This is a genomic window from Geobacillus sp. CCR (genome assembly GCF_052906625.1).
Map to the genome: position 1 here is coordinate 1 of NZ_JBREBQ010000016.1, position 57671 is coordinate 57671.

The 57671-nt window shown below is 49.5% G+C and carries 51 protein-coding genes, 1 pseudogene and 1 riboswitch (1 of these 53 running past the window's edge); of the genes and pseudogenes, 34 read left to right on the forward strand and 18 right to left on the reverse strand.

The features are described from left to right. Window positions 1-108: 108 nt before the first annotated feature. From gerPC to ACVBDQ_RS09825, 4 genes are all read right to left on the reverse strand, one after another. On the reverse strand, window positions 109-711 hold the full coding sequence (gene gerPC / locus ACVBDQ_RS09810) for a spore germination protein GerPC (RefSeq protein WP_446663193.1): 603 nt from the start codon (window positions 709-711) through the stop codon (window positions 109-111). Window positions 712-794: 83 nt separating this feature from the next. Next, window positions 795-1007: a spore germination protein GerPB gene (locus ACVBDQ_RS09815; protein WP_013146201.1), complete on the reverse strand. Its 213-nt coding sequence runs from the start codon at window positions 1005-1007 to the stop codon at window positions 795-797. Window positions 1008-1022: 15 nt separating this feature from the next. After that, complete coding sequence (locus ACVBDQ_RS09820; RefSeq protein WP_014195027.1) at window positions 1023-1244, reverse strand: spore germination protein; 222 nt, start codon at window positions 1242-1244, stop codon at window positions 1023-1025. A gap of 70 nt (window positions 1245-1314) precedes the next feature. Continuing rightward, window positions 1315-1539: a spore germination protein gene (locus ACVBDQ_RS09825; protein ID WP_011230194.1), complete on the reverse strand. Its 225-nt coding sequence runs from the start codon at window positions 1537-1539 to the stop codon at window positions 1315-1317. Window positions 1540-1689: 150 nt separating this feature from the next. On the opposite strand from ACVBDQ_RS09825, the gene ACVBDQ_RS09830 reads away from it, so the two are divergent. The 3 genes from ACVBDQ_RS09830 to ACVBDQ_RS09840 all read left to right on the forward strand — a co-directional run bounded on the left by ACVBDQ_RS09830 (window position 1690) and on the right by ACVBDQ_RS09840 (window position 5025). Then, entirely contained in the window at window positions 1690-1914 is a 225-nt protein-coding gene (locus ACVBDQ_RS09830; protein ID WP_011230195.1) for a spore germination protein, read from the forward strand. A gap of 211 nt (window positions 1915-2125) precedes the next feature. After that, window positions 2126-3721, forward strand: a complete 1596-nt coding sequence (locus tag ACVBDQ_RS09835; protein WP_021322522.1) for a fatty acid--CoA ligase — start codon at window positions 2126-2128, stop codon at window positions 3719-3721. 137 nt (window positions 3722-3858) lie between these two features. Continuing rightward, complete coding sequence (locus tag ACVBDQ_RS09840) at window positions 3859-5025, forward strand: DUF418 domain-containing protein (protein WP_023633948.1); 1167 nt, start codon at window positions 3859-3861, stop codon at window positions 5023-5025. Window positions 5026-5035: 10 nt separating this feature from the next. On the opposite strand, the gene ACVBDQ_RS09845 is transcribed toward ACVBDQ_RS09840, so the two are convergent. Then, the gene (locus ACVBDQ_RS09845; protein WP_011230198.1) at window positions 5036-5206 is read right to left on the reverse strand and encodes an aspartyl-phosphate phosphatase Spo0E family protein; all 171 of its coding nucleotides are present in this window, start codon (window positions 5204-5206) and stop codon (window positions 5036-5038) included. Window positions 5207-5519: 313 nt separating this feature from the next. On the opposite strand from ACVBDQ_RS09845, the gene ACVBDQ_RS09850 reads away from it, so the two are divergent. The 3 genes from ACVBDQ_RS09850 (at window position 5520) to ACVBDQ_RS09860 (ending at window position 9888) form a co-directional block, all read left to right on the forward strand. Further along, entirely contained in the window at window positions 5520-6422 is a 903-nt protein-coding gene (locus ACVBDQ_RS09850; protein ID WP_013523089.1) for a fumarylacetoacetate hydrolase family protein, read from the forward strand. A 144-nt stretch (window positions 6423-6566) separates the two neighbouring features. After that, window positions 6567-6920: a YisL family protein gene (locus ACVBDQ_RS09855; protein ID WP_011230200.1), complete on the forward strand. Its 354-nt coding sequence runs from the start codon at window positions 6567-6569 to the stop codon at window positions 6918-6920. A 124-nt stretch (window positions 6921-7044) separates the two neighbouring features. Continuing rightward, the gene (locus tag ACVBDQ_RS09860) at window positions 7045-9888 is read left to right on the forward strand and encodes an EAL domain-containing protein (protein WP_318549186.1); all 2844 of its coding nucleotides are present in this window, start codon (window positions 7045-7047) and stop codon (window positions 9886-9888) included. A gap of 153 nt (window positions 9889-10041) precedes the next feature. Here ACVBDQ_RS09860 and ACVBDQ_RS09865 read toward each other — a convergent pair whose 3' ends face one another. Then, complete coding sequence (locus ACVBDQ_RS09865) at window positions 10042-10590, reverse strand: DUF2777 domain-containing protein (protein ID WP_011230202.1); 549 nt, start codon at window positions 10588-10590, stop codon at window positions 10042-10044. A gap of 243 nt (window positions 10591-10833) precedes the next feature. Between ACVBDQ_RS09865 and asnB the strand changes: the two genes are divergently transcribed. After that, entirely contained in the window at window positions 10834-12681 is a 1848-nt protein-coding gene (gene asnB, locus ACVBDQ_RS09870) for an asparagine synthase (glutamine-hydrolyzing) (RefSeq protein ID WP_069304035.1), read from the forward strand. Between the two features lie 40 nt (window positions 12682-12721). Here the strand turns inward: asnB and ACVBDQ_RS09875 are convergent, their stop codons facing one another. Then, on the reverse strand, window positions 12722-14074 hold the full coding sequence (locus ACVBDQ_RS09875; protein ID WP_023633944.1) for an MATE family efflux transporter: 1353 nt from the start codon (window positions 14072-14074) through the stop codon (window positions 12722-12724). Window positions 14075-14200: 126 nt separating this feature from the next. Here ACVBDQ_RS09875 and ACVBDQ_RS09880 point away from each other — a divergent pair, with 126 nt between their 5' ends. Continuing rightward, window positions 14201-15061 (forward strand): helix-turn-helix transcriptional regulator, encoded by an 861-nt coding sequence (locus tag ACVBDQ_RS09880; RefSeq protein WP_021322527.1) that lies wholly within the window; start codon window positions 14201-14203, stop codon window positions 15059-15061. A 119-nt stretch (window positions 15062-15180) separates the two neighbouring features. On the opposite strand, the gene ACVBDQ_RS09885 is transcribed toward ACVBDQ_RS09880, so the two are convergent. Then, window positions 15181-16947 (reverse strand): alpha-glycosidase, encoded by a 1767-nt coding sequence (locus ACVBDQ_RS09885; RefSeq protein ID WP_318549184.1) that lies wholly within the window; start codon window positions 16945-16947, stop codon window positions 15181-15183. 245 nt (window positions 16948-17192) lie between these two features. Between ACVBDQ_RS09885 and ACVBDQ_RS09890 the strand changes: the two genes are divergently transcribed. From ACVBDQ_RS09890 to ACVBDQ_RS09930, 9 genes are all read left to right on the forward strand, one after another. After that, the gene (locus tag ACVBDQ_RS09890) at window positions 17193-18467 is read left to right on the forward strand and encodes a sugar ABC transporter substrate-binding protein (RefSeq protein ID WP_033845536.1); all 1275 of its coding nucleotides are present in this window, start codon (window positions 17193-17195) and stop codon (window positions 18465-18467) included. 71 nt (window positions 18468-18538) lie between these two features. Further along, entirely contained in the window at window positions 18539-19819 is a 1281-nt protein-coding gene (locus ACVBDQ_RS09895) for a carbohydrate ABC transporter permease (protein WP_062898441.1), read from the forward strand. Further along, window positions 19819-20661, forward strand: coding sequence for a sugar ABC transporter permease (locus ACVBDQ_RS09900; protein ID WP_021322531.1), 843 nt, complete (start codon window positions 19819-19821; stop codon window positions 20659-20661). Before ACVBDQ_RS09895 ends, ACVBDQ_RS09900 begins: the two co-directional genes overlap by 1 nt. Before the next feature lie 72 nt (window positions 20662-20733). Beyond that, window positions 20734-22269 (forward strand): alpha-amylase family glycosyl hydrolase, encoded by a 1536-nt coding sequence (locus tag ACVBDQ_RS09905; protein ID WP_014195044.1) that lies wholly within the window; start codon window positions 20734-20736, stop codon window positions 22267-22269. A gap of 18 nt (window positions 22270-22287) precedes the next feature. Continuing rightward, entirely contained in the window at window positions 22288-23307 is a 1020-nt protein-coding gene (locus ACVBDQ_RS09910; RefSeq protein ID WP_318549181.1) for a LacI family DNA-binding transcriptional regulator, read from the forward strand. Between the two features lie 123 nt (window positions 23308-23430). Then, window positions 23431-25362 carry a sigma-54-dependent Fis family transcriptional regulator gene (locus tag ACVBDQ_RS09915; RefSeq protein WP_021322533.1) on the forward strand — a complete coding sequence of 644 codons (1932 nt, stop codon included), beginning with the start codon at window positions 23431-23433 and terminating at the stop codon, window positions 25360-25362. 200 nt (window positions 25363-25562) lie between these two features. Then, window positions 25563-26549 carry a thiamine pyrophosphate-dependent dehydrogenase E1 component subunit alpha gene (locus ACVBDQ_RS09920; protein ID WP_021322534.1) on the forward strand — a complete coding sequence of 329 codons (987 nt, stop codon included), beginning with the start codon at window positions 25563-25565 and terminating at the stop codon, window positions 26547-26549. A gap of 27 nt (window positions 26550-26576) precedes the next feature. Further along, window positions 26577-27596 carry an alpha-ketoacid dehydrogenase subunit beta gene (locus tag ACVBDQ_RS09925; protein ID WP_021322535.1) on the forward strand — a complete coding sequence of 340 codons (1020 nt, stop codon included), beginning with the start codon at window positions 26577-26579 and terminating at the stop codon, window positions 27594-27596. Window positions 27597-27625: 29 nt separating this feature from the next. Next, complete coding sequence (locus ACVBDQ_RS09930; protein ID WP_014195050.1) at window positions 27626-28936, forward strand: dihydrolipoamide acetyltransferase family protein; 1311 nt, start codon at window positions 27626-27628, stop codon at window positions 28934-28936. Between the two features lie 172 nt (window positions 28937-29108). Here the strand turns inward: ACVBDQ_RS09930 and ACVBDQ_RS09935 are convergent, their stop codons facing one another. Further along, the gene (locus tag ACVBDQ_RS09935) at window positions 29109-29972 is read right to left on the reverse strand and encodes an SDR family oxidoreductase (RefSeq protein WP_446663194.1); all 864 of its coding nucleotides are present in this window, start codon (window positions 29970-29972) and stop codon (window positions 29109-29111) included. 230 nt (window positions 29973-30202) lie between these two features. Between ACVBDQ_RS09935 and ACVBDQ_RS09940 the strand changes: the two genes are divergently transcribed. Together ACVBDQ_RS09940 and ACVBDQ_RS09945 are read left to right on the forward strand one after the other, a co-directional pair. Continuing rightward, window positions 30203-30496 (forward strand): AbrB/MazE/SpoVT family DNA-binding domain-containing protein, encoded by a 294-nt coding sequence (locus ACVBDQ_RS09940; RefSeq protein ID WP_033005228.1) that lies wholly within the window; start codon window positions 30203-30205, stop codon window positions 30494-30496. Window positions 30497-30520: 24 nt separating this feature from the next. Further along, window positions 30521-30940 (forward strand): PIN domain-containing protein, encoded by a 420-nt coding sequence (locus ACVBDQ_RS09945; protein ID WP_060787853.1) that lies wholly within the window; start codon window positions 30521-30523, stop codon window positions 30938-30940. Between the two features lie 162 nt (window positions 30941-31102). On the opposite strand, the gene metH is transcribed toward ACVBDQ_RS09945, so the two are convergent. Together metH and ACVBDQ_RS09955 are read right to left on the reverse strand one after the other, a co-directional pair. Next, window positions 31103-34513, reverse strand: coding sequence for a methionine synthase (gene metH / locus ACVBDQ_RS09950; protein ID WP_446663195.1), 3411 nt, complete (start codon window positions 34511-34513; stop codon window positions 31103-31105). Beyond that, window positions 34506-36353, reverse strand: coding sequence for a bifunctional homocysteine S-methyltransferase/methylenetetrahydrofolate reductase (locus ACVBDQ_RS09955; RefSeq protein ID WP_446663196.1), 1848 nt, complete (start codon window positions 36351-36353; stop codon window positions 34506-34508). Before ACVBDQ_RS09955 ends, metH begins: the two co-directional genes overlap by 8 nt. Before the next feature lie 71 nt (window positions 36354-36424). After that, window positions 36425-36527, reverse strand: a riboswitch (SAM riboswitch). 312 nt (window positions 36528-36839) lie between these two features. Between ACVBDQ_RS09955 and ACVBDQ_RS09960 the strand changes: the two genes are divergently transcribed. The 9 genes from ACVBDQ_RS09960 to ACVBDQ_RS10000 all read left to right on the forward strand — a co-directional run bounded on the left by ACVBDQ_RS09960 (window position 36840) and on the right by ACVBDQ_RS10000 (window position 44217). Beyond that, complete coding sequence (locus ACVBDQ_RS09960; RefSeq protein ID WP_015374078.1) at window positions 36840-37010, forward strand: hypothetical protein; 171 nt, start codon at window positions 36840-36842, stop codon at window positions 37008-37010. Window positions 37011-37073: 63 nt separating this feature from the next. Next, window positions 37074-37304, forward strand: a complete 231-nt coding sequence (locus ACVBDQ_RS09965) for an uberolysin/carnocyclin family circular bacteriocin (protein ID WP_011230222.1) — start codon at window positions 37074-37076, stop codon at window positions 37302-37304. Between the two features lie 298 nt (window positions 37305-37602). After that, on the forward strand, window positions 37603-38991 hold the full coding sequence (locus ACVBDQ_RS09970; protein WP_231847807.1) for a hypothetical protein: 1389 nt from the start codon (window positions 37603-37605) through the stop codon (window positions 38989-38991). A 13-nt stretch (window positions 38992-39004) separates the two neighbouring features. After that, a complete protein-coding gene (locus ACVBDQ_RS09975; RefSeq protein ID WP_011230224.1) occupies window positions 39005-39514 on the forward strand; it encodes a stage II sporulation protein M in 510 nt (169 codons plus the stop codon). Between the two features lie 287 nt (window positions 39515-39801). Then, window positions 39802-40353 carry an ABC transporter ATP-binding protein gene (locus ACVBDQ_RS09980; protein ID WP_231847808.1) on the forward strand — a complete coding sequence of 184 codons (552 nt, stop codon included), beginning with the start codon at window positions 39802-39804 and terminating at the stop codon, window positions 40351-40353. Window positions 40354-40475: 122 nt separating this feature from the next. Continuing rightward, complete coding sequence (locus ACVBDQ_RS09985) at window positions 40476-41537, forward strand: ABC transporter ATP-binding protein (RefSeq protein WP_446663197.1); 1062 nt, start codon at window positions 40476-40478, stop codon at window positions 41535-41537. Beyond that, complete coding sequence (locus ACVBDQ_RS09990) at window positions 41534-42343, forward strand: ABC transporter permease (protein ID WP_446663198.1); 810 nt, start codon at window positions 41534-41536, stop codon at window positions 42341-42343. The genes ACVBDQ_RS09985 and ACVBDQ_RS09990 overlap by 4 nt, the downstream gene beginning before the upstream one ends. Continuing rightward, complete coding sequence (locus ACVBDQ_RS09995; protein ID WP_033010566.1) at window positions 42340-43143, forward strand: ABC transporter permease; 804 nt, start codon at window positions 42340-42342, stop codon at window positions 43141-43143. The genes ACVBDQ_RS09990 and ACVBDQ_RS09995 overlap by 4 nt, the downstream gene beginning before the upstream one ends. Then, window positions 43144-44217 carry an ABC transporter substrate-binding protein gene (locus tag ACVBDQ_RS10000; RefSeq protein ID WP_289667308.1) on the forward strand — a complete coding sequence of 358 codons (1074 nt, stop codon included), beginning with the start codon at window positions 43144-43146 and terminating at the stop codon, window positions 44215-44217. Between the two features lie 44 nt (window positions 44218-44261). On the opposite strand, the pseudogene ACVBDQ_RS10005 reads toward ACVBDQ_RS10000, so the two are convergent. Continuing rightward, window positions 44262-44387 (reverse strand): annotated as a pseudogene (locus ACVBDQ_RS10005) (DUF1572 family protein); the annotation flags it as partial. A 363-nt stretch (window positions 44388-44750) separates the two neighbouring features. Here ACVBDQ_RS10005 and ACVBDQ_RS10010 point away from each other — a divergent pair. The 3 genes from ACVBDQ_RS10010 to ACVBDQ_RS10020 are packed head-to-tail and all read left to right on the forward strand — an operon-like array spanning window position 44751 to window position 49012. Continuing rightward, a complete protein-coding gene (locus tag ACVBDQ_RS10010) occupies window positions 44751-45899 on the forward strand; it encodes an iron-containing alcohol dehydrogenase (protein ID WP_011230230.1) in 1149 nt (382 codons plus the stop codon). 5 nt (window positions 45900-45904) lie between these two features. Next, window positions 45905-47545, forward strand: coding sequence for an ATP-binding protein (locus ACVBDQ_RS10015; protein ID WP_446663199.1), 1641 nt, complete (start codon window positions 45905-45907; stop codon window positions 47543-47545). 12 nt (window positions 47546-47557) lie between these two features. Beyond that, on the forward strand, window positions 47558-49012 hold the full coding sequence (locus ACVBDQ_RS10020) for a sigma-54-dependent transcriptional regulator (RefSeq protein WP_446663200.1): 1455 nt from the start codon (window positions 47558-47560) through the stop codon (window positions 49010-49012). A gap of 35 nt (window positions 49013-49047) precedes the next feature. On the opposite strand, the gene adh is transcribed toward ACVBDQ_RS10020, so the two are convergent. Together adh and adhP are read right to left on the reverse strand one after the other, a co-directional pair. After that, a complete protein-coding gene (adh, locus tag ACVBDQ_RS10025; RefSeq protein WP_446663201.1) occupies window positions 49048-50565 on the reverse strand; it encodes an aldehyde dehydrogenase in 1518 nt (505 codons plus the stop codon). Between the two features lie 327 nt (window positions 50566-50892). Next, window positions 50893-51903, reverse strand: coding sequence for an alcohol dehydrogenase AdhP (adhP, locus tag ACVBDQ_RS10030; RefSeq protein ID WP_011230234.1), 1011 nt, complete (start codon window positions 51901-51903; stop codon window positions 50893-50895). Between the two features lie 98 nt (window positions 51904-52001). On the opposite strand from adhP, the gene ACVBDQ_RS10035 reads away from it, so the two are divergent. Together ACVBDQ_RS10035 and ACVBDQ_RS10040 are read left to right on the forward strand one after the other, a co-directional pair. Beyond that, complete coding sequence (locus ACVBDQ_RS10035; protein ID WP_128082655.1) at window positions 52002-52247, forward strand: hypothetical protein; 246 nt, start codon at window positions 52002-52004, stop codon at window positions 52245-52247. Between the two features lie 114 nt (window positions 52248-52361). Continuing rightward, window positions 52362-52682, forward strand: coding sequence for a hypothetical protein (locus ACVBDQ_RS10040; RefSeq protein WP_446663202.1), 321 nt, complete (start codon window positions 52362-52364; stop codon window positions 52680-52682). A 127-nt stretch (window positions 52683-52809) separates the two neighbouring features. On the opposite strand, the gene ACVBDQ_RS10045 is transcribed toward ACVBDQ_RS10040, so the two are convergent. The 4 genes from ACVBDQ_RS10045 to pdxR all read right to left on the reverse strand — a co-directional run bounded on the left by ACVBDQ_RS10045 (window position 52810) and on the right by pdxR (window position 56973). Continuing rightward, complete coding sequence (locus tag ACVBDQ_RS10045; RefSeq protein ID WP_081132280.1) at window positions 52810-53313, reverse strand: DUF1572 domain-containing protein; 504 nt, start codon at window positions 53311-53313, stop codon at window positions 52810-52812. 355 nt (window positions 53314-53668) lie between these two features. Next, window positions 53669-54448 carry an ABC transporter permease gene (locus ACVBDQ_RS10050; RefSeq protein ID WP_223812640.1) on the reverse strand — a complete coding sequence of 260 codons (780 nt, stop codon included), beginning with the start codon at window positions 54446-54448 and terminating at the stop codon, window positions 53669-53671. A gap of 4 nt (window positions 54449-54452) precedes the next feature. After that, complete coding sequence (locus ACVBDQ_RS10055; RefSeq protein ID WP_011230240.1) at window positions 54453-55178, reverse strand: ABC transporter ATP-binding protein; 726 nt, start codon at window positions 55176-55178, stop codon at window positions 54453-54455. A 415-nt stretch (window positions 55179-55593) separates the two neighbouring features. Beyond that, a complete protein-coding gene (gene pdxR, locus ACVBDQ_RS10060; RefSeq protein ID WP_011230241.1) occupies window positions 55594-56973 on the reverse strand; it encodes a MocR-like pyridoxine biosynthesis transcription factor PdxR in 1380 nt (459 codons plus the stop codon). 119 nt (window positions 56974-57092) lie between these two features. On the opposite strand from pdxR, the gene ACVBDQ_RS10065 reads away from it, so the two are divergent. After that, window positions 57093-57671: the 5' portion of an FMN-binding negative transcriptional regulator gene (locus tag ACVBDQ_RS10065; RefSeq protein ID WP_011230242.1), read on the forward strand. It continues 30 nt past the right edge of the window; 579 of the gene's 609 nt are visible here — the first part of the coding sequence; the start codon lies at window positions 57093-57095; its stop codon lies off the right edge, out of view.

Consider the following 57671-nt stretch of genomic DNA (forward strand, 5'->3'; position numbering starts at 1 on the left):
TTTTGTGTACAATTCATCTGAAGTCCTCCTTGGTATGGTGAGTGATGTGTTTGACACCCCTGCATCATACCAAGAGGGCTTTTTTTGATCAAGTCCCCGGAAAAGCTCCTAACGGGAATGCTCCTTTGAAGGCAAATGTTTCAAAAACGCATCGAGCGATTGTTCGATATCGGCTTTCACTTTTTGAAAAATTTCATTTTCGACTGCTTCATCGCGGTCGCCGGACGGAACGTAGCCATGGTTGGCTTTCTCTTGCAAATAGAAGCGGATGCGTTCGTCTGTTTGCCGGGCGATGTCTTGCAAAATGAACTGGCGGTACGTATCGTCGAGGCGGCGGCCGTATTGCTGCTCAAGGCGTTTTAACGTTTCCGACGCTTCCCCGTTGAGATAGGCGGCCACTTTTTCTTGAATCGGGCGCAACAGCACCGGTTCCGGCTTTGGAATTACGGTTTTGACCGGTTCGACGGCAAAGTCTTCAATTGTACCGCTGGCTCCGGGCGGAGCGATCCCGATGTTTAGCGTTCCTTCGAGCGTTTCCACTTTGAGCTGGTCAAATTTATATTCAATTCGTTCGATCGATGTGCGCGGCTGAGCCTCCATTTCCCGAAGCCGGGCTTCGAGTGCGTGGAGACGGCGTTCCAGATCCCGTATTTTTTTTGTTTGCCATAATAAATAGCGGTGCAGCTTGACGAAATACTCGTAAATGCTCATTGTGCACCATCATCCTCTCCAAAGAGCCCTCTTACTTCAATATATGGACGGCCTTTCGCTCTCATCACTTTTTTTCGCTGAATTTAGCGGGTGGCTGAATGGAGAGGAACGAGAGGAGCGGATGCACCGGGCGGCACGGTCGCCTGTGGGGCCGGACCGGTGAATCCGCCGGTGTTGGCAAGCGTTGAGAGCGCTTGAATGCTTCCGGCGCTGCCGATTTGCAAAACAGATGAATTGGTGACCGAGCCGATCCGCAACTGGTGGATGCAGATGCTTTGGCTGATGTAAACGTGCACCCTCCTTCTCCTCCTTCAAACGTTTCCGACGATATTTTCATCGGCGACATCGGCGTCATTCGTATTGGTATTGCTGTAATAGTTATAGATATGAAGCCCGTCGCCGGTGTTAAACGAACCGGCGCCAGCGAACGTTTTCGTCACGCTTTGCGGGGAAATCGCAAACACATCGCCAATATGGAACACGCCGCTGCTTCCGATGCTGTTCAGTTTGACGACTCCGACAAAAGCCGGCATGTGGGCATGCTCCCTTCCTTGTTTTCTTCGTTGATACTAGTGTATGGGCGCAAGCTGCGAAACGTTCGCTTTAATTGTTGGCGGCATTATTTGAGTCGAACACATCCGGATCGCCGGTGTTTGTAAAGCTGACGAACGTATTCGTCTGCAGGAAGTCCCCGTTGTTGCCGCCGCCTGAGCCGGTATTGGATTTCAACGTGCTCTTTGGTGTGATTTGCAAGACGTCGCCGAAATTCACCGTGCCGTCGCCGCTGACATGGGTGATTTTAATTGGACCGCTGATAAATGAAGGCATGAAGAGCCCCCTCCTTTTTCGTCGTGTCGCTATCGTTATTGTATGAAAACGGAGAAAAAACGGTTCAATGCGGGGTGAGAGTCCAATTGAGGAAAGCAGCTCCCGCGTATGATAAAGAAAGGGAACGGGCAGAAAGGAAGGGGAAAGGGGATGCCAGCAATCGTCATTGGTGGGATCAAAGTGACGAACGTAAGCGGCAATGGCACTGTCAACATGGGCGATGTGCTGCAAATCGCTCCGAAAAGCACCACGAAGTCAAACTCAGGTGCCGGCGGCGGCAATACTGGCGATTTCTTGCAAACGAATACGTTTTGCAGCGTCACGAATACGGTCGATCCGGATGTCTTGGACGCCGGGGTGAAAGGAAATAACTAGCTATTGTCGAGACGACTCCCCTAGCGTTCGTTTTTGGAAAAAAGAAGAAACCAGGTTCTTTTTTGGCGCAATGGAGTGGACTATCCAAGAAAGAGGGCTGACTTCAAAAGTCATTTTACGACTTTTGGGACGGCCCTCTTTTTCTTTATGCCATCTTTGTTATATAATACAATTGTGAATTTTCTAAAACATAAAACAGGGGGATGGGAGAATGAATGCGCCGCTCGTGCTCCATCACTTTTTCGATCGCGCCGTGGCTCTCTATGGGGACAAGACAGCCATGATTTGTTCGGGGCGGACGGTGACGTATCGTGAGCTTGGCGAACGAGTGTCGAGGCTTGCCAACGGGCTGCGGGGGCTTGGCGTTCGCAAAGGCGACCGCGTGGCGTACTTGGCGCCCAACACGCTCGAGATGCTCGAAGGGTTTTACGGTGTGTTTGAAGTGGGAGGGGTGATGGTGCCGCTGAATACGCGGCTGAAACCGGATGATTACGTTTTTATTTTGAATCACAGCGAAACGAAAGTGTTGTTTGTGGATCAGGAGCTGTACGGGCTGATTGCACCGGTCAAAAACAAGCTTGAAACGGTCGAGGAGATCATTGTCCACCATAAAACAGAGGCGGCGATTGATGAAACCGCTTACGAAGAATGGCTCGCCGCCCAGTCGTCAGCGCCGGTTCCGCGCCCGATGATCGATGAGAACGATATATGCAGCTTGCTATATACAAGCGGGACGACAGGCAACCCAAAAGGAGTCATGCTGACGCATCGGAACAACTATTTGCATGCGCTTGTGACGATGCACCATTTGCGTGTGTCCGACCGCGATACGTATTTGCATGTGTTGCCGATGTTCCACGTCAACGGCTGGGGGGCTCCGTTTTATTACACCGCCAACGGGGCAACGCAAATCGGTTTGCGTAAAGTCGATCCGAAAGTCATTTTTGATCTTGTCAAGGAACATCAGGTGACGGTTATGCATATGGCTCCGACTGTGCTCAATATGTTGCTGCAATATTATGAGCAATATCAACCAGATGTCCCGGAAGGCGTGCGGGTCGTCATCGCCGGTTCTGCGCCGCCGCCGGCGTTTGTCGCACGCGTTGAGGAAAAGCTCGGCTGGGAGTTTATCCAGGTGTACGGCATGACCGAATCGTCTCCGCTCAGCACGATTTCGCTCATTCGTCCACAGCTTGACGGACTGCCTGTGGAGCAAAAGCAGCGGATCAAGGCAAAAGCCGGCTATCCGATGATCGGCTGCGAGGTGAAAGTCGTCGACGAGAATGGAGAGGAAGTGCCGAAGAATGGACGGGCGATCGGTGAGGTGATTGTCCGCAGCCATGGCGTCATGAAAGGATATTGGAAAAACGAAGAAGCGACCGCCGCAACGATCCGCGACGGCTGGCTGTATACCGGCGATATGGCGACCGTCGATGAATACGGGCATATTGATATCGTCGACCGGAAAAAGGATATTATTATTAGCGGAGGGGAAAATATTTCGTCGATTGAAGTCGAAGGAGCGCTTTATGAGCATCCGGCTGTGCTTGAAGCGGCCGTCATCGCCGTGCCGCATGAAAAATGGGGGGAAACGCCGCATGCGTTCGTCGTCGTTCGACCGGGGCATACGGTGAGCGAAGAGGAGCTGATCGCCTTTTCGCGGGAAAAGTTGGCCCACTTCAAAGCGATCACGGGTGTAACGTTTGTGGATGAGCTGCCGAAAACAGCCTCCGGAAAAATTCAGAAAGTACACTTGCGCCGCCAATATTGGGATGCAATTGGAAAATCGGGCCGCTATGTCAACTGATGATACAGGCATGCGCCTTCAGACGGGCAGAGGAGAGCGCATCGAATGAAATGGATAAGGCGGCGGGCGTGCCGGCAAGGTCGTAAGGCGTCGCCGATTGCGCAGACGGCTAGGCGGTAGAAAGAAGGGAGAAAGCGATGATCAGATCGACCGAGCGAATCGCCGCAGCGGATGTGTTGCGTGGATTCGCCTTGCTCGGCATTTTGCTTGTCAACATGCGTTATTTTTCCTCGCCGGCGTTATACGACGACGGCGTCAAGGGCAGTGATTTTGACCGAGTTTTCGTTGCCGTCGTGGATGTGTTGTTTGAAGCGAGCGCGTATCCGCTGTTTGCCTTTTTATTCGGCTTTGGCGCCGTGATGATGTTCCGCCGGCTCCAAAGCCGCGGGGAGCGGCCGATTCCGATTCTTTTGCGCCGCTTCTTTCTTTTGCTTGGGATCGGCATTGCTCATGCGTTTGGCCTTTGGTTTGGCGATATTTTAATCCCCTACGCCCTCGCCGGGTTCATCATGCTTTTCTTTTTCGCCGCCCCGCCTCGTTGGTGGCGGACGGCGGCTGTTGCCGTCTTTTTTCTTTTTCACGGCCTCATGGCGCTGTTGTTAACTCTCAATGTATTGGCCGGAGAAATGGAGACAGCCGGCGGCCACGAGACCGCGGCGGCCGCGGCGGTTCGCCATTATCGAAACGGAACGTTTCGTGACGTGTTTTGGCAACGGTGGAACGACTGGATGTATATCAACGGCGATGGAGGGCTTTTGCTTACGGTGTTGACCGTGCTGCCGTTTTGTTTGCTTGGCGGCTATGCCGCCGACCAACGTTGGCTTGAAGCCGACCGTCACTCGCCTGCGAAGCTGCGCCGCCTGATGAGGTGGGCGCTATGTTTTGGTTTAGCACTGAAAACAATTCCGTATTGGGCTGCGGCCAACGACTTGACAATGTACATCCAAGACAGCTTCGGAGGCGCCGCTTTGGCGGTGTTCTACGCGGCGGCAGCCGTGTTTATCTGCGGGAAACCAAGTTGGCAGCGCGCTTGGCGGTGGTGGCAAGACGTCGGGAAAATGTCGCTCACCCATTACCTCGCGCAATCGCTCGTTTGCACGTCGCTGTTTTACGGTTATGGGCTTGGGTGGTACGGACGCACAAGCGCATGGCAGGAGATGTTGATTGCGTTTGCCTTGTATGCAACTCAAGTGTGGATAAGCCGCTTTTGGTTTGCGCGTTTTCATTATGGCCCGGTTGAGTGGATGTGGAGGTGGGGGACATACGGAACGCGGCCGCCGTTTCGCCGCCGGCCGGGGCAATAAAAACCCCCGCTTACTGAACGGACGGGGAAGGCGATTCAAAAATCCTCGTTTGCTGCAAATATTGATTGATCAATTGGTCAAGCTCTTGGCTGCATTCGATCGTCTCTTTGGCCGTGAACCCATAAGTGAGCGCCAATTCGATCATTTGTTGTCGTTTTTCTTCAATTTGCAACAGAACCATTTCCTTCACCATCAATTCGTTTGAAATGTTGGTTGAGGCATGCCGCGTCGATGCAAGACGTTTGTTGCATGACGAAAGTCGCAATCGACGCCCTAGTGGAAACTAAACATTATTATACATATCACGACGAAAAAAGAAAGCGATTCGGGAAAATAAGTGATAAATTTCCTAATTTAGACAAAATTCTACAAAAACAGGACTTTTTCGCCTCGATGGCGAATATCATCCTCAACGCGCCAAAATGGCGAAGGCGGGTGGAAGAGAAGAGTTCACGAAGCGTCCGCTGCATAACAAAGAAAGGGAGAGAGACACGATGAAACTGATCACCGCACTTTTCGATGGAGAAACGTTTGTCGGAGCCGTGCCGCAAGGAGACGACCGGGCGGTTCATTTGCGCCGCGCCGAACGGACGATGGATGGGACGGAGACGATGCCGACGACTATGCTTGAGGCGATTGCCCAAGGGGAGGCGTTTTTCACCCGAGCACAAGAAGTAGTTGACTGGGCGCTGCGCCACCCGGCACCGGAGTACGTTTATCGCCTCAGTGATGTCCGTCTTTTGGCCCCGATCCCACGGCCGGCGAAAAACATTTTTTGCATCGGCAAAAACTATGTTGATCACGCGCTGGAGCTCGGCGGCGCCGATGTGCCGGAGCATTTGATCGTCTTCACGAAAGCGCCGACAACGGTCATCGGTCATGAGGAAACGATTTTGCGCCATGCCGATGTCACTGATGAAATGGACTATGAAGGGGAGCTGGCGGTGGTCATCGGCAAACAAGGGCGGGCGATCCGCCGCGAAGACGCGCTTGATTACGTATTTGGATACACGATCATCAACGATGTGACAGCAAGAGATTTGCAGGAGCGGCACCAACAATATTTTCTCGGCAAAAGCTTGGATACATTTTGCCCGATGGGGCCATGGATCGTGCCAAGCAAATTTGTGCCAAATCCAAACGATTTGCGCATCGAGACACGGGTCAACGGCGAAGTGCGCCAGCAAGCGAACACGAAACAATTGATTTTTTCCATTGAATCGATCATCGAGACGATCTCAAAAGGCATTACGCTTGAGCCGGGCGACATCATCGCTACAGGAACGCCGGCTGGAGTCGGCAAAGGGATGAACCCGCCGCGCTTTTTGCAGACGGGTGATGTCATTGAGGTGACGGTGGAAGGCATCGGCACGCTGCGCAACAAAGTGGGAGAGTAAACGGCGAAAGTGAGGAAGCTCCCATTGATGTTCGAAAGGCGTCCTCTTGAAAGAAAGGGCGTCTTTCGTTTTCGTGAAGTTTGTCAACCGTCCGCCCGCCGTGCTATGATGGGAAGGAACAAGGAATGGTTGGAGGGATGGACGTTGACGCATGCCCATATTACGAGCTGGCTCATCACGATTGTTTTATTTTTCCTTGCGGTGTCGATGGAGCGGCAAGGGGCGGGCAAAGCCAAGATTGTGCAAATGGTGTTGCGGCTGTTTTACATTCTCACGATCGTGACGGGCCTGCTTTTGCTGCATAGCATTGCTTCGATATCTGCGCTTTATTGGCTAAAGGCGCTTGCCGGGCTGTGGGTGATCGGAGCGATGGAAATGGTTTTAGCAGCTGAAAAAAAAGGGAAAAGCGCGGCGGCAAGATGGACGCAATGGGTCATTGCCCTTGCGGTGACGCTGTTTCTTGGTTTGCTGCTGCCGCTTGGTTTTGACTTATTCTAAAGCGAAGCGGCAGCCTTCTATTGGTTGCCGCTTTTGTTGAAGATGAAAATATGGTATGGTAAAAGAAATGTCATTTTTTGAATTTTCTGACCCGATTGGTCAGCGGAGGGGGGCATGATCGTTTATGCGTTGGTTCTGCTGCCGCCGCGCCGAGGAGCTGGATCATTTGCTCAGGGAGCATAGTTCTTCCTTGGATGAGCCGTTGTTTGTCCAAATCGCGGGCAATGATGAGGCAGCAGTGCGCCATGCGGCCGCCGCGTTAGCCCGTCGTTGGCCGCACGCCCATATGGTTGGGATGGCAGGGCCGCTGCCAATGGCCGGGGAGGCGAATCTCGCTGTTGGCGTCGCGTCGATGACGTCTTCAACCGTTTCGTCGTTGGCGCTGCCAGCTGATGAGTTTGACCGCCCGGATGGATTGGCGGCGTTGATCGCTGAGGCGGTCGTTCGTCACGATACGACGTTGCTTTTGTTGTTTACGAATCACCGCTCGGCTTTGCCGCCCTTGCTTCGCCATTTGCCGCTTGCAAACGAACGAATGGTTATCATCGGCTGCGCGCTTCCCGAGGGCAGCGTGTTATTTTCGCCCGACGGTCGGCTTGAGCGCGGAGGAATCGCCGTCTCTTTCAGTGGAACAGCGCTTCGCGGCCACTGTGCCGCACCGTTTTTATGGGAGCCGATTGGCTTGGCGTTTTCCATCACGAAAAGCCGCGATCAGCAGATTGACGAGCTAAACGGGCAAAAAGCGTCGAGCTATTTGGAACGGTATTTAGGAAAAGAGTTTATCGAACGCCTTCCATTTTCTGGGATGGAGTTTCCGTTTCTTATCGAACGGAACGGACGCGATGTCTGCCTGCCGATTGTCGCTGTCAACCAGGATGGCTCGGTTGCCGTAAGGGGCCATGTCCATAACGGAGAAAAGGTGCGATTTGCTTATATTCATGCCGCTTCCCTTTACTGGAGCGCGCGTGATGTGGCGATGCAAACAGCCAAGCAACCAGCAGAAGGAATGCTGCTTTACTACAGTGCGGCGCTGAGTGGGTATACGCGCCCGCTGTTTGACGGTGTGGCTGCGGTGTTTGGACAGGCAGCGCTGTTTCCGGCCGTCGAGGTGTTGGTGAAAGATGCGTATACGGCGGTGCGGCCGGCCGCATTTGCGGCCATTTCGCTGGCGGAAACAGCGGCCTCGGCGGAGAGCGGCCTACTGTCACCGTGGTCATCGCCGCCAGAAGGGATGATGACATTGGCGCAGCTCATGTCAACATCGTCCCGCGACATGGAGCGGCTGCACGTCCGCCTGCAAATGTCGGAGCAACGCTACAAATCGTTGTTTGAGCATAACACGGACATTGTCTATTCCACAGATTTGCACGGCCGTTTGACAAGCGTCAACCCTGCTTTTGAGCAAGTGCTCGGTTACAAGAAAGAAGAGATTTTGTATACGAATTCGCTCAAGTATATTCATCCCAATGATATTCCCCGCGTCACCCGCTATTTTTACCGAGCGCTGCGGGGGAATATCCAAACGTATAACTTGGAAATTCCGACGAAGTCGGGAGAACGGCTTTTGTTTCAAATGAAAAACATTCCCATCATTGTGGATGGCAAAAAGGTCGGCATTTACGGAATCGGACGCAACATTACCGAGCAAAAAAAGGCGGAAGAGAAAATCTCTTATTTAGCATATTACGACATCGATACGAACTTGCCCAACCGGACAAAGTGGATGGAATTGTTTTCCGAACAGCTGGACAAAGCCAAGCAGAAGCGACGAAAGATGGCAGTTGCTTTGATCGATTTGGACCGGTTTAAATGGATTAACGACAGCGTCGGCCATTACGCCGGAGATGACATTTTGCGCCAGCTTGTCGAGCGCATTCGCCGCGTCTTGCCGCCTAGTGCGGAGCTTGGCCGATTTCATGGCGACAAGTTTTGTTTGCTTTTTCCGCTCAAAACAGAGGTCCAGGCGGCGACGGAAGCGGCGCTCCGCATCGTGCGCGAAGTGGCGCGGCCGATTGTGTACGATGGAAAGGAATTTTTCGTTACAGCAAGCGTTGGTCTAGCGATGTTTCCAGATGACGGAGAGGACGAACATGCGCTCCTTAGGCACGCCGATATGGCTGTCAACATGGCTAAAAAAGGCGGCGGCAACCGAGTGGAGCGCTACTGCGCGCAAATGAACGAAGAAGCAATGCACCGATTGGAAATGGGCGGACATTTGCGCAGGGCGATCGAAGAGAATGAATTATTTCTTTGCTACCAACCAATTGTCGACGTACATACGGGTGCGGTGAAGGCGACGGAGGCGCTGATTCGCTGGCGCCACCCGAAGCTTGGGCTTGTGCGGCCGGATGAATTCATCCCTTTGGCGGAAGAGACCGGGTTGATTCATGAGATTGGGCGCTGGGTGCTGAAAACCGCCTGCAGACAGACGAAACAATGGCAGGAAATGACAGGAAATAACCGGCTTTCCATTTTTGTCAACGTCTCCCCTGTCCAGTTTCAACACGAGCGGTTTGTAGACAATGTAAAACAAGCGCTTAAGCAGTCACGTTTGTCTCCGTCCTGTTTGCATCTCGAATTGACCGAACATTCGATGCTCCGTTATCTGTCCAGCACGATGCGGACAATGGACGAGTTGAGGAAGCTTGGCGTCGGCATCGCCGTCGATGATTTCGGCAGCGGATATTCCTCGTTCCATTATTTAAAGCGGTTGCCAGCGACAATATTGAAAATTGACCGTGCCTTTATTGAACAATTGCATGCCAACGCTTCCGATGAGGCCATTGTCAAGGCGATGATTACGATGGGACACGGGTTGGGGCTTGAGACGATCGCCGAAGGGGTGGAAACGCCGGAACAGCTCAACCGGCTTCGCGATTTGCAATGCACGTATGCGCAAGGATACGTGTTTTGTCCGCCGCTTCTCGCTGAAGAAGTGATGCGGTATGTGACGGAAAAGCAAAAGTGATCCCCCGCCCGCGTCGGTTGACAGCTGTCGTCCGTCGGCACTCCGCCTGAAGCAAAACGGCTGCTAGGCTTCGCTTCGGGCGGAAGGATGGCCGGTAAAAAAACATTGACAGCTCACCGTTGGACTTCGACGACGTGAGGATCAACAGGCGATTCAGCCGATTTGGGCGCAAATGGCTCGCTCACCGCTGTTTAATGTGATTTCAAAACGGTCGCTTGACGCCCGTCCGCGCTCGTAATAATGGTGGATGCTTCCAATTTGTTCGGTGTTGTCATAAATGATGAAATTCACGCCAGACGATTTGGCAAACAATAGGCCGTTGTAGCAATATAAGCAGTCATACAGCGAAAATCCGAGGCTGTTCAGCCATTGAACAAACTGGAAAAAGGTTGAATCAGGAAGCGCGGCGAGCCATTGTTGATAGGCATAAGTCAGCCGTTTGCGGAAACGGATGCGATCGCCGTTTTCGAGGGGAAAGACGCCAAGATCCGTGGCGACCGCGCCCTGATCCTGCCATTGCCCGGACAGCCAATGTCCGCAGTGAAACCATTCGATGCCTTGCTCGGCAATTTCTTCTACTAAAGAGGCTTCCTCTTCTTCTTCGTCGAAGAAGATCCATTCATCGTTGACGAACTCCACTGTTCCATACACATACGCCCGCGGCTGTTCCACAATGCATTGCAGCCGTTCCTCGATGTTCAATATCTCTCATCCTCCTTGTACTCCTCTATTTTTCCATTTTTTTGCTGATTTATTCATGCGGCGACCGACGTCGGACAATTCATCGAAATGACGGGGGGTGCATAAAATGGAATCATGCCGACGTGGAGAACCATCGTGAATCAAAGGAGCGATCGCTGGAAACGATCGTGAAAAAAGAACGGACAAAATGATGGAAACGGGTGAGAACTTGCCATCTTTGATAAAAAGAAAGGATTGGTTTGTATGTGTGGCATTACTGGCTGGGTCCATTTCGGGCGCAATTTGCGCCGCGAGCGGACGGTCATTGACAGCATGACAGAGACGCTCGCCAAACGTGGACCGGATGATACAAATACGTGGCTGGACACTCATGTCGCCTTCGGCCATAAACGGCTTGTCGTCGTGGATCCGGCTGGCGGCAAACAACCGATGGTCCGGCAAAAAAACGGACATCGTTATACGATCGTCTATAACGGCGAGCTGTATAATACGGAAGACATTCGCAAGGAACTGTTGCGCCAAGGCTATCGATTTGATGGTCATTCCGATACAGAAGTGTTGCTTGCCGCATATATGGAATGGAAGGAGAAATGCGTCGATTGGCTCAACGGCATTTTTGCCTTCGCCGTTTGGGATGGGGAGCGCGAGCTGTTATTTATGGCGCGCGACCGTCTCGGAGTAAAACCTTTGTTTTATCGAGAAGATGGCGGGGGGCTGCTGTTCGGCTCGGAAGTGAAAGCCATTTTGGCCCATCCCGATGTAAAGGCAGAAGTCAATTATGAAGGACTCGCCGAAGTATTCGGCCTCGGACCGTCGCGCACACCGGGGCACGGTGTGTTTGACGGCATTCGAGAGCTGCGCCCGGCACATGCGCTCACGTTCTCTCGCAGCGGGCTTCGCATTTGGCGGTATTGGAATGTCGAAAGCGACGTCCACCGCGATTCGTTCGAGGAAACGGTCGAAAAGCTGCGCTTTCTATTGACGGATGCGGTCACGCGCCAACTCGTTTCCGATGTGCCGGTCTGCACATTTCTATCCGGTGGAGTCGATTCAAGCGCCATTACAGGGATTGCCGCCAATGCTTTCGCGGCAGATGGAAAAGGGCCGCTGCACACCTACTCGATCGATTATGAAGGAAACGACCAGTATTTCAAAGCCAACGATTTTCAACCAAACACGGATGCGCCATTTATCGAACAGGTGTCAAACAAATTTCAAACGGTTCATCATCGCTGCGTGATCACGCAAGAAGAACTGTTCCGCCATTTGCATGAAGCCGTCATCGTCCGCGACGTTCCGGGCATGGCCGATGTCGATTCTTCGCTTCTTTGGTTTTGCAAACAAATTCGCGAACGGTTTGTCGTCAGCTTATCAGGGGAGTGCGCCGATGAAATTTTCGGCGGCTATCCATGGTTTCATCGGCCGGACGATTTGTCTCGGAAAGGATTTCCGTGGATGCGTTCGGTCGACGCGCGCATGGGTCTATTAAAAGATGAGTGGCGGCAAAAGCTTCGCCTTGACGACTATGTGCAAATGCGTTATGAACAAACGCTTGCTGAAGTGCCGCGTCTCGAGGGGGAAAGCGCCGAGGAGGCGAAGCGGCGTGAGCTGTTTTACTTAAATATGATTTGGTTTATGACGACACTGCTTGACCGGAAAGACCGGATGAGCATGGGAGCAAGCTTGGAAGTGCGTGTGCCGTTCGCTGACCATCGCATTGTCGAATACGTTTGGAACATTCCGTGGGATATGAAAATGTACGGCGGCCGAGAAAAAGGCCTTTTGCGAAAAGCGCTCGAGGGCTTGCTTCCCGAAGAGGTGCTCTACCGGAAAAAAAGCCCATATCCGAAAACGCACCATCCTCTATATACGAAACTTGTCAAGCAATGGCTTGAGCAGTTGCTCTATGACCGCTCTTCGGTTTTGCACGAGTTTTTCGACCGGGAAAAATTGCTGGCGCTCATTGAAACAGAAGGGAAGTCGTTCCAAGTGCCGTGGTTTGGGCAGCTCATGACCGGTCCGCAGTTGCTCGCTTACCTTGGCCAAGTGCACGTTTGGTTTGATCATTACGGCATTCGCATTAAAGAATAAGAGCTGCGCCTACGCGCAGCTCTTATTCGATTTGGTGGCGCTACGCCATTTTTGCTTGTGGCACCATCGTTTTTTTCATCCAGACGCCCGACCGCCAGCGCCAAAGCATCAACAGTCCGCGCAGCCATTCGTCGGCGATGAACGACAGCCAAATGCCGACGAGGCCAAATCCGAGGGTGATGCCAAATACGTAAGCAATGGTCACGCCGACGCCCCACATCGACAAAATGCCCATATAGACAGGGAATTGCACATCGCCAGCGGCACGAAGCGAGCTGATAATCACTAAATTAAATGAGCGCCCCGGTTCAAGGATGATCGTTAACAGCAACAGTTTGCGGCCAAGAACAATCATTGAGCGGTCATCGGTAAAGAGCGACAGCAACGGTTCGGCAAACCAATAGGCGGCTGCGGCCAGCAGCACTGAGATGACGATGGCGCTGTACAAACTTTTCAAGCAGCGGGCGTAGGCTTCCTCGTATCGCCCGGCCCCGACGAAGTGGCCGACGAGAATTTGCGTTCCTTGGCTGACGGCGATGCCGAATAAAAACACAAACATCATAATGTTTTGCGTGTATACACGGACGGTCAATGCCTCAGCGCCAAGCCATGTAATGAAATACGTAATGACCATTTGCGCCGTATTGTACGAAAGATGTTCCCCGGCTGCCGGAACACCGATTTTCAGCAGTGAGCGCAAATAGTGAAATGGAAGGCGGCGAAACGCCCTTGGTGCGAGCGGAATGTTTGTTCGTTTGTGCAACAAAGCAAGAAGCGCGAGAAAGGCCATGCCACGGCTGGCGGCGGTCGATATAGCAGCTCCTTGGATGCCGAGGGCGGGCAGGCCAAACAAGCCAAAAATGAGGGCCGCGTTGCTGATGACGTGCAAAACGTTCATGCCAACCGCCACATACATCGTGTCACGGGTGAAGCCATAGCTTTTCAAAATGGCACCGACCGTCATCATCAGCGCTTGGATGAACAAAAATCCACCGACAATCGCCAAATAATGGGTTCCTTCATCGAGCAGCTCGGCGGGCAAATCCATCATTCGCAAAATCGGCTCGCTGAATGCGGCGAGAATGGCGCTTAACAACAATCCGAACAACAAATTGGCCACGAGGGATACAAGCGATACGTCAACGGCTTCTTGCTCTCGGCGGGCGCCTAAATATTGAGCAACAAGCACTGCTGTCGCTAAAGCGACGAAGTTGAACAGCACGATCGTTAAAGCGATGATTTGGTTCGCCACCCCGACGGCAGCAACCGCGTGATCTGAATACTGGCTGAGCATCAGTGTATCGGCGTTGCCCATCACCATATAGAGCAGCGTTTCAATAAAAATTGGCCACGTCAAGGAAAACAGTGACCGCGTTTTGGCCTCACGGCTCATGTTGAGACAACTCCTTTTTCTTATTCCGACTTGAACGATATATTCAGTTTAGCTAGTTTGTTGCATAATGGAAAGAGAAAGAAGCGATTTTGCTTGCACATTTCCGACAAAAGAGGGGAGAGGCCGATGGATACGGTCACATTTTCCATGCCGCCGCTGCCGGTGTTCATCAAAGGGGCGGAAAGTGTGTTTTCAGCCGGAAAGCGACATGTTCGTCGAACGTTTTCGGTCTTCGATTTGCTTTATGTGAAACAAGGATGCTTATATATAACAGAAAACGGGCGCGAGTTTGCGGTTGGCAGTGGCCACTATTTGTTGTTGATCCCGGGGAGGGAGCATTACGGACACCGCCCATGCGAAGAACGGACGGAGCTGGTTTGGCTTCATTTTTTGCTGCCAGACTTTGCGGTCGTTTCCGATTGCGGTGTCAGCCGGCAGATAGTGATCGAAAAGGAGGCGACATACACCGAGCCGATCCAATACCGACTCTCCATCCGTCAATATGGCGAAGTAAAGCAGCGCGAGCGGGTGGAACAGCTGCTAAGTCAAATCGTGGAACAAAACATTCGGCGGGATATCGATCAGCCGCTCCGGCAGCTGCTGCTGTTCATCGAATTCCTTTGGCATTTGCAAAAACAAGAGCTTTCCGTCCCGAGCGCGTCTGAACAGATCAGCGCCGCGGTGGTTGCGTATATCGAGAAACATTTCAGCGAGCCCATTACACTGGACATGCTCGCGCAGGAGCTCCGATTCCACCCGGACTACATCACCCGCTGCATGCAAAAAACGATGGGCATGGGATTTAGCCGCTACTTGGCGCATTATCGGCTGTCAAAGGCAAAGCAATGGTTGGCGGAGACGAACGAGACGATCGAGGCGATCGCCAAGCGGGTTGGCATTGACGATGGCGCCTACTTTTCGCGCCTGTTTAAAAAGGTGGAAGGAATCACGCCGACCGAATATCGGCGCATGGCGCGGCGCACCTGACCTTCTGTGTCGTTGGTATAGGGATCGAGACGGCCGGCAAAAGATCAAACCGGTGCAGCTTGTCCGCTGCACCGGCAGCCGATATGATATGTTTGTCCGTAACCGCCCGTTCAGTCGCCTTACCAGCTTTCGACCGCGTAAAGCACAAACCCGTACGGCGGCAAGGAGACGCAAAGTGTTTCCGCCTCTGCAGCGAACCGCTCCCCTGTCAGAAGGTTGACCAGCCATTTTCCACGCGCATCGATCGGCATGGGAATTTCTGCTGCTTCGTTGCTCCGGTTGATGATGATCATGACCGTTTCATTGCCATCCGTTTTTGCATAAACAAGATGGTTCACTTCATCATCGGCGGTGAGAAAAGCGACATCGCCGCGTCGAAGCGCCCGATATTGCTTGCGAAGAGCGATCAGTTGCTTGACATGTTCATACAGTTCTTTGTTTTGCTTCTCTGGATCCCACACCATACATTTCCGGCACTCCGGATCGTTTCCGCCCGTCATGCCGATCTCATCGCCATAGTAAATGCACGGCGAACCGGTGAACGTCAGCTGGAACAAAAACAACAACTTCGCTTTGCGGACGTCGCCGCCGCAAACCGTAAGCAGCCTTGGTGTATCATGGCTGCCAAGCAAGTTGAATGCCGCTTCGTTCACCTGTTTCGGATACGAATGAAGAAGTCGGATCATGATATCGGCAAACTGGCGGGCGCTGATTTCCTCTTTCGCGAAAAAGCGAAGCGCCCCGTCCGTGAACGGGTAGTTCATGACGGCGTCAAACTGGTCGCCGCGCAGCCAAGGCATGGCATCATGCCAAATCTCGCCGAGAATGTACACATCGGGCTTTAGCGCCTTCACTGCCTGCCGGAATTCGCGCCAAAATTGGTGATCGATTTCGTTTGCCACATCGAGCCGCCAGCCGTCAATATCAAACTCGCGAATCCAGTACGTCGCGACATCAAGCAAGTAGCGCTTCACTTCCGGATGGGCGGTATTGAGTTTGGGCATTTGCGGCACGAACGCAAACGTGTCGTAATTCGGGCGCGGCTCCGTTTGGAGCGGAAACTCGCGAATATGGAACCAATCTTTATACCTAGACGCTGCGCCGTTTTTTAACACATCTTGAAACGGGCCAAACTCATAGCCGCAATGATTGAAGACCGCATCGAGCATGACGCGGATTCCTTTTTCATGGCAGCGTTTGACAAGTGTTTTCAATGTCTCTTTGTCCCCAAAGTGCGGGTCGATTTCAAAATAATCAGCGGTGTCGTATTTATGATTCGACGGTGCGCGGAAAATCGGCGTCAAGTAAATGCCGGTAATACCGAGATCAGCCAAATAGTCAAGGTGATCGATGATTCCTTGCAAGTCGCCGCCGAAAAAGCTCGTCGGCGTCGGGTCCTCGCTTCCCCACGGCCGCGCCCCTTTCGGACTGATGGCCGGGTTGCCGTTGGCGAACCGCTCGGGGAAAATTTGATACCATACTGTGTCTTTTACCCAGTCCGGCGCTTGGAATAGGTCGACCCGATGAAGAAAGGGGAAGCAAAAGTAGTAAGCGGTGTCGTCGCTCGGAGCTTCATGGTAAAATCCTTTTTCCGTATAGACCAGTTTCTCGCCCCCAGCTCGAAGCACAAACCCATAGCGCAGCCGTCGATATGGCGGTTTGACTTCAGCGAGCCAATAGTCAAACAACCCGTCGCTCCCCGTTTTCCGCATCGGCATCGTTTGAAACTGCCAGGCGCCATCGTGCCATTCGTACGGGTCGCCAAAAAGCAGCTCGACGTGGTCGACATCATTTTTCTTTGTTTGAAGCCGGAGATGGAGCGTCTCGCTGTCATAAGCGTAAGCGAAATTGTCGGTTGAGCGGTGGTGGATGGCTTCTTTCCTCATTCGCTTTTTCCTCCTTTGTTATCTGAAGCAATCGTTTGCATTAATGCTTCGCTATAATAAAAAGTACGTTAAGAGAAAAGAAAAGTCAAATTTTATAGAAAAAAGGCTTGTAAAATGAAAAATAGGCGTTATAATGGAGATGAGTGGTGCAATCGTTTTCATAGGAAGGATTAAAATTTATTTGTGCAAACGTTTGCCTTATGATTGTACCGCTAAGATTCCGTCATGATGACAGGAGGGGGATTATGAGAAAAGCGTTATCTTTATTTCTCATGGCCGTGTTGTTGATTGGCGTGCTGGGTGCCTGCGGTCCTAAGCGCGATGTCCAGCAGCCGAAAGGAAACGACCAAAAGACGGCAGAACAGGACAAAAAGCCAGAGAAACTCGTCGTATGGGTGAACGATGATGAAAAACAAAAACAAGCGTTAAAGGATATTTTTCAAAAGTACACAGAAAAAACGGGAATCAAAATCGAAATGGTAGCCGTCAGCATGCTCGATCAAACGAAAAAACTGGCGCTCGACGGACCGGCTGGCAAAGGGCCGGACGTGTTCTATCAACCGCATGATCGCATCGGCGACATTGTGTTGCAGGGGCTGGCCGATCCGGTCGACCTTGGCGATGCAAAAGGTGAGTACAGCCCGACAGCCATCAACGCGGTAACATATGACGGGAAAACGTATGGCGTGCCGATGGTCGTCGAAACGTACGGCGTGTTCTACAATAAAAATTTAGTGCCGGAAGCGCCGAAAACGATGGATGACTTGATGAACATCGCCAAGGAAAAAACGAATGCGGCGAAAGATCAATACGGCTTTTTAATGGAAGCGACGAACTTCTATTTCGTTTATCCGTTCTTTGCTGGCTACGGCGGCTATGTGTTTAAAAATGAAAACGGCAAATACGACACAAGCGACATCGGGCTGGCTAATGATGGAGCCGTCAAAGGAGCCGAGCTCGTCCAATCGTGGTTTAAAAACGGCTACATTCCGAAAGAAATCACCGGCGATATTATGAACGGGCTGTTTACAAAAGGGAATGTGGCGGTTGCCATCACCGGACCATGGAACATCGCGTCGTATAAAGAAGCGCTGGGCGACAAATTAGCGACCGCACCGCTGCCGGTCTTAGACAACGGCGAGCATCCGAAATCGTTCGTCGGCGTGAAAACATGGATGTTATCAGCCTATTCGCAAAACAAAGAATGGGCGGTCGATTTCATGAAATTTGTGACGAACGAAGAAAACTCGCTCCACTACTATGAAGTGGCCGGTGAAATGCCAGCAAACCAAAAAGCGTTGACGAACGAAAAAATCACGAACGACCCGCTGATCGCCGGCTTTGCCGAGCAAATCCAATACGGCGAGCCGATGCCGAACGTGCCGGAAATGTCGCAAGTGTGGGAGCCGATGGGCAATGCCTTGCAATTTATCGCGAAAGGCGACAACCCGAAAGCGGTGCTCGGTGAGGCGGTCAAAACGATTCAAGATAAAATCGCCGCCAGCGGCGCTGGAAAATAACGCGTGATATCGTGGTGGATAGGATCAGCCCTATCCACCATTCTTATCCATACAATAGGGGGGGAGTTCGGATGCCGGAAGCAAACGTCCGCCATCGGCCGGCGGTGGCGATGGCGCTGTCGCTGTTGTTTGCCGGCCTTGGGCAATTGTACAACCGCCGGTATGTCAAAGGAATTTTGTTTATCATCATTGAAGCAGCCTTTTTGATGACGTTTTATAACTTTTTGAACATCGGGCTGTGGGGACTCGTCACGCTTGGCGAAATCCCGATGCTTGATCATTCGATTTTTCTCTTGATTCAAGGATTGGTTTCGGTCATCATCATCGTGTTTGCGGCCGCCCTGCATATTGCGAACATCATTGATGCGCGCAACGACGCCCGCCGCCGGCAAAGGGGCGAACCGTTTCCGTCGCTGTGGGAATCGTGCCGCAACGCTTGGGATAAAGGATTTCCGTACATCTTTGTCACGCCCGGGCTTGTGATGCTGTTGTTTATCGTTGTGCTGCCGCTGTTGTTTATGGTGTCGCTCGCGTTCACCGATTACAACTTGTACCACTCGCCGCCGCGGCATTTATTGAATTGGGTCGGATTTGAAAACTTCAAAAACTTAGTCTCCATCCCGATTTGGAAAAGCACGTTTTTCAGCGTCCTCGCGTGGACAATCGTTTGGACAGTTGTCGCGACAACGATGCAAATCGCCCTTGGACTGTTTTTGGCGTTGCTTGTCAACGACCCGCGCATCAAGTTTAAGCGGTTCATCCGCACGGTGTTGATTTTGCCGTGGGCCGTGCCAGCGTTTGTCACGATTTTGGTGTTTGCGGCGATGTTCAACGACAAATTCGGCGCCATCAACCGCGAAGTGTTGAGTTTGTTTGGGGTGTCGGTCCCGTGGATGACCGATCCGTTTTGGACAAAAGTGGCGCTTATTTTGATTCAAACGTGGCTTGGCTTCCCGTTCGTATTTGCGTTATTTACCGGCGTTTTGCAAAGCATTTCCCGCGACTGGTACGAAGCGGCCGACATCGACGGAGCGACGCGCTGGCAAAAGTTTCGTTCGATCACGCTGCCGCACGTCTTGTATGCGACGGCGCCGCTGTTGATTATGCAATATGCCGGCAATTTCAACAACTTTAACATCATCTATTTGTTCAACGACGGCGGCCCGGCCGTGCGCGGACAAAACGCCGGTGGCACCGACATTTTGATTTCTTGGGTGTACGATTTGACGTTCACGACGAACAACTACAATATGGCGGCGGCGATCTCGCTCATCATCGGCTTGATCGTCAGCGGGTTTGCCATTTACCAGTTCCGGCGCACCCGTTCCTTTAAAGAGGAGGGGAATATTTGATGAACCGCAAATGGAAATCGCACGTGGAAGTAGCGCTTATTTATTTGTTTATCGCTTTCATGTTTATCGTCATCGCCTATCCGCTCCTTTGGACGATCAGTATGTCGCTCAATCCAGGAACAAGCCTGTATTCGGCGTCGCTCATCCCGGAGAAGTGGTCGTTTGAGCACTATAAGTGGTTGTTTACCAGTCCGAACAGCGATTATTTGCTTTGGTATAAAAACAGCTTGTTTGTCGCTGCGGCCAATGCGGTGTTATCTGTCTTTTTCACGGCGCTCATCGCCTATGCGTTTTCGCGCTACAAATTCGTCGGGCGGAAAACGGGGCTGTATTTGTTTTTAGTGTTGCAAATGTTTCCGTCGCTCATGGCGATGGTCGCGATCTATATTTTGCTCAATATGCTCCATTTGCTCGATTCGCTTTGGGGGCTCATTCTTATTTACGTCGGGGGGCAAATCCCGTTTAACGCGTGGCTGGTCAAAGGCTACTTTGATACGATTCCGCGCGAGCTGGATGAGGCGGCGCGCATCGACGGTGCCGGCCACTTCGGCGTCTTTTTCCGCATTATGCTGCCCTTAGCCAAGCCAATTTTAGCCGTTGTCGCCTTGTTTAACTTCATGGCGCCGTTCACCGACTTTTTGCTGCCGTCGATCGTCTTGCGCGATCCGGACAAATTTACGCTGGCGGTCGGGCTGTTCAACTTTATCAGCGACCGGTTCGCGAACAACTTCACCCGCTTTGCCGCCGGCTCGATTTTGATCGCCGCCCCGATTGCCATCGTCTTTTTGTTCCTGCAGCGGTATTTGATTTCTGGCTTAACGGCTGGTGGCACAAAAGGGTAAGAACCGCTATCATAGAATAGGGGGCTTACCCGTTTCCGAACGAGCAAATGAATCGGGAAGGGAGGAATGGAAATGGGGAACCGGCTCTTTATGCTGCTCGTCCTTCCGTTCCTTCTTTTTTATGCCATGCCGGCTGCGGCGGCGGAAAAAGAAGAACGGACGTGGCAAGATGAAGCCATTTATTTCATTATGGTCGACCGGTTTAACAATATGGATCCGACAAACGACCAGAACGTGAATGTGAACGATCCGAAAGGGTATTTCGGCGGCGACTTGAAAGGGGTGACGGCGAAACTCGATTACATCAAGGAGATGGGATTTACCGCCATTTGGCTGACGCCGATTTTTAAAAACATGCCGGGCGGTTATCATGGCTATTGGATTGAAGATTTTTATCAAGTCGATCCGCACTTTGGCACGCTGGGCGATTTGAAAACACTCGTCAAAGAAGCGCATAAGCGCGACATGAAAGTCATTTTGGATTTTGTCGCCAACCATGTCGGTTACAATCACCCATGGTTACATGACCCAACGAAAAAAGATTGGTTTCACCCGAAAAAAGAGATTTTCGACTGGAACGACCAAACACAGCTTGAAAACGGCTGGGTGTATGGGTTGCCTGATTTGGCGCAGGAAAATCCAGAGGTCAAAACGTATTTAATTGACGCTGCCAAATGGTGGATTAAAGAGACCGACATTGACGGCTACCGGCTCGATACAGTGCGCCACGTGCCAAAATCGTTTTGGCAGGAGTTTGCGAAAGAAGTCAAATCGGTGAAAAAAGACTTTTTCCTTCTCGGTGAAGTGTGGAGCGACGATCCGCGCTATATTGCCGATTACGGGAAGTATGGCATCGACGGGTTTGTCGATTATCCGCTGTATGGCGCGGTGAAGCAGTCGCTTGCGAGGCGCGATGCCTCGCTCCGCCCGCTGTATGATGTCTGGGAATACAACAAAACGTTTTACGACCGACCGTATTTGCTCGGGTCGTTTTTGGACAACCATGATACCGTGCGGTTTACGAAGCTCGCGATTGACAACCGCAACAACCCGATTTCACGCATTAAACTGGCCATGACGTATTTGTTCACCGCCCCTGGCATCCCGATCATGTATTACGGGACCGAAATCGCCATGAACGGCGGCCAAGATCCGGACAACCGCCGTCTGATGGATTTCCGCGCTGATCCAGAAATCATCGATTACTTGAAAAAAATCGGCCCGCTTCGCCAAGAGCTGCCATCATTGCGGCGCGGCGATTTTACGCTGTTGTATGAAAAAGACGGCATGGCGGTGTTGAAACGGCAATATCAAGATGAAACGACGGTCATCGCCATCAACAATACGAGCGAAACGCAGCATGTCCATCTCACCAATGACCAGTTGCCAAAAAACAAAGAACTGCGCGGCTTTTTATTGGACGATCTCGTCCGCGGCGATGAGGACGGCTACGACCTTGTGCTCGACCGCGAAACGGCGGAAGTATACAAGCTGCGGGAGAAAACAGGGATCAACATCCCGTTTATCGCCGCCATCGTATCGGTTTACGTGCTGTTTCTTTTGTTTTTATATTTGGTGAAAAAACGGGCAAAACGGATCAATGAATAAATGGAAAGGAGGGGGCTTATGACCGTTACGATTAAAGATGTGGCGAAAAGGGCCAATGTCGCGCCGTCGACCGTGTCGCGCGTCATCGCCGACAGCCCGCGCATCAGCGAGAAAACGAAGCAAAAAGTGCGCGCGGCGATGAAAGAGCTCGGCTATCATCCGAACTTTATCGCCCGCAGCCTCGCGAGCCAAGCGACGCAAGTAATCGGCATCGTCATGCCGAGCTCGGCCGACCAAGCGCTGCAAAACCCGTTTTTCCCGGAAGTCATCCGCGGCATCAGCAAAGCCGCCCATGAAAAGCGGTACGCCTTGCAAATGTCGACAGGGGAAAAAGAAAGCGATATTTACGAACGGGTGGTGGAGATGCTGCAAGGGCGGCGCGTGGACGGCGTCATTTTGCTTTATTCTCGTCAAAACGATAAACTGATGAAATACTTGCAAAAGCACGATTTCCCATTCGTCGTCATCGGCAAACCGCACCAAAAAGCGGAACAAGTGACCCATGTCGACAACGACAACGTCCAGGCGGGGAAAGATGCGGCAAACTGGTTGATCGCCCGCGGGCACGAACGCATCGCGTTTGTCGGCGGCAATCCGCAATATTTGGTGACCGTCGACCGCCAAACCGGCTACGCCGCGGCCTTGCAGGAGGCGGGGCTTCCGTACCGGCCGGAATACGTCGTCCATGCAGAATTTTTGCAGGAAGGCGGCCAAGAGGCGATGAAGGAGCTTCTTTCGTTGCCTGAGCCGCCGACCGGGCTTGTCGTCGCCGATGATCTCATGGCGCTCGGCATCTTGAAAACGCTTGATGAAATGGGGCTTGGCGTCCCGGAAGATGTTTCGATCGTCAGCTTCAACAACACGCTGCTCGCCGAAATGTCGCGTCCGCCGCTCACGTCGGTTGACATCGGCATTTTTCAGCTCGGCTACGAAGCGGCGAAAAGTTTAATCGAAAAAGTCGAAAATCCAAATGAACCGATCAAGCGCATCATCATTCCCCACCGGCTTGTGGAGCGGGGGTCGTGTGCGAGGCGGTAGATGTTTCCAAGGCAGCCATCATGGCTGCTTTTTTCGGTTGTTATTTTTTATAAAGTTGAAAAAGGAAATCAATAAATTGAAGAGAAAAAGAAAAACAATGGCAAACACGGAGGTGAACACAAGATGATCGTGACCCGCGAACAGGTGAAATCCATGTGGGAAAAGTTCGTATTTCATAACGAGCTCGATCCCGATTTGCCGCCCATGATTCGAGACTCTTGGCTTCGGTCGAAAAAAGCGATGGTTGATCCGTTTCGGCCGTACGGGTGGATTAAAGAAATCGACAATGAAAAGTACCGCTCCTTGATCGATTGGTCATTGCCGTTAATGGAAGGATTGTATTCGATTGTCAAAGGATCTGGATTTTTGGTGATCCTGTGCAATGAAAACGGACAGTTGCTTTTGTCGATTGGCGATTGCGAGCCTTTAGCGAGGGCGGAAGAAATCGGATTTATCGCGGGGGCGGACTGGAGCGAGCAAGTGATGGGGACCAACGCCATTGGCACATCGATCGTCATTGATCGTCCTATTCAAGTGTTTGCTGAGGAACATTACACGAAAATATGCCAGTCATGGACGTGTTCCGCTGCCCCCATCCATGATCCCGACGGCCGAATCATTGGTGTATTGAATATGTCAGGACCCTATGAAAAAGTGCACTCTCATACGCTAGGAATGGTTGTATCAGCCGTAAAGGCGATTGAGTACCAACTAAAATTACATGAGAATGCTGAAAAAAACGTGATGATGCAACGGTTTTTGGAAGCGACAACGAACAATATGAAAGAAGGCATTTTAATCATCGATCGCGATGGGAAGATCGTAAAGGCGAACAACCAGTTAAAAAAGCTGTTCCATATACCACAACTGCAACTGGAAGAGAAAAAGCTCGACGATCTTTTCAATGATCCCTCTATCTGTTCGAACCACCCGCTTCATTTGCAAAATCAAGAGCTGCATCTAAGCGTCAAGCCTTCAAACGCGGTGCACCATGTGTTAGTTGACAAGATTCCAATTTACGAGAAAAAAGAACGAATCGGATCGATGATCATTGTAAAAGAAATTGAAAAGGTACGCCAGTTTGTCAACCACCTATCGGGAAACCAAGCGAAAATCACGTTTGCGGATATGATCGGGCAACACCCGTGTTTCATTGAGAAAATGAACGAAGCGAGGCTCGCCGCAGCGACAGATTCCAACGTGTTAATATTAGGGGAAAGCGGAACAGGAAAAGAGATGGTGGCTCAGGCGATTCATAATGAGAGCAAGCGGAGAAACAAACCGTTTATTGCCATTAACTGTGGAGGCATACCGCGTGATCTCCTTGGCAGTGAGTTGTTCGGATATGTGGACGGGGCATTCACAGGAGCGAAAAAAGGGGGAAGCGCCGGAAAGTTTGAGCTTGCCAATGGGGGAACGCTTTTTTTGGATGAGATTGGCGAAATGTCCTTGGAAATGCAAGTGTTGCTTTTGCGCGTTATTCAAGAAAAGGAAGTGATGAGAATTGGCGGGCACAAAGTGATCCCTGTTGATGTAAGAATCATCGCAGCGACCAACAAAGACCTTCGCCAGGAAGTGCAAAAAGGCAGCTTTCGCGAAGACTTGTTTTTCCGGTTGAATGTTATGCCGATTGTTCTCCCGCCGCTTCGGAAAAGAAAAGAAGATATTCCGCTTCTCGTCCGTCATTTTATTGAAAAACTGGCTCACAAACGAAATAAACCGTTTCCTGAGATACGGTCCGATTTCTTAGAGGCGCTTATGCAATACGATTGGCCAGGAAATATTCGCGAGTTGCAAAATATGATCGAACGGGTGCTGAATCAGTGCGCAAAACCGGTATTGACAGCGGCTGATCTGCCGGAAGAAATCTTTCGGCCTCTTCGCTTGCCTCAAGTTAGGGAGAACGTAGACATCTCCCGAAATGAGATAAAAAAGCAATCCATCATCGAGGCGTTAAAGCAGTGCAACGGCAACATTTCCAAAGCTGCCCGTTATTTAGGCATATCGAGAAGCACATTTTACCGGCAAATGGATAAATGGAATATTCGGTATTGACTGTCCCATTTTGTATCAAAGTGTAGCGACAAAGTGAAACAAAATGAAACACTTTGTCGCTGTTTTTGTTTAGGTTGGATCAAAAAGGCGGCTTTGGATAAACAATTTGGCGGACGAAGAAAAGGAAACAAGCGTTGGAACGATTTTTGCTTTATAGAAATGATGAAAGCGGTACCAATCAAGTGAAGGAGGAGAGAAAGTTGGCCATTTCCAAGGATCATCTTCTTTGGATGTACGAAACGATGTACAAAATTCGCTGCTATGAAGACAAAATGGCGGAGGCGTATGCCGAAGGGAAATCTCCTGTGTTTAATATCGGCGCGGGGCCGGTGCCAGGGGAAATGCATTTGGCCACTGGACAAGAACCGGCTGCGGCTGGGATGTGTGTTCACTTGAAAAAGGAAGATACGGTGACTGCCCCTCACCGTCCGCATCACCATGCGATTGCCAAAGGGGTGGATTTGAACCGGATGACAGCAGAGATTTTCGGAAAAGCCACTGGACTGGGAAAAGGAAAGGGCGGCCATATGCATTTGTTTGATCCTGACGTCAAATTTTCCTGCGGCGGGATCGTTGGGGCTGGGATTCCTCATGCCCTTGGCGCGGCGCTGGCGGCCAAGAAAAAGGGGACGGATTGGGTGGCGGTTGCGTTTATCGGCGAAGGAGCCGCCAATCAAGGGGCATTTCATGAATCGTTAAATATGGCGGCATTATGGAAACTGCCATTCATTGTTGTCATTGAAAACAATCAATATGGAATTTCTGTGCCGAAAACGGCGTCTACAGCGGTTCCCTCGAATGATGTACGGGCAGCCGCCTATGGCATTAAAGGATACTATGTCAAAGACAACGACCCGATTGATATGTACAACGTATCGAAAGAAGCGGTTGAACGTGCACGAACTGGACAAGGGCCGTCGATTATTGAGATTGAAACATACCGTTATTTAGGACATTTCCAAGGCGATCCGGAAGTATACCGGGATAAAAATGAAGTGACGTTGCTTCGCCAAAAAGACCCCATTATTCGCCTTCGCAACTATTTATTGAATGAATGTGGGGTAACAGAGGAGACGATTGCACAGCTGGAAAACAAAGCGACATTTGAGGTCGATCAGGCGTACGCGTTTGCGAGAGAAAGCGATTATCCCAAGCCGGAAGAGGCATTGGAAGATGTGTTTGTCTAATTTCATAGGAGAAAGGAGTTTTGCCATATGCAACAAACAAAACAGCGGCTGTTAACGGGAAATAAGGCGCTGGCTGAAGCGATTCGCCTTGAGATGGAGAGAGATCCGAACGTCTTTGTGATGGGAGAAGATGTCGGAGTATACGGTGGGATTTTTGGAGCGACAGAGGGATTGTTCCAAAAGTTTGGACCGGAACGGGTCATCGATACGCCGATTTCTGAGACCGCGTTCATCGGTGCTGCCATCGGCGCCGCTGCGGAAGGAATGCGGCCGATCGTGGAGCTGATGTTTGTCGACTTTTTTGGGGTTTGTATGGACCAAATTTACAACCATATGGCGAAAATTCCGTACATGTCCGGCGGCAGGGTGAAACTGCCAATGGTATTGATGACGGCGGTGGGAGGCGGTTACAGCGATGCCGCCCAGCACTCGCAAACGTTGTACGCCACCTTTGCCCATCTTCCTGGGATGAAAGTCGTCGCTCCGTCGACGCCATATGATTTAAAAGGGATGATGATTTCCGCTATTCGCGATGATAACCCTGTTGTCTTTATGTTCCATAAAACCTTGCAAGGGCTCGGCTGGATGGATCAGCTTGATGCTTCGGTTGGGCATGTACCGGAAGAGGCGTATACTGTGCCGCTTGGGAAAGCAAATATTGTGCGCGAGGGAACGGATATCACCATTGTCGGTATTCAAATGTCAGTGCATCAGGCGCTCGAAGCGGCCAAAAGACTTGAACAACAAGGCATTCAAGCGGAAGTGATCGATTTGCGCTCTCTTGTCCCATTGGACAAAGAGACGATCATTCAATCGGTTAAAAAGACACACCGCTTGCTTGTTGTTGATGAAGACTATCTGTCGTACGGGATGACGGCGGAAATTGCCGCGATTGCCGCTGAACATTGTTTGTATGATTTGGAGGCGCCGGTGAAGCGGATTGCGGTTCCGGATGTGCCAATTCCTTATAGCCGTCCGCTTGAACAATTTGTATTGCCAAATGCCGATAAAATTTTCCGTGAGGCGATCCAACTCGTCAATGAATAAGGAAAAGTTCGTTCCAAGGGAGGCAGCTTATGGTTGTCGAAGTGACATTGCCCAAATTATCCGATTCCCACGATGAAAGTTTCATTACGTTTTGGCACGTTTCCGAAGGAGATGCGGTGGAAAAAGGAGCCACGCTGGTGGAAGTGCAAACAGAAAAGGCCGTTTCAGAAATTCACGCTCCCGAGTCAGGAACAGTAAAAGAGATCAAAAAGAAACGAGGGGATACGGCCAAGGTCGGCGAAGTACTGGCCGTCATTGCCGTCGAAACGTTTGCTCCGGACGGCGGAGATCCGCAGACAGAGATCAAGATCACCCCACGCGTAAAAAAACTGGCCAAGGAGCTTGGCGTCGATTGGAGTACGGTCACACCGACGGGGGCGAACGGCAAAATCACGGAAGAGGATATTCGTCGTGCGGCGAGCGCGGGAAAACAAAGGACTCCTCAAAAAACATTCGTGGCTGCCCCGTCAGTGCGAAAGTTTGCCCGCGAGCAGAACGTGTCTTTAGAGGAAATCACTCCAAGCGGAAAGAACGGAAGAATATTGAAAAGCGATATTGAAGCAGCACTGTCGGTTCGGCAGCAAAAAGCAACCGATGAGGCTGCTGCCAGTGTTGAGATTGTCAAGAAGCAGGAAAGCCGGGAAAAAGTGCGCCGAGTGCCGCTGACAGGCATCCGCAAGGCTATCGCCCAAGCGATGGTGCGGTCAATGCGGACCATTCCGCAAGTCACCCATTTTGGCGAGGCCGATGCGACCCGTCTTGTTCAACATCGCCGACGGATCAAACCGCTAGCTGAGCAACAAGGGGTGAAACTGACCTATTTAGCCTATGTGGTAAAAGCACTGGCGGCGGTGTTGAAAAAGTATCCAATGCTCAACGCTTCGCTTGATGAGGAACGAGAAGAAATCGTCATTCACGAATTCATTCACATTGGGTTTGCGGTTGACACTGACCGTGGATTGCTCGTCCCGGTGATTCGTGATGCGGATCAAAAATCGTTGTTCCAAATTGCGAAAGAAATTGAAGAATTGACGGCGAAGGCGAGAGCGGGAACGATTCAAGCGGTGGAGATGAGCGGAGGGACATGCACGGTTTCGAACATCGGCTCGGCCAATGGTTCGTGGTTCACGCCGATTATTCATTATCCACAGTCTTGTCTTTTAGGAATCGGGAAAGTTGAGAAAAAACCGGTGGTCGTCGATGATTCGATTGAGATTGCTTCTGTGATGCCGCTGTCTCTTACTTACGATCACCGTCTTATTGATGGGATGATGGCTCAACACGCCTTAAATGAATGTCAAACGTACTTGTCTGAACCGGATTGGCTGCTTGTTATGTGACAAAAAACCCCGCCCCTATTCCGGGGTGGGGTGAGAGAAGAGGGGCACCTTGTAAAGAAGTAGAGGAACATCGTAGCTTTATCGTACTCATTTTTTTACAATCACGCCATATTTTTGTTAGAAAAGGTAACGTGATTTTATTAAAAAAGTTCGGCGCCAGCGGCTGCCGCGGTCAATCGCTGATGAACTTGCCGCCATTTACATGAAGCATTTGCCCGGTCATGTACGACGATTCGTCGCTCGCCAAAAAGACGTAGCACGGGGCGACTTCGCTCGGCTGGCCGGGCCGTTTCATCGGGGTGTTGGCGCCGAATGTGGCGACTTGCTCACTTTGAAAGGTGGAGGGGATGAGCGGCGTCCAAATCGGGCCTGGGGCGACGCCATTGACGCGGATGCCTTGCCCAACGAGCGCTTTGGCGAGCGAGCGGGTGAGGGTGACGATTGCGCCTTTTGTCGCCGAGTAGTCGATGAGCTGCTCATTTCCTTCGTAGGCGGTGATCGAAGCGGTGTTAATAATCGCGCTTCCGCTTTTTAAGTGTGGGAGCGCCGCTTTCGTTAGGAAAAAGCAGCCGAATACGTTCGTGCGAAACGTTTTTTCCAGCTGCGCGGCAGTGATGTTGAGAAAATTCGGCTGCGGGTGCTGCTCGGCGGCGTTGTTGACGACGATGTCAAGCTTGCCGAACGCTTCGATCGTCTGTTTCACCGCCTCTTTGCAAAACGCTTCATCGCCAATGTCTCCCGCCATCGCCAGGCACCGTCTTCCTTCCTGCTCGACGAGCCGTTTCGTTTCGTCGGCATCTTCATGTTCGTTGAGATAGAGAATCGCCACATCGGCTCCTTCCTTGGCAAAATGGACCGCGACCGCCCGGCCGATGCCGCTGTCGCCGCCGCTGATGATGGCGACTCTGTTTTCGAGCTTGCCGCTTCCTTTATAGGTGTCTTTGATGGTGACCGGCTGCGGGTTCATCTCCGTTTGCAGGCCGGGCTGGCGCGTCTGGTGTTGCGGGGGCAGCGTCGTTTGTTGCTTTGTGACCATGTTTGTTCCTCCTTAGCATGTATTGTCATCGTTAGTATGGGACGGAGGAGGGGAATTATGTGTGAAGAGGGGATGGACCGTGCTGTTGAATAGATCTGGAAATTTGGGGAACATGTTTTTCTCTTCTGTTTTTTCGTTTCTTGCCATAGAAGTCTTGGGGGATTAGACAATCTTTACTTTTTGATTAAGCAAAGATAAAATGATTAGCAAAGAGGAAAGGAGGATTTGTGATGAAGCCATCCTCACATGAAACGTATACGTATTACTCCACACTTTCTTCGAAACATCAAGTGACGATTCCAATGAAGATCAGAGAAGTGCTTGGGGCAGAACCGGGAGACCAAGTCGCGTTTGTTTATGGGGAAAATCAAGAGGTGACGTTAAAGGTGAAAAAGAAAGATGCGTTGCTATCTTTGTTCGGCACCATGCCGCCTAGGGGGGACAGTCGTCCGATGACATGGGAGGATATTCGCAAACAGGCGAAAGAGGAACGGATGTCCAAGAGGGAAAAAGACGTGGAGTAGATGATAGGGAGAAGAGGATAAAACGTGTATATTTTAGACACGAACATCATCATTCGTTTTTTAGCCAATGACGATGAGAAACAATCTTTGGTTGCCTATCGGGTATTTGAAAAGGCGGTCAACGGTGAATTTGCGTTTCTATTGCATCCTCTTGTCGTGGCGGAATGCTGCTGGGTGCTCGAGTCGAAACGGTACGGGTATACGAAAGGAGAAATCGCAAGTAAGCTGAAGCAAATCATGGAGGCTTCTTGTATTAAGACGATAGACAAAGAAGTTGTTGGAAAGGCATTGGACGATTACGCCCGTTGCAGTGTCGATTTTGCTGACGCGTATCTTTCGGCGCTGGCGCAGCACACTGCATCCATCCAAGGGATCATCACCTGGAACGAAAAAGATTTTCGTCGGCTTGGCGTGGAATGCTATATGCCTGAATCCATCATTTGAATCAATGATGGTTGACACTTGAACAAACATCGCGATTTTCCTAGATCGCCAATTCCTCGTCTTTTTTTGCTAAAAAACGGGAAACATCTCCGCGGCCAAGGGTTGGTGCGTAAAAAGCAAACGAGCTGGCTCACATAGTCCAGCTCGTTTCTCGTTCCCCGCTTATAACACATTGAAATACCGCGCTTCCGGATGGGCGAAGACGATCGCGGAAACCGATGCTTCGGGTTCCATCATATAGCCGTCGGTGAGACGGATGCCGATGTCTTCTGGATGAAGCAGACGGAACAGTTTCTCCTGGTCTTCCAAGTTCGGACAGGCCGGGTAGCCGAACGAGTAGCGCTGGCCTTGGTATTTGGCGGCGAAGCGCTCTTCCATCGTGAAATCCGGGTCGTCCGGGAAGCCCCAGCGGTCGCGCATAATTTGATGGACTCGTTCGGCGAACCCTTCGGCAATCTCGAGCGCCAACGCTTGGATGGCATGGCTTTTCAAAAATTCGCCTTCTTCCTTCCAGCGCTGGGCGAGTTCGCGGACGCCATGCCCGGCGGTGACGGCGAACAAACCGACGTAATCCATTTCGCCGCTTTCTTTCGATTTCAAATAATCGGCGAGGCAAAGATGCGGCGCCCGCGGCTGGCGCGGAAAGTCGAACATCTCGAGCACTGTTTTGCCGTCAGTCGGATCGTAAATGTAAACCCGGTTGCCGTCGCTTTGCGCCGGGAAGAAGCGGTAGACGCCGGCAGGCTGAATCCAGCGGCGCTCTTTCGCTTCGTGGACGAGTTCGTCGATGACCGCTTTTAACGCCAACGCTTTTTCGTCTTTCTCTTCAAGCAACCGTTTCACTTTTCCTTTCAAGCCGAGGTGGTGGCCGAGCACCATTTGCCAGTTGACGTACGGCAAAATGTGGTCAAGCGGCACATTTCGCAGCACGTGGCGCTCGAGATCGGCTGGGATGTAGACGGGAACGTCGGTCGAGACGTTCGATTTGACCGCTGTGACCACCATCGTTTGCCGCGTTGGCTCGCTTTCGGCCGTTTCTTTTTTCTTGTAGTCAATCTCGCCCTGCTGGATTTGGTTGGCAAGGGCGAGCCCGTCCATGGCGTCTTTCGCGTACAAGACGATGCCGTCGTATTCGGGCGCGATTTTGTTTTCGGTAAATTTGCGCGTCAAGGCGGCGCCGCCGACTAAAATCGGGGTCGAGATGCCCGCTTGGCGCAAGTCTTGGGCGGTGACGACCATCTGTTGAGCCGATTTCACAAGCAAGCCCGACAACCCGATGATGTCCGGCTGATGTTCGCGCACCGCTTCAATGAGTTGCTGCGGAGCGACTTTAATGCCGAGGTCGATCACCTCGTAGCCGTTGTTGCTTAAAATGATGTCGACCAAGTTTTTGCCGATGTCATGCACATCGCCTTTGACGGTGGCGAGAATGACTTTTCCTTTTGTGCTTCCTTCTTTCTTTTCCATATACGGCTCTAAAAAGGCGACCGCTGCTTTCATCACTTCCGCGCTTTGCAATACTTCAGCGACGATAAGCTGGTTGTTGTTGAACAGCCGCCCGACTTCATCCATGCCGGCCATGAGCGGACCGTTGATGATCGACAGCGGATCGGAGTAGGTCTCAAGCGCCTTTTCCAAATCGGGAATGAGCCCGTCTTTCGACCCTTCAATAACGTAGCGGGCGAGCCGCTCTTCCAAGCTCAAGTTCGTCTGCGCCGGTTTGGCGGCGGTGATTTTGCTTCGGTAAAATTCGATAAAGGCGTTTAATGTTTCGTCGTTTGTGTCAAAAAGAAGCGCCTCAGCCATTCGCACTTCCTCTTCCGGAATCGAGGCGAACCGCTCCAATTTCTCGGTGTTGACGATGGCGTAATCGAGCCCGGCTTGCGTGCAATGGTACAAAAAGACGGAGTTGAGCACTTCGCGTCCGGCCGGCGGCAAGCCGAACGAGACGTTGCTGATGCCAAGCATCGTCAAGCAATGAGGCAGCCGCTCTTTAATGAGGCGGATGCCCTCAATGGTTTCTTTCGCCGCGCCGATGTATTGCTCATCGCCGGTGCCGACCGGGAAGACGAGCGGGTCGAAAATGATGTCGCGCTCCGGCACCCCGTAGCGGTTAACGAGCAAGTCATACGAACGCAAGGCGATTTCCAGCTTCCGTTCGGCGGTGACCGCCATCCCTTGTTCATCGATCGTGCCGACGACGACAGCGGCGCCGTATTTGTGCAAGAGAGGAACGACTTTCGCAAACCGCTCCTCGCCGTCTTCCAAGTTGATCGAGTTGATGATCGCTTTTCCTTGTGAATAAGTAAGGGCGCGCTCGATGACGCGCTCGTCGGTCGAATCGATGACAAGCGGCACTTTCACTTTTTTCACGACTTCGCGGACGAACTGCTCCATGTCATGGAGTTCGTCGCGGTCTGGGTCGGCGAGGCAAATGTCGATGACATGGGCGCCGTTTTTCACTTGGGCGCGGGCGATTTCCGCCGCTTCTTCGTATTTCCCTTCGGCGATGAGGCGCTTGAATTTGCGCGAGCCGATCACGTTTGTCCGCTCGCCGACAAAGAGCGGACGCATCGTTTCATCATAGATGAGCGCCTCGATGCCGGAAACGGCGTGGACATCAAACGAAGACGGAATCGCCCGCGGCGGGAGATCACGCACCGCTTCGGCAATGGCGCGGATATGATCCGGCGTCGTGCCGCAACACCCGCCGACGATGTTGATCCATCCCTTTTCGGCAAAGCGGCGGATTTTCTCTGCCAACATCTCCGGCGTTTCATGATAGCGGCCTTCCTCATCCGGCAGCCCGGCGTTCGGGTAGCAGCTGACCGCCGTATCCGCGAGCGAGGCGAGCGTGCGCAAATGGTCGGTCATAAACTCCGGACCGGTTGCGCAGTTTAAGCCGACGGCGATCGGCTTCATATGGCGCACCGAGATGAAAAACGCATCGATCGCCTGCCCGGCGAGCGTCGTGCCCATCGGTTCGATCGTGCCGGAAATCATGAGCGGCACGCGGCGGCTGACCGCTTCAAACGCCTTCGAAATGCCGAGAAAACCGGCTTTGACATTCAGCGTATCTTGGCACGTCTCGAGTAGGAGAAGGTCGACGCCTCCTAAGAGCAGTCCGCGCGCTTGTTCTTCGTAGGCGGCGACGAGTTCTTCAAACGTTGCGCCGCCTGTCACCGACAACGTTTTCGTCGTCGGCCCCATCGAACCAGCGACAAAGCGCGGCCAGTCCGGGGTGGAGAACGACTCAGCCGTTTGTTTGGCGAGTTTGGCCGCTTCGATGTTCAGCTCAAGCGCCAAATGACCGAGGCCATATTCGTCAAGCACGATGCGTGTCGCTCCGAACGTGTTCGTTTCAATGATATCAGCACCGGCTTCTAGGTACGCTTCATGAATGCGGCGGATGACATGCGGGGCGGTGAGGGTCAAATATTCGTTGCACCCTTCATACCCCTCGCCGCCAAAGTCGGCGGCCGATAGGTTGGCGCTTTGGATCATCGTCCCCATCGCGCCGTCAATGACGAGAATTTTTCGCTGCAGCTGCTGTTCTAAGGTGATGTTAGCCATGAACAACCTTCCTTTCTTTGGCGGCCGCTTCTTTTTCATGGATGTAGCGGACGAGCTCGACCGTCATGTCATAGCGCAAAAACGGCGTGATCAAATAAATGCCGTTAAACAAATCAAACGCCGCGTCAATGAGCGATTTGGCGATGGCAATTCCTTCGCGCGCCGCTTCTACTGGGTCGCTGCCGCAGGCGGCCATGCGGGCGCGAATCTCGTCCGACAGGGTGATCCCCGGCACTTCATGGTGCAAAAACTCGGCGTTGCGCACGCTTACCAGCGGCATAATGCCGATGTAGATCGGCGTGGCGAGATGTTTCGTTGTTTCGTATATTTGCACGATTTTTTCTTCCGAGTAAACCGGCTGGGTCAAGAAATAGTGGGCGCCGCATTGAATTTTTTTCTCCATTCGCTCGACCGCTTTATCCAAATGGCGGACGTTCGGATTGAAGGCCGCACCGATCGAGAAGTTCGTTTTTTGCCCGAGCGGTTTGCCCGAGTACGATAATCCCTCGTTGAATTGGCTGATTAGGCGGATGAGATCGAATGACGACACATCATACACGGACGTCGCTCCCGGGAAATCGCCGATTTTCGACGGGTCGCCGGTAATAGCGAGCACGTCGGTGATGCCGAGCGTATGCAACCCCATCAAATGCGACTGCAGGCCGATCAAGTTGCGGTCGCGGCACGTAATATGCACGAGCGGGCGGACGCCGAGCCGCTCTTTCACGATCGTGGCGACGGCGGCGTTGCTGATGCGCGGCGTAGCAAGCGAGTTGTCGGCCAACGTCAGCGCGTCGATGCCAGCGTCATGGAGCGCTTTCGCCCCAGCAAGAAACTTGTCAATCCCCAATTTTTTCGGCGGATCCAGCTCCACAATGACCGAGCGGCGCGTGCGGGCGAGCTCGGGAAGGGGAGATGGGGCGGGCCGATCCGCTTGCACTGATACAGATGCCGCGCGCCGTTTCACCGTTTTTTCCGTCACCGGCGTCCGGTCGGCGAGCGCCTTTGCCATTGCCTCAATATGTTTCGGCGTCGTGCCGCAGCACCCGCCGATCAAGCGCACCCCTTGATCGCGGAACGCTTTGGCTGTTTCCTCGAAATATTCAGCGTTCGTCTCATAGACAAGCCGGCCATCGCGGTAATCCGGGAGGCTGGCGTTCGGATACGCCGACAAAAACGCCTGCTTCGGCAGCGGCACTTCCTCGAGCGACCGAAGCATATGATATGGACCGAGACGACAGTTCAGTCCGACGACATCGGCCCCGAGCGCCTCTAGGCGAGCAAGGGCGTCCGCGAGCGGCGTGCCATCTTGCAAGACGCCGACTTCATGGAGCGACACATGGGCGATGATCGGCAAATCCGTTTCTTTGCGGGCGATGGCAAGCACCGTCTCCAACTCTTCCAAATCGTAATACGTCTCGAGCAGCACGCCATCAACCCCTTCAGCCAGCAGGACAAACAGCTGCTCGCGAAACGTCCGTTTCACTTCTTCGAGCGTGACGACGCTTTTGTTTAACGTGCGCAGCCCCCCGATCGTCCCGAGCACGTACGCCCGCCCGTTCGCCGCTTGCCTGGCGAGCCGCACCGCCGCGCGGTTGATGGCCGGCACCTCATCTTCAAGGCCGTAGCGGGCGAGTTTCACATAGTTGGCGCCGTATGTATTCGTCTGAATGACGTCGGCGCCCGCGGCGATATACGCTTCATGAATATGGACGATTTCATCTGGATTGGATAGATTCAATTCTTCAAAACAACGGTCAATGCCGTGCGAATATAAAAGCGTTCCCATCGCCCCGTCGGCGATGAGAATGCGCTCTTTCAACTCATCCAGCAATCCCACGTTCGATTCCCCCGTTTCTCCGTAGTAAAAGAAAAAAGCCTTCTATAAGAAGAAGACTTTTCATTCGCTTCTTCTTATCTTCCAGGCTTCCGCCTGTCTGGATTTAGCACCTTGGCCGCGGGCCAGGTTGCTGAGGGTTCACCGGGCCAGTCCCTCCCCCTCTCTTGATAAGAATGCCGGTATGCAATTGTGCGGTGACGTTTTGATGATTACTATATAATTTAATGTATTTTTCGAAATTATTCAATACGGTGAAGCGAGGAAATTTCAAAAAGAATTTCTTGGATCAACGCTTACCTTGTACCAAGCTCTTAAAAGCATCTCTGTTTCATTTCAATAGCATGAAATATGTCGAAATATGTAAAAAAAAGACAAAATTGTCGAACGATTTCTCTTTTTTTTTTTTAGAGTCAAGGTGTATGATTAAAATGGATGATATTAACAAGGAATTTACTAGAAACCGCATCGCAGACAGGAGTGAAGTGGGTGAAACAATGGTCGTGGCCGTATTTTATTCTGATTAGCCTGCCGCTTGTTGTGTTGATTGGAGTTGCTTTTCGCCTAAAAGCGGCCAGCATGCCCATCAAAATAGGATTTATTGTATTGGTGCTGCTTTACGGCGGGGTTTATTCTCGTTTAGTGCGAAGGATGAGATAGACACAGAATGTTTTTGAAAAAAGTTTTGATCGATTATCATTTACTGGAAGGAGGTGATAGGTTATGAGTTTGCTGGCGCTTGTTGCCGGGACGCTCGGCGTGTCACAGTCAATCGCGACGACGGTTGTTTCGATTGTGTTGACCGGCTCCACTCTCATTTCTATTATTCTTGGGATCACCGCTATTTTGTCAGGTGGAGTCGACGCCATTTTGGAAATTGGGTGGTCAGCTTTTGTCGCGACGGTGAAAAAAATAGTGGCGGAACGAGGAAAAGCGGCAGCGATTGCATGGTAAAAGGCAAAACGGCAGGGGAAAAACTCCCTGCCGTTCCTAATGAGTAAATCAATGTGGGGGAAGAGAAGTGAAACTCGTATGGCTGTTATATCAACAACGACAACGAAGTAGTTTGGCCCCATTGCAGAAAAAATCGCCTTTTTCTCCGAAGATGACCATGTTCTTGGTGGAAGCGGCGAAATGGCTTGTTTCGGGGATATTGGTTGTGATCATTTGCACTCGATCATTTATCATGTTTCGTCCTTCTGCGATTATGGCGTTTCTCTTTTTTATGTCTGTCAGTCCTTTAATAGGAGTTTTGCTTGAGTCCAAAGAGGCATTGCAACGTCAATACCATTATCATTATGTGCGTCTGTCTGGGGTGCGGGATGACGAGGTATGGCGGCGATTGCTCAAAATCCACTATGCTGTGTCGCTTTTGCGGCTATTGCCGATTTGGTTGCCTCCTTCAATTGGGTTGATGGTGATGTTCGGGATCACAGGCGCATCATTAGTATGGTTTGGACATACGATGTTGTTGCTTCTTTATGTGACATCGCATATAGTGCGTGGCTCAACTTTTAGAGCGATGGGCGCATTTTCTGCCTTTTTCTTTCGAATGGCATCATTCGCGATTGGTTATGTCGTGCTTGCGGCGATTGTGCCGTTGCTGCAATTGTCCCGCCAAGCGGTTCGAATGTATGGGTTGTCGCTCTCTTATCTTGTGTATATGGATGGTTATGTTGCTCATTGGCAACAGCTGTTTTATGAATGCATGACAAGTTGGGGGGAAGGGTGGTCATTTTCAAGTACAGCTTTATCATTCATCGGTGCTGGATTCGCTCTGTTGGCTTTGATTTGTTTTTCTTTCACTCGTGCGTCTCATTCTGACAAGGCAGCGTACATGCTATATTCATGGCATCAACGTGTCATAGAGTCGTTAAAAATTCGCAGCACGAATAATGCAATTTTATATAAAGATCTTTGTCTGTTAACACGCCAAGCCCGTGAGTTGACGAAACCGCCTTGGTCGCTATTTTTGCCGGGGGAATGGTTTCTGGTTGCGGGAGCGAATTTGGCGCTGTTGCCGATCGTTCATAATGGGTTGATCATTTTGTTTTTGTTTATGTTTGAAATGTATATGGTCATGACAGGCACGTTGCGAGCCATTACCGACGTCTTTCGCGACATTTTTCAGTTTGAAAGCGAGATGGAGCGTCTCACTGTGTTTCGTCTTCTTTCTCCACCTCCTCTTGTACCGTTAATCGAAGCGAAATGGACGCTGCTTGAGCGATTAGGCGTCTACCCATGCATGACGGCAGTAGGATTGCTGCTTCTCGAATACATAGGATTATTGGGGATGAGTGGAGGGCTTTGGGCAGCAATGGGAGCTGTGGTGATGATGCCCGCCTATTCGCTTGTTGTCAAACGGATTTTGCGCACCGATTATGAAGTGTTCTGTCTCGTTTTAGCTAGCGGCGAGCAGGCGGCATTGACATCTCCACGTGATTATGCGGGGTATATGGTGATTGCGGCTGGAAATCATTCGTTTCATCGCTTATTGATTTACATAACCGTTTTTTCATCGCTTCTTTCTGCCTTTTTTATGCTCTTGAAAGGTTGGAGTTGGGCATGTTACAGCGTTTTGTTTGTCTTGATGCTGTACCTTGTATTATGGAATAGTTCTCAATATGCTCGGCGCACGTGAGGAGGCATTTGCGGTGATCAGACGAGCGATTCACACTCATTTGCCGTATATGTTATTGTCGTTAGGTGTGTACATTGTATGTTTTGCTTTTGGAGCAGTGATTTTTTCACAAAAGCTTACGATTCATCCGACTTCCATGGCGTTTTGGACCACTTTAGGCCACAACTTGATGGTTGGAGCCATTTTGATGGTTGGCGGATGGCTGACGCTAGGAATGGCCAATACCCTTTATCTCGGTTACAACGCAGCAATGCTAGGCGTGATCGTGAGAGGAGTCGCCACAGGATATGGCATGCAGCCGTTGATGACCGGTGTCTTTCCTCACGCGATTCCTGAAATCATCGGCCATATCTTGTTTTGTACATTAGGGTACGAGACATGGCGGTTTCTTCAAATCGTCAAAAAAAGAGCAAGAGGAGAAGAAGAAACGCTCTATATACGGGATATCCTCTTTTTACTAGTGCTGGCGGTCGCGCTGCTCATCATCTCAGCATGGTTGGAATCAACGGTGTCTCATGTATAAAAATAGACGGTCTAAAAAGCAGGAGGCTCTTCACCACAACATGTACTTGACAAGCAATACAGCTTCCTGCACAAAGATTTGAAAAAATCACTGATTTGTTGATTTTCCCTTACAAGCGTAAATAGAGTTCAGAAAAAATCAAGTACAACTTTTGGTGAAGAGCCAAGCAGGAAAAGGGGAAGAAATAGATGGAACCGTTATTTTCATTGCAAAACTTGACGTATCGCTATGATGGGGGAGCCACGATTTTTCAGCAATTCTCATTTTCCATTTTTTCAGGGGAGACCGTGCTTCTCACCGGCCCCAATGGAGTGGGGAAAACGACTCTTTTGCATATTATTTCGGGATTGCTCGATAAAGGAGAGCTGCATTATCAAGCCTTTTATAAAGGCAATCCGATTCAGCTTCCCGACATGCGCGCTCATTTGTCTTATGTGACATCCGAGACTGTCATGTTTTCAAAATTGACGGGTTATGAAAATATCGAATGTTTCCGGCTTTTATGGAAGCTGGATCAACAGTACGTCCGCAAAGCGAACGAATTATGCAGTCTGCTTGGAATGGAGGAGATGCTCCCGCTCCCGGTGGATCAGTATTCATTAGGAACAAAACAAAAACTGCATATTGCGATTGCTTTAGCCCGCCCGGTCGAATTGTATTTGATGGATGAACCGTTCAATTCCCTTGATAGGCTAAGTCGCGATCGGTTGGCGGAGTGGATTCAAGGCGACCGTCAACATGCTTATCTCATTGCTTCTCACGTTCATCAAGAGCGCTTCCCTGGCTCCCGCATAATCTCGCTTACACGTCCAAACAATGAAGATAAAATAGAAAAATGACGGCGGGATCTTCAGGAAAAATTCAGTTTTCATACGTGTGATCAAGGATTTTTCCGTTGCACTTTCCACTCTCCTATGTTCTAATTAGGAATAGTGAACATCAAGAAGATGGGGGGCTGGAAGTGAACGGGGAAGAGATCATCCGCTTCGAGCGAGTGACGAAGGAATACGACGGAACGGTCGTATTGGATGATGTGAGTTTTGCGATGGAGCGCGGGAAGTTTTATACGCTGCTTGGCCCGTCAGGGTGTGGGAAGACAACGATTTTGCGGCTGATTGCCGGGTTTATCGAACCGACGCAAGGAACGATTTATTTCCATGGAAAGCCGATTCAAAACGTCCCGCCGAACAAACGGCAAGTCAACACTGTTTTTCAAGACTATGCATTGTTCCCTCATCTCGATGTGTTTGAAAACGTTGCGTTTGGTTTGCGCGTGAAAAAGATGAAAGAAGCGGACATCCGCCAAAAAGTGAGCGAAGCGCTCCGGTTTGTCAACTTAGACGGCTATGAGCGCCGGCGCATTCAAGAAATGTCCGGCGGTCAGCGCCAGCGCGTCGCGATTGCGCGGGCGATTGTGAATGAGCCAGAAGTTTTGCTCTTGGATGAGCCGCTATCGGCCTTGGATTTGAAGCTGCGCACGGAAATGCAGTATGAACTTCGTGAATTGCAGCGCCGCTTAGGGATTACGTTCATTTTTGTCACGCATGATCAAGAAGAAGCATTGGCGATGTCCGATTACATTTTTGTTCTGAATAAAGGAAAAATTCAGCAGTTTGGGACGCCGAAAGACATTTACGACGAGCCTGTCAATCGATTCGTCGCCGATTTCATTGGCGAATCGAACATTTTGTCAGGGCGCATGATCGACGATTTCCTCGTCGAATTTGCCGGCAAACAGTTTGCGTGTGTTGACCGCGGCTTCGCGCCAAACGAACCGGTCGATGTCGTCATCCGCCCGGAAGATTTGGAGCTCGCGGCGCCGGAAGACGGGCAGATCGTCATCCGCGTCGATTCGCTCTTATTCCGCGGTGTCCATTATGAAATTTGCGGCTATGACGAAAACGGCAACGAATGGCTTGTCCATTCGACGAAAAAGGCGGAAGTCGGGGAAACGGTCGGCCTCCGTTTTGAACCGGAAGCGATTCACGTCATGCGAGTCGAAAGGGAGGATGAGGGCGCATGACGGAACGGGCGTGGCGAAACTGGTATTTAATCCCTTATGGCATTTGGCTTGTGCTGTTTGTCGTGGCCCCGATTGTCTTTTTGGTGTATGAATCGTTTTTGGATCTTGACGGCCATTGGACGTTGTCCAACTACAAATCCGTGTGGACGCCCATTTATTTGAAAATGATGGCGTATTCGTTTTGGTATGCGTTTTTAATCACGCTTGTGTCGCTGCTCATCGGCTATCCGACCGCCTATTGGCTGACAAAGACGAGGCACAAGCAGCTATGGCTGTTGTTGCTTATTTTGCCGATGTGGGTGAATTTGCTGCTGAAGGTGTATGCGTTTTTAGGGCTGTTCGGCACGTACGGGCTGGCCAACGCTTTGTTGAAAGCGCTGGGCGTCGGGCCGCGGCAGCTGTTGTTCACCGATTTCAGTTTTGTCTTTGTGTCGGTGTACATTTTTATTCCGTTTATGGTGCTGCCGATTTTCAACGCGCTGGAGGAGCTGCCGCCATCGCTTGTCGATGCCGCCCGCGATTTGGGCGCTTCGGCTTGGACGACGTTCCGCCGCGTCGTCTTTCCGCTCACGCTTGGCGGAGTGAAGGCCGGCTGCCAAGCGGTATTCATCCCGGCGCTGTCGCTGTTTATGATTACACGCCTTGTCGCTGGCAACCGCGTCATTACGCTCGGCACCGCCATTGAGCAGCATTTTCTTGTCACCCAAAACTGGGGGATGGGGGCGACGATCGCCGTTGTGTTAATGATCGCGATGGCGGTCATCGTCGTCCTGACAGGAAGCGGAAGAAAAGAGGGAAGCCGATGAAACGGACGCATTGGTGGGGACGTGTGTACCTGTTAGCCGTGTTTGCCGTGATGTATACGCCGATTGTGTATTTGATGTATTATTCGTTCAACAGCGGCGGGGCGATGCACGATTTTCAATCGTTCACGCTCAAGTGGTACCGCGACGTGCTGTCCGACGACCGCTTGCCCATCATCGTTTTGAATACAATCGTCATCGCACTGTTGTCGGCGGCGGTTGCGACGATACTCGGGGTCATCGGGGCGCTCGCCATTTACTATGTCAAGCGGCAACGGACGAAAAACGCTCTTCTCGCCCTCAACAACGTGCTGATCGTCAGCCCAGACGTTATCATCGGTGCTTCGTTTTTGCTGCTGTTTACAATCGCTGGCATCAAGCTCGGCTTTACATCCGTGCTGTTGTCTCATATCGCGTTCAGCGTGCCGATTGTCGTGTTAATGGTGCTGCCGAAACTCGAGGAAATGAGCCCGACGCTGATTGATGCGGCTAGAGATTTAGGAGCCAGTCATTGGCAAGTGCTGTCCGGTGTGGTGCTGCCGTTTTTGGCTCCGAGCATATGGGCGGGCTTTTTCATGGCGCTCACGTATTCGCTCGATGACTTTGCCGTGACCTTTTTTGTCACGGGAAATGGGTTCTCGACGCTGTCCGTGGAAATTTATTCGCGGGCGCGCCAAGGCATTTCCTTGTCAATCAACGCATTGTCGACGCTTCTGTTTTTATTTACCATGCTGCTCGTCATCGGCTATTACGTGCTCAGCCGAAAAGGCGGCCGCTTGTACGGGATAGGGGGGCGAAAGTAGGTGAGACGGCTTGTCCAAGGATTTGCGGCTGTGTTCATCGCCGCGTTCGTCCTGATGTTTGTCACTCATCGGCTGAACGAAGCGGAAGGGTACGGCGGAGGCAAAACGGTGACGGTCTACAACTGGGGCGATTACATTGACCCCGCGCTCATTCGCGAATTTGAAAAAGAGACAGGGTGGAAAGTGATTTACCAAACGTTTGATTCCAATGAGGCGATGATGGCGAAAATCGCCCAAGGCGGGGCAACGTTTGACGTCGCCGTTCCATCCGATTACGCCATCAGCAAAATGATCGAGGAAAACTTGCTGTTGCCGCTCGATCACGACAAGCTGCCGAATTTACAATATATCGAACCGCGGTTCCTCAACTTGCCGTTTGACCCGCACAACCGGTATTCCGTGCCGTATTTTTGGGGGACGGTCGGCATCGTCTACAACCGCGAGATGCTTGGCGGCAAGACCATCACAAGCTGGAACGACTTATGGGATCCAAGCTTGCGCAATCAAATTTTGCTTGTCGACGGGGCGCGCGAAGTGATGGGGATGGCGCTAAACAGCCTCGGCTATTCGCTCAATGACACGAACAAAGCCCACTTACAAGAAGCCAAGCGGAAGCTCGATCGGCTCATGCCGAACGTGAAGGCGATTGTCGGCGATGAAATCAAGCTGCTGCTTGCCAATGAAGAAGCAGCCATCGGCGTCGTCTGGTCGGGCGATGCGGCCGAAATCATCGCCGAAAACGACAAGCTCGACTATGTCGTGCCGAAAGAAGGATCCAACTTATGGTTTGACAACATGGTCATTCCGAAAACAGCGAAAAACATCGAAGGAGCGCACGCGTTCATCAACTTTATGCTCGACCCAAAACACGCGGCGCAAAACGCCGAGTACGTCGGCTACTCGACGCCGAACAAAAAGGCGCTTCGCTATTTGCCAAAAGACATCGCGGGCGATCGCCGCTTCTACCCCGATTTGGATTCAGCAGGGCATCTCGAAGTGTACGAAAACTTGGGAAAACACATGCTCGCCTACTACAACGAACTGTTTTTGCAGTTTAAGATGCAGCAAAAGTGAACAAGCGATGTCCCCTTTACCAACGAAGCGAGCGCCGTCTTCATTCATGAGGACTGGCGCTCGCTTTTTTGGCAGAAGGGCTGAGCGGCTTCTTTTTTCGGGATGGTCAGTGTCTCCCAGCGATCGGCGTTCAGATGTTTGATAATATAGACGATTTGTCTGATATGATATGAATAATGGTATGCTTACAGGTGGTGCGGTAACGGTAAAAGTGAGAAAGCCGTTGCGATGTACTAAAATGATGTGTCGGTGAATGTAGACGAGATTGTATTGGAACGACATTGAGAAGAACGAACATATCCGGGGTGTTGCGTCCTATAAAGGTCGGACAGTGTCAGGATTTTTGTTTGCAGGCAGTGCTCACCATGTTTGCCAAGTGTGTCATTAATCATAGAGGGATTTTCGTCTTGATCTCCCATTTCTCCTTCTCGTGCAGAAAATCAGGAGGATTTTTCATCCAGATGTCGAATGAGTGCTTAAAACATAAAGTTGTTGAGCAATAAAAAGAAGATGGCCAATAAGGGGGCACGAGGATGAACATTCATAAGTTCGTGATGCCCGAAGTGATTTTTGGTAACGGTTCCATTCATCAAGTAGGGGAAAGTTGTCTAAGGCTTGGTGCGACAAATGTGTTGATTGTCAGCGATCCAGGTGTTACGGAAGCTGGTTGGCTCGATGTTGTCATTAAGAGTTGCAGGCAAGTAGGATTAAAATACACGACATTTTGTGATGTAACAATAAATCCAAAGGACGAAGAAGTAAAAAAAGGCTGTGAAGCATATCTTGAGAATGAATGCGATGCTATCATTGGAATCGGTGGAGGCAGTTCTATTGATGCCGCAAAGGCTGTCGCCATTCTTGCTACAAACGGGGGACAAATTCATGAATATGAGGGAGTGGATAAAATTCAATTGCCCCTTCCTCCTCAAGTGATGGTTCCAACAACAGCAGGGTCAGGATCAGAAGTATCCCAATTTTCTGTTATTGTTAATACAAAAGAGAAAAAAAAGATGACGATCATTTCCCGATCTCTTATTCCTGATATTGCAATTATTGATCCAGAAACATTGTCGACAAAAAGCGCTCATTTAACTGCCTCAACAGGATTAGATGTTTTAACGCATGGCATTGAGGCGTATGTAAGTCTAGCAGCTACACCGCTTACAGACGTTCAAGCTCAAAACGCTATTTCTTTAGTAGGAAAATATTTGCGCCCTTCTGTCGCCTCTAAAATCAACCAAGAGGCAAAAACCAATATGGCAATGGCGAGTTTGCAGGCAGGATTGGCTTTTTCTAACGCGATTTTAGGCGCTGTTCATGCAATGTCCCATGCTGTCGGGGGAAGGTATCCTCTTCTTCATGGGGATATAAACTCTATATTGCTTCCGCATGTGATGGAGTTCAATCTGTTGGCGAATCCGAAAAAATTTGCTGATATTGCTTGTTTTCTCGGAATGGATACTCGTGGCATGTCTTATATGGAAGCGGGAAGAAAAACAATTGAATATGTAAAACAATTGGCAGAGGATATTGGGGTGCCACAGCGATTATCTGATATAGGAGTGAAACAAGAAGAAATACGGAAAATGAGTTTGGTTGCCTTTCATGACGCATGTATGATCACCAACCCTCGTGATATCACTGTAGAAGAAATTGAAGGAATATTCAGAAAGGCGTGGTAAACAAAATGAATGACCGGCAACAGCTCATTAGCCTTTTAACAGGAGTTCAATCTTCGAAAAAAAGTTATTACACAGAATTAAAAAAGATGGTGATAGAGTTAAAAAAGAAAAATATGCAGTTGGAGATTATTAACGATATTACCAAAAGTTTTAATATTGATATGTCAATGGATGAAATGTTAAAAAATAGTATAGATAAATTGAAAACAATTTTTCCAGTGGAACGAATCAGCTTATCGTTATGTGAAAATCATAAATTAGTGTTAACAAATGTATATCCCGCTCACTCTTTGTATTTTCCTATTGGTTTTGTTTTGCCAAAAGAGCGATCGCTCTATTGGCAAGTCATACAATCGCTCGAAAAAATTTTTTATCAAATAGAAGAAGACGAAGATTTGTATGTCGAAGTAGCTGTATATAACGCCTTGGGAATTCGCAGTGTGTTATTGATCCCCCTTATTAGCAAAGGGAAGGTGATCGGGGTACTGAGTATAGAAAGCAAGGAAAAAGTGGTGTATGATGAAAATGATCTGTCCTTTTTTCAGCAATTTTGCGACCAACTGGCAGTTTGCATTGAAAATGCCCGTCTTTATAATGAAGTACTTACCAGTAAAAAAGAATGGGAAGAAACGTTCCGTGCTGTTTCAGAAATGATATTCCTCATCGACCTAGAAGGGAATGTTTTGCGATATAACGATGCAGCTAACGAATTTTTTCAAGGTGACTTGTATAAAAAGGATATATGTAAATTGTTATCAATCAATCCGAAGGAAAGCCCGATCGTGGAAATTTTAGAAACAAAAAAACCTGTTCATCGGCGTATTCACATCCAACAGCGGGTATGTGAATTGCGTTCTTATCCCGTCTTAAATGAAAAACAAAATATGTATGCTGTTATTATGTATCTCAATGACATTACTGAAAAATTGCAGATTGAAGCCCAACTTGTTCAATCAGGAAAGTTAGCTGCAATTGGGGAAATGGCTGCTGGAATTGCGCACGAATTGAATAACCCTCTCACCGCCATTCTTGGCAATGCCCAACTGTTGTTGAGGTCTTTTTCAAAAGATGATCGTATATATAAACTGCTATTTGATATTTATTCATGCGGGAAGCGTTGTAAAACTATTATTCAAAATTTATTAACATTTTCAAGGCAAGATGAATATAGATTCGAGGACTGTTCTATAAATGATGCCGTTGAACAAGTATTAGGGTTAATTGGTGATCAAATTTGTAAACAAAATATTATTATTCAAAAAAGATTAGACGTTTCCATTGAATTGATTGAGGGAAACGTACAACAGATAAGCCAAATAGTTTTAAATTTATTAATAAATGCTAAAGATGCGCTTGAAGAGATAGATATTCCAGAGAAAATCATTGTTATAGAAACAAAGTCGATCGTTGAAGCTGGAGAGCATTGGGTTGTTCTATCGGTTCGTGACAACGGAAAAGGAATAGAAGAACAATATTTACAGGAGATTTTTAATCCATTTTTTACAACGAAGAGGCCAGGGAAGGGAACCGGACTTGGGCTGTCTGTCAGTTTAGGGATTGCTGAGGCGCATGGTGGAACGATTGAGGTGGTCAGCGAACTTGGTAAAGGAAGTGAGTTTATATTAAAACTTCCAAAAAAGAAATAAGGGGGGAGATGAGTGGGGAATATTTTAGTTATTGATGATGAAAGGGAAGTTGGGACGTTTTTCCAACATTTATTAGAAGGAAGAGGGAACAAGGTTAAGCTTGGATTTAGTGGGGAAGATTTTTTTCAGTTGATTCAACAATACAAGTTTGATCTTGCTTTCATCGATGTGAAACTTCCAGATGCAAATGGTTTAAATTTATTAAAACAGTTAAAACGCTCATGTCCTTCTTGTAAAGCTGTTGTAATGACAGGCTATAGCACAGTAAAGACAGCGGTTGAAGCGATTAAACATGGAGCAAACGACTATATTGAAAAGCCGTTTGACGATATTGAACAGTTAGAGCGATTAATCGATGAATTATTAAGTGATGGTCCTCTTTCATCCCAAGATGATATGTATAAGCTGGCTGAGACGCTCGGTTTCATTGTTGGAACAAATAAAGAGATGAATGATTTGCTTAAATTGGCTTATAAAATTGCGAAAAAAAATGTGAACGTGTTGATTGAAGGAGAGACGGGGACTGGAAAAGAAGTGCTCGCTCATTTTATCCACAACGCGAGCATGCGCTATGACCAGCCTTTTATTGGGGTGAATTGTGGCGCTGTTTCGGAAACACTGTTAGAAAGCGAATTGTTTGGACATGAAAAAGGGGCGTTCACAGGAGCGGTAAAGGAGAAAAAGGGGATTTTTGAAATTGCTAACCGTGGCACGTTATTTTTAGATGAAATTGGAGAAGCGTCTCTCGCGACGCAAGTAAAACTGTTAAGAGTGCTAGAAACAGGGGAGTATATTCGCGTCGGGGGTGAAACGATCCGCAAAACGAATACACGCATTATTGCTGCTTCGCATGTCAATCTGGCAAAAGCGGTCGAGGAGAAGACGTTTAGAGAGGATTTATTATATAGATTAGATGTTGTGAAACTTACCATTCCTCCGCTTCGAGAGCGGCTCGAAGATCTTCCAATTTTGATTGATTATTTTTTAAAAAAACTAAATACACCTCTATCGTTTTCAGAGGACTGTATTTCCCAGATGAAACAGTATCATTGGCCGGGGAATGTGAGAGAATTGTTTAATGTTGTTAAAAGGGCGGTAACTTTAGCGGAAGGAGAAACAGAGGTGATCACCCTTGACTATTTGCCGGAGAAGCTTAAGATTCCGTTGCATTTAGGGCAAGTATCGAATAGCGTGCGAAGTCCAAAAGATGGAGTAGAAGACTTAGAAGCTTATTTGCAAGAATGGATGAATGGTGTGCTAGCACTATGGAGAAACAGTGATCGGTTAGATCTTGAACATGTATTATCTTCAGTGAAAGAACTAGAAACGAAAATCGGCCGATCTTTTGTACTGAAAATGTTAAAAGAAACGTTAGGAAATCGTAAAGAAGCAGCAGAACGGTTAAATATCACCGTACGAACATTAAGATATTTATTAAAAGAAAAAGGAGCTGATCCAAAAGCGTAAATGGCTTTCGGATCAGCTTTTTGTTGCTTGATTGATCAGAAAAATCCTAATGGTTTTGGATTGTAGCTAACGAGTAAATTTTTCGTTTGTTGATAGTGCGCTAACATCATATGATGGGTTTCACGACCGATCCCAGATTGTTTATATCCTCCAAAAGCAGCATGGGCCGGATAAGCATGATAGCAATTTGTCCAAACTCTTCCTGCCTGAATGCCTCTTCCGAAACGATAGGCCAAGTTGATGTTTCTCGTCCATACCCCGGCACCAAGGCCGTACAACGTATCATTAGCAATCTCCAAAGCCTCCTGTTCATCTTTAAACGTTGTTACTGAGACTACTGGACCGAAAATTTCTTCTTGGAAAATGCGCATTTTATTATGTCCTTTAAATACAGTTGGCTTGATATAATACCCGTTTTCGAATCCAGGGACTATGTTTTTTTCGCCGCCGATTAGGCATTCGGCGCCCTCTTGTTTTCCAATATCAATGTATGCAAGAATTTTTTCCATTTGTTCTGCTGAAGCTTGCGCTCCCATCATTGTGCTTGTATCAAGCGGATTTCCTGTTCGAATCTTTTTCACACGTTCAAGAGCGCGCTCCATAAATTCGTCATAAATGGACTCATGGATGAGAGCACGAGAAGGGCACGTACAAACCTCGCCCTGGTTTAAAGCGAACATGACAAATCCTTCAATCGCTTTATCTAAAAAGTCATCGTCTTTTTCCATTACATCAGGAAAGAAGATGTTTGGGGATTTGCCGCCCAATTCCAGTGTAACAGGAATAATATTTTGTGAAGCGTATTGCATAATCAGCCGCCCTGTCGTTGTTTCACCGGTAAACGCGATTTTGGCGATACGTGGACTAGAAGCTAATGGTTTGCCAGCTTCTAATCCGAACCCGTTGACAACATTGAGCACTCCAGGCGGCAACAGATCACCAATCAACTCCATAAGCACCATAATCGATGCTGGAGTTTGTTCAGCTGGTTTTAGCACAATGCAGTTTCCGGCAGCAAGCGCAGGAGCAATTTTCCATGCTGCCATCAATAATGGAAAATTCCATGGGATAATTTGCCCGACAACGCCGAGTGGTTCATAAAAATGGTACGCGATCGTATCGTCGTCAATTTGGCTGATTGTTCCTTCTTGAGCGCGTATGGCTCCAGCGAAATAACGAAAATGATCGATGGCTAAAGGAAGGTCAGCGTTTAATGTTTCACGGATTGGTTTGCCGTTATCCCATGTTTCGGCAACCGCTAACATTTCCAAGTTTTCTTCCATGCGATCAGCGATTTTATTTAAAATCAACGCTCTGTCAGCCGGTGATGTTTTTCCCCAAGCTTCTTTTGCCGCGTGTGCTGCATCTAACGCCAATTCAATATCCTCAGCCTGCGAGCGTGCTACTTCACAAAATACTTCTCCTGTTATGGGTGTAATATTTTGGAAATATCGACCCGAAATAGGCGGCACCCATTCTCCGTTAATATAGTTATCGTATCTTGCTTTGAATTGAACTTTTGCGTCTCTTTCACCTGGTTTGCTGTAAATCATTTGCATTCCTCCTTGTGTCATAAAGTTTCAGAAAGATGTTTAAATTAAGCTATTTTCCATTCAGATATACTCTTATGGCCATTGCGTCTTATAAAGTAGCTGCTCTTAGGGGAGGGGGAATCGTCCCCTAAGAGCTTGATATAATAGGCACCGTAATGTTTTCTAGAAAGCAGATGATAGGCGTTGTGGTGGAACAGGTCGATTTCTCAAAATGGGAAACCTTATGATATCAATCCACTCCTAAACCAAAAACAGACAATGCCGAAAAAATCGCTATTTTCCATCGTTCCTCTAGGAAATTTAGGGTTGTTCTTCTGCTGCTTTGTGTTACATTGTTAAAACAACGCGGCCATTGATTTGACCTTTTTCCATCCGTTCAAATACTTCGTTAATTTTTTCTAATGGTACCGCTTCCACAATAGGGCGAACTTTTCCGCGTGCGGCGAAATCTAGAGCTTCTTGCATATCTTTTCGTGTACCGACGATCGAACCTTTTATCGTAACGCCATTTAATACAGTGTCAAAAATAGGAATCGGCAGTTCATCGTGAGGCAGTCCAACTATGACAAGGCAGCCGCCGCGTCGCACGGATTGATAAGCTTGTTCGAACGCTTTTTTCGTTACAGCAACGCTAATAGCCGCTTGTACTCCGCCTACTTTTTCACGAATGGCTGCTACAGGGTCTTCTTGCAATCCATTGATCGTAATATCAGCACCCAACTTTGCCGCAAGTTCTGCCTTTTCATCACTGATATCAACAGCAACAACATTTAATCCCATTGCCTTGGCATATTGAAGAGCAATATGGCCCAATCCCCCGATTCCATAAATAGCGACCCATTCGCCAGGCTTGGCATTTGAAACTTTTAATGCTTTATACGTTGTGACCCCAGCACAAAGAATAGGAGCAACTTGTACGGGATCGAGGTTTTTAGGAATTCGTGCGACATAATTGGCCGGGGCTTTGCAATATTCTGCATAACTGCCATCGACAGAGTATCCACCGTTTAATTGATGTGGACAAAGTGTTTCTTGACCGCTTAAACAATATTCACATTCACCGCATGCTGAGTATAACCATGGAATGCCAACACGGTCGCCAATTTGGATTGATTTCACTCCCTCACCGATCTCAACAACAATTCCTACCCCTTCATGACCAGGAATAAGTGGAAGTTTCGGTTTTACCGGCCAATCCCCATGAGCCGCATGCAAATCGGTATGGCAGACGCCACAAGCTTCAATTTTCACAAGCACTTCGCCATATCCTAGTTTTGGTTTCTCCACTTCTTCAATTTGAAGTTTTTGCTTGAATTTGTGAACAACGGCGGCTTTCATTTCTCACCATCTCCTTATAAAGTTTTTTGGTTTCGCCTACTATGAAACGCAAAAATCGTGCCAAGTAATAATGGTGAAGAAGAGGGGGTGGTGATAAAGTGAAAGAACATTTAAAACAAGCAAGTTCTCAATTTGAAAAGTCGACTTCCTCAGAATTTGCGAATAAACGGTTGGAAGAAATAAACATGCTTCAACAGCTCCTAAAGAGATTTGATAGGGGAAGCGTGCCAAGATTTCGTCCATTTTCTCCAAATGTTCGGCAATTTTGTTCGAAAATTCGAACTTATCAAATGAGTGTCCCAAAAGAGATAGGACACCTTTTCTTATTGCCGAATAACGCATGAACTCTCTGCTCGAAGATGATTGTGATGAGTGTTTGAATATTTGGAAAAAGGAAGAGGGGGAATGGAAAGAGAAGTATAAAATATTACCTCACCTTGATGAAAGGGGTCGAAAACATGCATAAACACTTGCCCATGGAAGAAGATGTGATGGATTTGCTCATTGGTGGTTTTTCCGGCGTGATGTTGGTCGCCATCATAACGGTTGTTTTTCTTTGGCGGAAGGACCGGCCGCGTCGTTCCGCATGGCATTGGATTTTTGCTCATTTTCTGCTGTTCTCTATTGCCGCCTACTTTGCATTGAGAGCAATCAAGTTTGATCTTACCCATGTGCAGGCATCTGAAGAAATCTCCCTCCTTCTTGGCAAGGCGGGGATGGCGTGGGGAGCGGGGATGGTTTGTTTGTTGGTCGGTATTGTGAAACTTTCAAGGCGCTGACCGTGATCCCGATAAGTGATAGGATTGGGAAGGAACAACAAGCAACAAAAAGAAGCCATCCACCTTTATCGGCTGACGGTTCCGAGGGGTGGATGGCGTTTGCAAGATGATTCGAGTAAGGAGTTGCCTATGTTGTTTTTCGATTTCTTGGTATGGTCAGTGTTTTCCAGTTGTTTGCGTTCAGCTGTTTCGCGATATAGACGATTTGCCCGATATGATACGAATAATGGTACATTTGCCGCTCAATGGCTTCGATGACGGAATGGGGTTCGCCGCGGATCGTGACCGTCCGCAACAAATCCGTTTCTTGCAGTTCGTTCAGCGTCTGAAAGAAAGCAGACCACCCCTTTTCCCAGCAATCCATGACTTCTTTGCGCGTATGGAAGTCGTTAATAAACTCATCATCGCGGTTTCGGTCCGGTTTTTCCCCATCCGATGACAAAAAGTCTGTCCAGCGCGACACCATATTTCCGCTCATATGTTTGACAATGATGGCGATGCTGTTTGTCTCCTCATGAAAGCAATGGAACAGCTGTTCCTCCGAACATTGGTCCATAGCCCGTTCGGCGGTCTTTTTCATGTCGAGAAAGCGCGCGCGCACCACTCGCAAATATTCTTGGCCGATGTTCATTCACACACCTCCGTCAAAGAAATGCCATCTCTTTTATTCGCCGTCGATGCGGTGATTTCTTTCTATGTGACGGCAAAAAAAAAGCAACGCCTTGGGCGGACATGACTATGGGTCATGTTTTCGAAGCAGGCGAGTGAATAATCAGATCATAGCGGCACTCTTCGTTGCCTGTGTTCATAAATTGATGTTCGCAGGCGGCGTTGTAATAAAGAGAGTCCCCTTCGTGCAAGACGTCCGTGTTATGAAACCTCCTTTGCTTTCCTTGATTGTCGAAGATGCATTCGGCATGGTCGCGAAAACATCCTCTCGATTTTCGCCGAAAGGGTGCGAAATGTGAGGGATAACGTCCGCTCTTTTATACGTAGCTTCCGATTTTTCCGTTTTTTCTCGCCCAATGCCATTGTTGCTTCAAGACCAATGAGCCCATGGCCAGCCATAATAGCGAGATGCCGAGAGCAGGAAAGAATACGGGCCATCCTTCATTCACTCCTTGCACGGCCCAAGAAAGGGGAGAAAAGTAGTTGAGAATATGAAACGCTGTCGGCAATAAATTTGAAGATAGAAAAAAACCTGAGAAGATTAATAAATAATAAAGCAGCACCTCGGTAACGGCTCCGACTTGTTTTAAGCGAAGGGACAGTCCTAAAATGAACACACCGATTCCCGTCATCCCGATTAGGCTTACGCCGCCAAATACGACGATCTCCGTTATCATGGATAATATTCCCGAGAGAATTTCGGAAAATCCAATCATCAAAGCCGCACAGATGAAAAAGAGCACTACCCACACGGATGATAATGCGATTTCCGCGATCACTACGCCCATTAAAACTTGCCATGGGGGAGTCTTGGTGGAAAGTACCTGCTCTGCCGTGCCGAGATACGCTTCCTCGATCACCGTGTTGCCGAGCTTTGAGATCAAATGAGCGCTTAAGTACCAAAGGCTGAAACCGAACAGTTTGAGCGTCGCTTCCTTTCCGGTTTGTATCGGGCTTGCGTACAGCGTACCGAGAAAAAAGACAAATTTAATGATAAGGCCAACGGTAAAATCGAACCAATACCGACGATACTCTGCCCTTTTTTTCAAAAAGGAAGCCAATACTACATTCAAGATTTGCAGGGGCAACCGACTCACCTCCTTAGACGGATAGGTTGGAACGAATAGCGGCCAAAAAATGAGTTTCAAGGTCGGCTGGAGTTGAAAAATGTTCTTTCGTGCCGCTCCAAACGATTTTTCCGCCTTGAATAAAGACAAACTTATTTCCAACGGCGTGGGCAAAAGGAATGTCGTGGGTGGTGATGAGAACGGCTTTCCACCATTGGTTTTCTTCCGTTAACATGGTTCGGATATGATGTTGCGACTCAACATCAAGGCCAAGAGTTGGCTCATCAAGGAACAAAAACGGCGCTCCTTTCATTAAGGCGATCGCAAATGCCAGTTTTTGTTTCATCCCACGTGAAAGGGTTTGGGTAAGACGCTCAGCGTATGGGGTTAGATTCAACACGGCCATCATTCGTTCGGCTCTTCGTTTTGCTTCAGCACGACTCCATTTGTTCAGCAAGCCGAAGTATAAGAGATTTTCCAAAACAGTTAAATAAGAATAGGAGTTGTCAGCTTCTTCAAATACGACCGCAATCGACTCGCGCGCTTCATCTGGATGGCGGACAACATCTACTCCATTGACATAGATGCTGCCGCTGTCTGGTGCAGTAAGCCCGATGATGCATCTTATTAAAGTAGTTTTTCCGGCTCCATTCGGCCCTAAAAGAATAAGTCGATCCCCTTCAACCAGTTCAAGGGAAACATTATGTAATACTTGGCGGTTTGGCGGATAGATTTTGTTTACGTCTTGCACGGCAATCATTTTTTTCTACCCTTTCCATTTAATAAGCTAGGGTGGTCTTGAAAAATCTTGAGGACCACCCGAAAGGATTATTACCAACTCGCTGGGACTTGAGACGGAGCATGTTTTAGTATGTCGTCACTTGTTGGAATAGGAGGGACCACAGTAAGAGAACCATGTCCTTCCAGTCGATAGAAAAGCTCTGTAGAAATACTGGTGGAAAGTTCAATAGCTATATCAATTTTGCACCACATATTAAATGGTCTATGATTTTTTCCACCCATATTCTCTTTCCCCTTTAGTGTATTATACAAAAAAACAAAAAAATGTAAATATTTAAAATTAACGTGACATTAGAAACCGATCAAAAATACACGCCAAGACAGGGATTCCGTGAGCTTGTGTAAAAAGAGGGGCGTTTTCCGTGAAGTCGTCGTCAACACCATGCTTTTTTGAGCAGTTTTACTCCAAGCTCAATATCCTCGAGCGACAAGCCGCTAAAACCGAGCTTGATCATGGGTCGGTCTGGCCGTTGGTTCACAAAATAGCGCGAAGTGGGATACACTTTTACCCCACACGATAGGGCGCGTTGAAGTAGCTGTTCTTCTGAACAATCGGAATGAACTTTGATTAACACGTATAAACCGGACTGTTCGCCAATAATGGAGATCATATCCCCAAATGCTTTTCGCAGTAGTGATGTTAAATGCTCCATTTTTCGTTTGTACACGAGGCGCATGCGTTTAATATGGCGGCCCCATTCCCCCTCCTCCATAAATTTGGCCATCGCCAATTGGCTGAGGATGGACGCAGTGCTTTCGAAAAGGCGAAACTGCTGCTGATAACGGTACAAAAGCGACGGCGGCAACACCATGTAGCTTAAGCGAATCCCAGGCAGAAACGATTTTGAGAAATTGCCCAGATAAATGACTTTTGTGGAATCAATGGAAGCAAGAGCAGGAAACGGCTTTTGCGTGTAACGGAATTCGCTGTCGTAATCGTCCTCGATAATATAGCCATCGACGTTGTTCACCCATTGAATGAGCCTGTGCCGTTGCTGGATCGGCATGCTGACTCCCATCGGGCTTTGATGTGAAGGGGTGACATAGATGAGCCGCGATCGCCTGTTCTCGAGCGGTGAAAGATCGATGACGGTTTCGGAAACAGGCACCGTTTCCAGCTGAAAGCGGTGAAACAAAAACGCTTCTCTGGCGCCGTCATAACCAGGGTCTTCGACGATCACGCTGTTGAATTCATCTTTTAGAATATAGCCAAGGGAGAGAAGCATTTGCTGCGTGCTGCTTCCGATGATGATGGCGTTTGGCTCTGTGATCACCCCGCGGGATTCGAGAAGGTAGATGGCGATTTGCTTGCGCAAGCATAATTCCCCAAACGGATCCCCATAGCGGAAACATCCTTTGGCCGTCAATACTTGATTGGAAATTCTTCTCCATGCTTTAACGGGAAAATGATCGGCATCGACGGTATCGGCGCGAAAATCGACAACAACGGACGTTGCTGCTTCCCTTGCCGATTGGCGTGCAGAAATGCGGGCTTTTGGAATGAAAAGAGGTTCCACTTCATTGGCAAAATACCCTTTTCGTTTTTCCGCGCGAATATATCCTTCCGCTACCAGCTGTTCGTAAGCCATTAAAGTTGTGTTCCGGCTGACATTCAATGATTCGGCGAGTTGGCGAATGGAAGGTAGCGGCTCATTGGCTTGAATGTCGCCTTGTTCAATCAATGATTTCAATTTTTCGTAGATTTGCTTGTATTTAGGCGAGCCGTCCTTCAAGTCAAAAATGATCGTCTTCATGTTCATCCTCCTGACATGTTTATTTTTTTGTTATTGTCACTTTTTTTATGTCAGTTTTGATTATATTATACATTGTGAAGAATGGAATGCTGTAATTGAAAAGATGGGGGAGAGGACTGATGTATATTCCGAAGCATTTTGCCATCAACGATATGTCTGTCGTCTATGAGGTGATCGAGGAGAACAGTTTTGCCACCTTGGTGTCGATGCATCAAGGGGAGCTGTTTGCTACCCATTTGCCGCTGTTGCTCGATCGGGAGAAAACGTGTTTGTACGGCCATTTTGCCCGTTCTAATCCGCAATGGAACGACATTCAACGTCAGACGGTCTTGGCGATTTTCCACGGTCCGCATTGTTATATTTCTCCTTCCTGGTATGAAACGAACCAGGCGGTGCCAACATGGAATTATGTGAATGTCCATGTGTACGGGAACGTGGAGTTGATCGACGATGAAGAAGAAATCATGCAGTCGCTGCACGATATGGTAGAAAAATACGAAGCGCCGGGCAGCCGTTACCAGCTGTCAGAGGTCGATGCCGGGATGCTGTCCGGCATGAACAAAGGAATTCAAGCCTTCAAAATCATCATCAAGCGAATCGAGGGAAAAGCCAAGTTAAGCCAAAATCATCCTGCATACCGACAAGAACGGATCATCAAGCAACTCGAGCAAATGCCATTTGAAAACGAAAAGCGAATC

Excerpts from the sequence above, each read along its gene's own strand:
- gerPC (WP_446663193.1), bottom strand. The coding sequence starts at position 711 with ATGAGCATTTACGAGTATTTCGTCAAGCTGCACCGCTATTTATTATGG.
- ACVBDQ_RS09820 (WP_014195027.1), bottom strand. The coding sequence starts at position 1,244 with ATGCCGGCTTTTGTCGGAGTCGTCAAACTGAACAGCATCGGAAGCAGC.
- ACVBDQ_RS09825 (WP_011230194.1), bottom strand. The coding sequence starts at position 1,539 with ATGCCTTCATTTATCAGCGGTCCAATTAAAATCACCCATGTCAGCGGC.
- ACVBDQ_RS09830 (WP_011230195.1), top strand. The coding sequence starts at position 1,690 with ATGCCAGCAATCGTCATTGGTGGGATCAAAGTGACGAACGTAAGCGGC.
- ACVBDQ_RS09835 (WP_021322522.1), top strand. The coding sequence starts at position 2,126 with ATGAATGCGCCGCTCGTGCTCCATCACTTTTTCGATCGCGCCGTGGCT.
- ACVBDQ_RS09840 (WP_023633948.1), top strand. The coding sequence starts at position 3,859 with ATGATCAGATCGACCGAGCGAATCGCCGCAGCGGATGTGTTGCGTGGA.
- ACVBDQ_RS09845 (WP_011230198.1), bottom strand. The coding sequence starts at position 5,206 with ATGGTTCTGTTGCAAATTGAAGAAAAACGACAACAAATGATCGAATTG.
- ACVBDQ_RS09850 (WP_013523089.1), top strand. The coding sequence starts at position 5,520 with ATGAAACTGATCACCGCACTTTTCGATGGAGAAACGTTTGTCGGAGCC.
- ACVBDQ_RS09860 (WP_318549186.1), top strand. The coding sequence starts at position 7,045 with ATGCGTTGGTTCTGCTGCCGCCGCGCCGAGGAGCTGGATCATTTGCTC.
- asnB (WP_069304035.1), top strand. The coding sequence starts at position 10,834 with ATGTGTGGCATTACTGGCTGGGTCCATTTCGGGCGCAATTTGCGCCGC.
- ACVBDQ_RS09875 (WP_023633944.1), bottom strand. The coding sequence starts at position 14,074 with ATGAGCCGTGAGGCCAAAACGCGGTCACTGTTTTCCTTGACGTGGCCA.
- ACVBDQ_RS09880 (WP_021322527.1), top strand. The coding sequence starts at position 14,201 with ATGGATACGGTCACATTTTCCATGCCGCCGCTGCCGGTGTTCATCAAA.
- ACVBDQ_RS09885 (WP_318549184.1), bottom strand. The coding sequence starts at position 16,947 with ATGAGGAAAGAAGCCATCCACCACCGCTCAACCGACAATTTCGCTTAC.
- ACVBDQ_RS09890 (WP_033845536.1), top strand. The coding sequence starts at position 17,193 with ATGAGAAAAGCGTTATCTTTATTTCTCATGGCCGTGTTGTTGATTGGC.
- ACVBDQ_RS09895 (WP_062898441.1), top strand. The coding sequence starts at position 18,539 with ATGCCGGAAGCAAACGTCCGCCATCGGCCGGCGGTGGCGATGGCGCTG.
- ACVBDQ_RS09900 (WP_021322531.1), top strand. The coding sequence starts at position 19,819 with ATGAACCGCAAATGGAAATCGCACGTGGAAGTAGCGCTTATTTATTTG.
- ACVBDQ_RS09905 (WP_014195044.1), top strand. The coding sequence starts at position 20,734 with ATGGGGAACCGGCTCTTTATGCTGCTCGTCCTTCCGTTCCTTCTTTTT.
- ACVBDQ_RS09910 (WP_318549181.1), top strand. The coding sequence starts at position 22,288 with ATGACCGTTACGATTAAAGATGTGGCGAAAAGGGCCAATGTCGCGCCG.
- ACVBDQ_RS09915 (WP_021322533.1), top strand. The coding sequence starts at position 23,431 with ATGATCGTGACCCGCGAACAGGTGAAATCCATGTGGGAAAAGTTCGTA.
- ACVBDQ_RS09925 (WP_021322535.1), top strand. The coding sequence starts at position 26,577 with ATGCAACAAACAAAACAGCGGCTGTTAACGGGAAATAAGGCGCTGGCT.
- ACVBDQ_RS09930 (WP_014195050.1), top strand. The coding sequence starts at position 27,626 with ATGGTTGTCGAAGTGACATTGCCCAAATTATCCGATTCCCACGATGAA.
- ACVBDQ_RS09935 (WP_446663194.1), bottom strand. The coding sequence starts at position 29,972 with ATGGTCACAAAGCAACAAACGACGCTGCCCCCGCAACACCAGACGCGC.
- ACVBDQ_RS09940 (WP_033005228.1), top strand. The coding sequence starts at position 30,203 with ATGAAGCCATCCTCACATGAAACGTATACGTATTACTCCACACTTTCT.
- metH (WP_446663195.1), bottom strand. The coding sequence starts at position 34,513 with ATGGCTAACATCACCTTAGAACAGCAGCTGCAGCGAAAAATTCTCGTC.
- ACVBDQ_RS09965 (WP_011230222.1), top strand. The coding sequence starts at position 37,074 with ATGAGTTTGCTGGCGCTTGTTGCCGGGACGCTCGGCGTGTCACAGTCA.
- ACVBDQ_RS09990 (WP_446663198.1), top strand. The coding sequence starts at position 41,534 with ATGACGGAACGGGCGTGGCGAAACTGGTATTTAATCCCTTATGGCATT.
- ACVBDQ_RS09995 (WP_033010566.1), top strand. The coding sequence starts at position 42,340 with ATGAAACGGACGCATTGGTGGGGACGTGTGTACCTGTTAGCCGTGTTT.
- ACVBDQ_RS10010 (WP_011230230.1), top strand. The coding sequence starts at position 44,751 with ATGAACATTCATAAGTTCGTGATGCCCGAAGTGATTTTTGGTAACGGT.
- ACVBDQ_RS10015 (WP_446663199.1), top strand. The coding sequence starts at position 45,905 with ATGAATGACCGGCAACAGCTCATTAGCCTTTTAACAGGAGTTCAATCT.
- adh (WP_446663201.1), bottom strand. The coding sequence starts at position 50,565 with ATGATTTACAGCAAACCAGGTGAAAGAGACGCAAAAGTTCAATTCAAA.
- adhP (WP_011230234.1), bottom strand. The coding sequence starts at position 51,903 with ATGAAAGCCGCCGTTGTTCACAAATTCAAGCAAAAACTTCAAATTGAA.
- ACVBDQ_RS10040 (WP_446663202.1), top strand. The coding sequence starts at position 52,362 with ATGCATAAACACTTGCCCATGGAAGAAGATGTGATGGATTTGCTCATT.
- ACVBDQ_RS10045 (WP_081132280.1), bottom strand. The coding sequence starts at position 53,313 with ATGAACATCGGCCAAGAATATTTGCGAGTGGTGCGCGCGCGCTTTCTC.
- ACVBDQ_RS10055 (WP_011230240.1), bottom strand. The coding sequence starts at position 55,178 with ATGATTGCCGTGCAAGACGTAAACAAAATCTATCCGCCAAACCGCCAA.
- pdxR (WP_011230241.1), bottom strand. The coding sequence starts at position 56,973 with ATGAAGACGATCATTTTTGACTTGAAGGACGGCTCGCCTAAATACAAG.